Below are 56,618 nucleotides of genomic sequence, written 5' to 3'. Positions count from 1 at the left end.
CCTTGGCGCCGTGATCAGCGCTTCTTGTGACCGGTATGCAGCAGGCGCTCGAGATACTGGCTGTAGCGCGACATGCTGAAGCAGAAGACCCAGAAGACCAGCGCCACGAAGGCATAGCCCTCGATGGAGTAGCCCAGCCATTTGGGGTCGGCGAGACCGGCCTGCACGATGGCGAGCAGATCGAAGAGCCCGATGATCAGTACCAGCGAGGTGTCCTTGAACAGGGCGATGAAGGTATTCACGATGCCGGGGATCATCAGCTTGAGCGCCTGGGGCAGCACGATCAGCCCCATGTTGCGCCAGTAGCCCAGCCCCAGCGCCATGCCGGCCTCGGTCTGTCCCTTCGGGATCGCCTGCAGGCCACCACGCACCACTTCCGCCATGTAGGCACTCTGGAACAGGGTGATGCCGATCAGCGCGCGCACCAGCTTGTCGAGATTGACCTCACCGGGCACGAACAGCGGCAGCATCACCGAGGCCATGAACAGCACCGTGATGAGCGGCACACCGCGCCAGAACTCGATGAACACGACGCAGATGCTCTTCACGATCGGCATCTCGGAACGCCGCCCCAGCGCCAGCAGGATCCCCAGCGGCAATGCCGCCACGATGCCCACCACCGCCAGCACCAGTGTCAGCATCAGGCCGCCCCACTCGTGGGTGCCGACGACCTCGAGCCCGAAGCTGCCACCATGCAGCAGGAAGTAGGCGATGAAGGGGAAGACCGCCAGAGTGACGATGGCGACCCAGCCCTTTGCCGGCAGTTTCGGAATCGCCAGCCAGGCGATCAGCGCGGCAAAGATGGCGAACACGATATCGACCCGCCAGGTCTCCTCACTCGGATAGAAGCCATAGATGAACTGATCGAGGCGCGCACTGATGAAGACCCAGCAGGCCCCCTCACCCGTGCAATCAGCACGCGATGTGCCACTCCAGTCGGCATCGATCAGCGCCCATTGCAGGCTGGGCACCACCAGCAGGTAGACCAGATACAGCGCGAACAGCGTGAACAGCGTATTGATCGGTCCGGCGAACAGATTGGCTCGCAGCCAGGCCACCGCACCGATGCTGTCGCTTGGCGCCGGGCGGGAATCGATCATCTTCTCGGTAACCCGTGACAGGGTCTTTTCAATCGACATGGGCAGACCCTCAGCGCTCGACCAACGCCATGCGGGCGTTGAACCAGTTCATGAACATGGAGACCAGCAGACTGATGGTCAGATACACCAGCATCGTCATGGCGATCACCTCGATGGCCTGACCCGTCTGGTTGAGCGTGGTACCCGCGAAGACCGAGACCAGATCGGGATAGCCGATGGCCGTGGCCAGCGACGAGTTCTTGATCAGGTTCAGGTACTGGCTGGTCAGCGGCGGGATGATGACGCGCAGTGCCTGCGGCACCACCACGAGGCGCAGCGTCATGCCACCGGTCAGCGACAGTGCCCGTGAGGCTTCCGTCTGGCCGTGCGGTACCGCTTCGATGCCGGAACGCACGATCTCGGCAATGAACGCCGCGGTGTACACCGACAGCGCGACCCACAGGGCGAGGAACTCGGGAACGACCGTAATGCCGCCACGGAAGTTGAAGCCCTTGAGTTCCGGCAGCTCCCAGCTCAGCGGCATGCCCATCGCGAAGTAGGCCAGCAGCGGCGCCACGATGATCAGACCGAGCGAGATCCAGCCCGCCGGCAAGCGCTGACCGGTACGGGCCTGACGCTGGCGGTTCCAGTAGCTGAAGATGCCGCTGGCGACGACGGCCAGCACGAACACGGCAATCACCACCGAGAAGCCGCTGGAGGTGATCGGTGCCGGCACGAACAGACCGCGCACGTTGAGGAAGAAGGCCTCGCCCAGCGACAGCGAACCTCGCGGACTCGGCAGAGTGCGAAGAACGGCGAAGTACCAGAAGAAGATCTGCAGCAGCAGGGGAATGTTGCGGAAGACTTCGATGTAGACCGCCGCCAGCCGCGAGATCAGCCAGTTGGGGGAGAGACGGGCGATCCCCATGATGAAGCCGATCACGGTAGCCGCGATGACGCCCAGTGCGGATACCAGCAGGGTGTTGAGCAGACCGACGATGAAGGTATCGCCATAGGTGGACTGCTCGGAATAGTCGATCAGACTTTGCAGAATGCCAAAGCCTGCGGTGTTGTCCAGAAAGGCAAAGCCGGTGGTGATGCCACGGCTTTCGAGGTTGGTCAGGGTATTGCTGACGATGATCGCCAACACGCCGAACACGCCTGCCAGCATCAGAAGTTGGAATATCAGTGCTCGCTTGGCCGGGTCACGCCAGAATGGCGGCTTGACCGTGGCCGGCGGGCGAGAAGCAGGTTGTGTCATACAGGCAATCTCCGCCGGAAAGCTATGCGACTTCCGCCTGCCGCCCTATCGAACGGCAGATCAGTTATCTCTCGGCACTCGAGGAAAGGATCACGGGGAACAGACCAAGCCCCTCACGACGCTGGCCAGGGGAAATGACCGTATGGCCACTTCTCCCTGGCCAGCGTCCTTGCTCAGCCTGCGTCACGGTTCACCCGGCTCGCGCTGGACCTCCAGGCGAGCCGAGGCATCAGCGAACGGGCGGTGCGTACTGGACGCCGCCGTCGGTCCACAGCGCGTTCAGACCACGCTCGATCCCCAGAGCGGAACCAGTGCCGACATTGCGCTCGAACATCTGCCCGTAGTTGCCCACCTGCTTGATGACCTGATAGGCCCAGTCAGCCGGGAGCCCCATGGCTTCGCCGTAGTTGCCATCGGCACCGACCAGACGCGCGACATTGGGATTGGTATCCGACTTCTTGGCTTCGATGTTGTCGGAGGTCAGCCCCATCTCTTCGGCGTTGATCTGAGCGAACAGGGTCCATTTGACGATGTTGAACCACTGGTCATCGCCCTGACGGACGACGGGGCCCAGCGGCTCCTTGGAGATGACTTCCGGCAGTACCATGGCGGACGCCGGATCGGAGAGCTTGATGCGCAGGGCGTAGAGCTGGGACTGGTCGGAGGTCAGGACGTCACAGCGGCCCGCTTCGAAGCCCTTGACGGTCTGGTCGGAGGTGTCGAAGACGACCGGCTCGAAGGACATCTCGTTGAGGCGGAAGTAATCCGCCAGGTTCAGCTCGGTGGTGGTACCGGACTGGATACAGACCGCCGCGCCATCCAGCTCCTTGGCACTGGAGACCCCCAGGTCCTTGCTGACCATGAAGCCCTGGCCGTCGTAATAGTTCACGCCGGCGAAGTTGAGGCCCAGAGACGTGTCACGCGTGGCGGTCCAGGTGGTGTTGCGCGACAGGACATCGATTTCACCGGACTGCAGCGCGGTGAAGCGTTCCTTGGCCGTCAGCGGGACGTAGCGCACCTTGCTGGCATCACCCAGCACAGCCGCCGCGACACCACGGCAGACATCGACATCCAGGCCCTGCCAGTTGCCGGCGTCATCCGGCGCCGAGAAGCCCGGCAGACCGGTGCTGACACCACACTGGACAAAGCCCTTTTCCTTGACGCTATCCAGAGTCGCGGCACTGGCACCACTGGCTACCGAGGCAGCCAGGAGGGCGGCGCTAGCGATCAGCAGTGGCTTCTTGTTGTTATGCATCTTGAATCCCTCGCGTATGTCTGGAATCCGCTCGGAAACACCCCGAGACGGTGATGGTGCAATGCTGTGCATGGCACCCCTCGACAATAGCAAGCTCCGTTCCAATTTCCGCCTATCGTGTGATCCGCTGCGTTCAACGCTGAAAAAACAGCCGAACGGCAGTGAAAACGGCCAAACCTCCCGATGCCGACCGTCGATCATATGGCGAGACAAGCGTGCAGATAGTGGCGTCTGACGCCTCGTTCGCTTCATATCGGTGCAAAATAAAAACGGCCGTTTCATGACGAAACGGCCGTTCTTGAACTTTCCTGCGCTCCGGTCTGGGGAGTTGCGACCAATGTCGCAGCCACCCTGACTCAACGCTACCGCGCACTGAAACGCATTCTTCACGCCCCGATGCGCTTCTGGATGACTCAGTCTTCCAGCAGACGCTGCATGAAGGGAGGCAGTACCAGGGCGGCACGATGGCCTTCCACGGTATAGAAATCGCGCGCGAAGCTGGCCGCAGCCGCGTCTTCCTCACGGAAGGACTTCACGTCACATCCCTTGCCCGCCAGGGTGCAGCTCCACCAGCCGGACGGGTATACCGGCTGCGGGAACGGCAGGGTCGCGACGCTGTCGAAGCCCGCTTCGCCCATGTCGTTGCGCAGGTCCTTGATGATGGAGTCGGTGTGATACAGCGGCGACTCGCTCTGCTGCACCATCACCCCCCCCTGCTTGAGGATACGGTGGCAGCGCTTGAGGAAGTCGGTCTTGAACAGACCTTCCGCCGGACCGACCGGATCCGTGGAATCGACGATCAGCACGTCGATGCTCTCGTCTGGGCAGTTGTCGACCCACTTGACGCCATCCTCGAACAGCAGCTCGGCACGCGGGTCATCATTGGACTCGACCAGTGCCGGGAAGAACTGCTCGGAAGCCCGCGTGACCGCCGGATCGATGTCGATCTGGGTGACCTTCTCCACGCCCGGGTGCTTGAGCACCTCACGCAGGGTGCCACAGTCGCCCCCCCCGATGATGACGACACGCTTGGGGGCCGCGTGGGTGAACAGCGCCGGATGCGACATCATCTCGTGATAGAGGAAGTTGTCGCGGTCGGTCAGCATCACGCAGCCGTCCAGCACCATCAGATTGCCGTAGGTCTCGGTGGCATAGACCTCAAGGTGCTGATAAGGCGTCTGCTCGTCATGCAGCTTGTGGCTGACCTTGAGCGAGAAGGCGCTGCCGTGGCGGTCGAAGATTTCGGTGAACCAGGAGCCATCGAGATGTTCGGTCATGAGAACCCTCACAAGGGATATCGGAGTCGGATATCAAGGTATGAATAAGAGGACGGGACATCAGACCCTCAAGGCCTGAATCATCGACGCACGCGTCATCGGGCGATGCAGTCCTGATCAATCAACAGGACTCAGGCGCAGCACCATAGCCAAAGACACGCGGAGTGGAAAGAGCTTGTGCACGATCTCGAGGCACTGGGGTTGACGCGCGATGACCAACGACTCACCCGCCAGGCCTCTTCTGGCGGGTAGAGGCCTGGCACACGGCCCGTCACAGGCGGCTCAGGCGCACCATCAGACGTCCGCCCAGGTGGCAGCCAAGCCCGGCAAGAATGCCGAGGAAATCCGCCAGCGCATCCAGCACTTCTGCCCCGCGATAGGGAATCACCAGCTGCAGCCCCTCAATGCCAACGCCCAGCAGCAGCAAGGCGGGCAGGATGACAAGACTGCTCAACCCGGCCAGCCGCGTGGTCAGTGCCAGCAAGGCGAAGGCGGAGAAATGCTGCAGCTTGTCCCAGGGGAAGGTCTGCTCCGGGTGAGGCTCACCCGGCGAGAGCGTGCCGAACAGGATCAGCAGCAGGCAGAACAGTGCCACGCACGCCCAGCCTCGCCTCGGCGCGAGGCGTTGCTCCAGCGGCGTCATGCGTGATACCCCGCCATGAAAGACACGGCGGGGCTGTCAGCCATCAGTGACATGGTTCAATCGCGCGCCAGCGGCGTGGCGTTGGCGGTGTCATCCTGATGATAGGCGGGGCTCAGCTCATGCAGAGCGTCCATCAGAGCATTGACGTTGCCCGGGTCAGTGAACTGGCTGATGCCATGCCCCAGGTTGAAGATGTGGCCAGGCCCCTGACCGTAGCTATCGAGAATGCGGCCGACTTCGGCACGAATCGCGGCGGGCGTGCCGAACAGCGCATTCGGGTCCAGATTGCCCTGCAAGGCCACGCGATGGCCGACGCGCGCGCGCGCATCCGACATCTCGGTGGTCCAGTCCAGGCCGACACCGTCACAACCGCTGGCGGCGATGTGCTCGAGCCACTGGCCGCCATTCTTGGTGAACAGGATCACCGGCACGCGATTGCCTTCGCTGTCAGGCTTGAGGCCAGCGACAATCTGCTCCATGTAACGCAGCGAGAACTCGAGATAGGCCGGTGTGGACAGGGTGCCGCCCCAGGTATCGAAGATCTGCACTGCCTGGGCACCCGCCGCGATCTGGGCGTTCAGGTAATCGGTGACGGCCTGAGCGAGGGTGTCGAGCAACTGATGCATGGCTTCGGGGCTGGAATACATCAGGCCTTTCACATGGCGGAAGTCCTTGCTGGAACCGCCCTCGACCATATAGGTCGCCAGTGTCCAGGGACTGCCGGAGAACCCGATCAGCGGTACGCGACCGTTCAGCTCGCGGCGGATGGTCGAGACGGCACGCATGACGTAATCGAGATCACGCTCGACGTTCGGAACGCTCAGCGCCTCGATTTCCGCGGCGGTGCGCACCGTCTTGCGGAATTTCGGACCTTCACCTGTCTCGAAGTAAAGCCCGAGGCCCATGGCATCCGGGATGGTCAGGATGTCGGAGAACAGAATGGCGGCATCGAGCGGGAAACGCTCCAGCGGCTGCAGCGTCACCTCGCAGGCACGCGCGGTGTCCATGCACAGGTCCATGAAGCCACCGGCCTGACCGCGGATTTCACGGTATTCCGGCAGATAACGGCCCGCCTGGCGCATCATCCAGACAGGGGTACGGTCAACCGGCTGACGGGCCAGCGCGCGCAGGAAGCGATCATTCTTCAGGGTCATCGGAATCACACATCAGCTCGGGAATGTCCCGGCATTCTATCAGAGCCTGAGCAAAATCCCGCCCATCGCGACGATGCAACAAATGCATTGGCTTTCCCCTCGCTTTCCGCCCAGACACCCGCCCGGCCTCTCCTCCTGAAGTGCTTCCACGGATTGTGGTGGTGTCGGCAACAACGCTTTTCCATCGCAGGCGATGAGTCGCACGCTTCAGACTGGTAAACTCGCCTGATGATTGCATGCTGGCCGCCAATGACGTGAATCACTCATCGAGACATTGCCGTGTCCCAGCATGCCCGTGCTTTTTCAGCCCGGCGATTGTTCGGGCGTTCGAGGTGAACAGTGACCATTCGATTCATCGCCGCCTCGCGGCTGCCAACCCCCTGGGCGACCTTCACCATGCACGGTTTCGAGGACGAAACCACCGGCAAGGACCACATCGCTCTGACCCTGGGCGACATCGATGACGGTGCCCCGGTGCTGGGCCGTGTGCATTCCGAGTGCCTGACCGGCGACGCCCTCTTCTCCATGCGCTGTGACTGCGGCTATCAGCTGCAGGAAGCGCTCAAGCGCATTGCCGCCGAAGGGCGTGGCGTGCTGCTCTACCTGCGTCAGGAAGGGCGCGGCATCGGCCTGCTCAACAAGATTCGCGCCTATGAGCTGCAGGATGGCGGTGCCGATACCGTCGAAGCCAATGAGCGCCTGGGCTTCGGCGCTGACATGCGTCGCTACGATATCTGCGTCCCGATGCTGGAGCATCTCGGGGTCAGCACCCTCAAGCTGATGACCAACAACCCGCGCAAGGTCGATGCGCTCACCCGCGATGGCGTCACCATCAGCGAGCGTCAGCCGATCACCACCGGTCTGAACCCGCACAACGAGCAATACCTCTCGACCAAGGCCGGCAAGCTTGGCCACATGATGGCACTCGATGACTTCACCCACGCCAGCGACGTGGATATCGAGCGCAGCGAGTAGAGATCGAGATGCGGGAGGGGGGCACTGATGTGCTCCCGCCCATCGAGAGCCCATGAAGGCGGCGAAAGAGCGTGACATGACGGCGTCATCCTATAGAGAGTAGGCTTGAGAGGAATCCGCGCCGGAGACATCACCATGCGCAAGCCCTCTCCCTCACCGACATCGTCTTCCGAGACATCGTCACGTCCCGCTCTCTATACCCGGTTTGAAGAATGGCTACATAGTGCCAGCCACGGTCTCGGCGCTGTCATGGGACTCATCGGCACCGTGGTGCTGATCGTGATGGCCTGTCTGGCGGCAGAGGCCGATCCCTGGAAGATCATCAGCATCAGCCTCTATGGCATCACCCTGGTCGCGCTCTACGCTGCCTCGACGCTCTATCATGGCATCCGCCACCCACGCCTCAAGTCCGCTTTCCAGTTGATGGACCACTGCGCCATCTATCTGCTCATCGCAGGCACCTATACCCCCTTTCTGCTGGTCAATCTGCGGGGTCCGACAGGCTGGACACTGTTTGCCATCATCTGGTCCCTCGCGCTGGGCGGCATATTTCTCAAGCTGCGCTGGCCAGCGCGTTTCAGTGCGCTGCGCGTCACCGTCTATCTATTGATGGGCTGGCTGATCGTGTTCGCGTCACCCCTGCTGGTCGAGCAGCTCTCCGAGACGGGGCTCATCCTGCTGGTGGCCGGAGGCATCACCTATACTCTGGGCGTCATCTTCTTCCTGATGACACGCCTGCGCTATCACCACGCCATCTGGCATCTGTTCGTGCTCGGCGGCAGCACCTGCCACTTCTTCGCGATCTACACAGGTGTGCTGCCATATTCCGTGTGAGGACTGACACAAGGCAGGCTCTCTTGAGCACACTGGCTTGAGAGCACTGACTTGAGAACACTGACTTGAGAGCACTGGCAAGCCAGATGAAAAAAGCGGGAAGGGTCGTCATGACCCTTCCCGCTTTTTTTCGCGATGTTTCCGCTTTCAAGGCGCTCTCAAGGCGCGCTTTTCAGGACTCGTTTCTCACGGCGCTGTCTTCCTGCGGCGCGAAGACCGGCAGCCGATAGCGCGTGCCGCGCCCGACACCATAGCTTTCCAGCACCTGCTTGGCGGTCAGATCGGCGAGATCTCGCGCTGCCGTCGGGTCTGAGGTCTCGACAAGCGCGCGATACTCCGCACGCCCGATACCCTCGTCGTCATCACGCTCCAGCAGGGTCAACACCAGTTCGCGCTGACGGGAATTCAGTGGCGTTCTGGCATGTTCCATCCACAGGCGCTCGGCACGCTGCACTCTCAGGTAGTGGGATGCCGTCCGTCGTCCGCCATCGCGCAGCTGTCTCAGCCACCACGCGACCCAGGCATTCATGTCGCCCGGCAGCACCTCATCGGCCGCATCGCCATTCAAGGCACGGTTGAGCTCAGGTGGAAGCGCTTGCCCACTCGGCGAGGTGCCCGGCGTACCAAGACAATGCTGTTCGAGCTCACGCAGCTCCTCCTGACGCTCCGCCACTACCGTGAACAATGTCTGGCGACGCCAGCAGAGCTGCTCCAACGCCTCTGCTTCCCAGTGTTTCGCCACCTGCCCCGTCCACTCTCCCTGCTGCTGCAATGCCGCCAGCGTATCGACGCGCGTCAACCAGCGAGTCAGCAGCAAGCGTCCGATCAACCCGTTGCCCAGCGCCAATGGTGAGAGCGCCTGCCAATGGGCATGCAGCCTGAGGGCGTTGATCACTCCGGGATTGCCAGCCTCCGGCTCCTCCTCTTCCAGACGCTGCCAGAAACGCTCCAGCTCATCCGCAAGTTCATCACCGGTCATGCCGGGCGCTCGGTAGCGCAATCGCTTGAGGCCATAACGTCCGCTGACCGCTTCATGGGGCCCATCACGCCATTCACCGAGACGCTGACCACTGCTGCGCGGCAGGAAGGGGCCCAGCCGGCGATGCCATTCCAGTACCTGCTCACGCGCCAGCGGCTGGAAGGCCGTCCGCACCACTTCGAGCATGACATCCACGAAGACATCAATCCCCGGCACCTGCCCACGGGGCACCTCCAGCTGTCCGGATTCCAGCCCCAATGCCTGGTAAAGGGCATCGCGCAATGCGGCCCTGCCAAATACCACGCCGGACAGGCGGGCACAGGCCTCCATCTCTTCACTGAGCAAGGTGGCTTCGAGGCGCAGACGTTGGCGAGCCTTCAATTGCTGCCCTTGCGCCACCAACGGTGACATCACCGCCTGCGTTGCGCTCATCTCGCTCAACAGCGGCATGATCGCCAGTCGTCCCTGCGGCCAGTCAGGCTGCTGCCAGATCCACATAAGTCGTTATCCCCATTGAGGTTTCTGTGCAAATCATACCACGAAGATTCGCAATTAACGATATATCGAATCAATAAATGATGCGAAAGAATCATAATTTGCGATATCCGATCAACTTTTACTCAAATCCATGTCTGACAATCGCCACGTCATAGGCAAGCGACTGATTCACATGGCGTTTTAGCGGCTGCACCGGACTCCCTGGCCCTCTCAGACCTCACGACCGATCAACAACCAATCAACTCAATGTTATATTGATGATTACGCATCACATTTAGATACGAAAAGCGCTCAAGATCGGATCAACCGCCATTCCGGCAGTGCGGATGACGCCTGACAGGTCTCGGATGCCGCGGCCTCGCCTGCAGCCCCACCCGCGGCACGTGGCCCGCCCCGCTGTCGTGAGGCTTCGCCAGGCCCCCACGATTTCGGACGCGACAGAACGCCCGGAGAGCCCGCCTGAGGCCTGGAAACAAAAAAGGCGCCACCCTGATATCAGGGTGGCGCCTTGACGCTTGTGCGAGCTTTCAGAGGCCTTGTCTCACGCGCCTCATTTCATGGCTGTGACAGAGCGAGAGGCATCTCTCGATGTGGATGTCTCATATGTATCAGGTGCGATTGGCGGCAGCCTGGGCCTCACGCTCACGCGCCCGTGCGCAGGCCGGGCGCGCAAGAGCTTCCTGCATCCAGCGCGCAAGCGACGAGGGGATCGGCTGCTGCGCCTTGTGGGCCCAGCCCAATACCTGAGCGAGGAAAAGATCAGCGAGGGTGAAGTCGTCGCCCAACAACCAGCCCTGTCCCTCGAAGCGGCGCTGGAGCGCTCCCAATGCACGCTGGAATTCCCACTGCGCGGTCTGCTTCACGTCTTCACAGCGTCGTTCTTCCGGCAATGCGAAGGTGTGCTTGGCCAGCGTCCACAGCGGCTGCTCAAGTTCGGTGGTCAGAAAGCTAAGCCACTGGTCTAGCTGCGCCTGACCTTCCAGCGAAGACGGTATCAGGCGGCCTTCACGGGCGGCGAGATAGCGACAGATGGCACTGGATTCAAACAGTACCAACTCCCCCTCGACGATGGCGGGCGCCTTGCCGTCGGGATGAATGGCCAGATACTCGGGGCTGCGTCCTTCTCCCGCCTTGAGATCGAGGCTGTGGATCCGATAGTCGAGTTCCAGCTCTTCCAGCGTCCAGGCGACGCGCAGTGAGCGGGAATTGGGGTAGCTGTAGAGAGTCAGCATCGTGGCGGGCGTTCCTTGGCAACATTGCGAAAAGGGGATCGGCAGTCCGTCCCAGCATGGCGCGCCAGCGTCGATCATGCCAGCAGAGTGCGGCGCATCAGGCGCGTTTTTCACGCAAGAAAAAACGCCTGTGGACAACTCGAATGTTCGAATCATCCACAGGCGTTCCTGTGAGCCAGGTGGCAACTTCAGCGTGCGAGACGCCCTTCGATACTGGCGCGAATGCCAGCCGCATCCAGCCCGCAATCACGCAGCAGCTCTGCCGGCTTGCCATGCTCGACGAAGTCATCCGGCAGTCCCAGCAGCAGCATCGGCTGCGCGAGACCGGCATTCAAGTAGAGCTCTGCCACGCCGGCACCCGCACCGCCGGCCACGGCATTCTCTTCCACCGTGACGACCAGATCATGCTCGTCGGCAATCTCCAGCAGGGCCTCGCGGTCCAGCGGCTTGATGGAGCGCAGATTGAAGTGGGTCGCGTCCAGCGCCTCGGCGACCTCCGCCACCGGCGTGTTCATGCTGCCTACGGCAACGATGGCAATACGCACGTCGGGACTGGCACTGATGCGACGACGATATTCACCCTTGCCAATCGTCAGTGGCGTCAGGTCATGGCCCGTGGCGACACCGGGTCCGGTGCCACGCGGATAACGCACGGCCGCCGGACCGGGATGTGCCAGCGCCGCACTCAACATGCCACGACACTCGCTCTCGTCCGCCGGCGCCATCACCACCAGCTCCGGCACGCAACGCAGGAAGGACATGTCGAGGCTGCCGTGGTGGGTCGGTCCATCCTCACCCACCAGTCCCGCGCGATCGATGGCAAAGGTGACATCCAGCTTCTGTACCGCGACATCATGGATCAACTGATCATAGCCACGCTGCAGGAAGGTGGAATAGATCGCCACCACCGGCTTCATGCCTTCACAGGCCATGCCGGCCGCCACCGTCACGGCATGCTGCTCCGCGATGGCGACATCGTAGTAGCGATCAGGATATTCCTTCGAGAAACGCACCAGATCCGAGCCTTCCCGCATGGCAGGCGTGACACCGATGACACGAGGGTCAGCCGCGGCGGCATCACAGATCCAGTTGCCGAAGACGCTGCAGTACTTCTGCGGCCTGGGTGCCGGTGCATCCGTCACGGAAGGCGCCTGCCGCGCCTGCTCCGACGAGGCCTTCTCCAGCTTGGTGATCGCGTGGTAGCCGATGGGGTCGCGCTCGGCCGGCAGGAAGCCCTTGCCCTTGCGCGTCACCACATGCAGGAACTGCGGGCCCTCGAGATCGCGCATGTTGCGCAGTGTCTGGACCAGTGTCGGCAGATCATGCCCATCGATGGGACCGATGTAATTGAAGCCCATCTCCTCGAACAACGTCGCCGGGCTGATGAAGCCCTTCATGTGCTCTTCGGTACGCTTGGCAAGCTCCAGCGCCCCCGGGAGCGGCGACAGCAGCTTCTTGCCGTTGGCGCGCATCTGGGTATAGGGCTTGCTGGCCAGGATACGCGCCAGATAGCTCGCCAGACCGCCGACATTTTCCGAGATCGACATCTCGTTGTCGTTGAGCACGACCAGCAGGTTGGCCTTGACGTGCCCGGCATGCGCCAGCGCCTCGAAGGCCATGCCGGCCGTCAGGGCGCCATCACCGATCACCGCACAGGCGCGACGGGATTCTCCCGCGGTACGCGCGCCCAGTGCCATGCCCAGCGCGGCGCTGATCGAGGTGCTGGAATGTCCCACCCCGAAGGTGTCGTAGTCACTCTCGGCGCGCTTGGGGAAGGCAGACAGGCCGTTGTATTGACGCATGCTGTGCATGGCGTCGCGCCGGCCGGTCAGGATCTTGTGGGGATAGGCCTGATGACCGACATCCCATACCAGGCGATCACGCGGGGTTTCCAGCGCATGATGCAGGGCAACCGTCAGCTCGACGACACCGAGGCCGGCACCGAAGTGCCCTCCGGTGCAGCCGACGCTGTAAAGCAGGAAGGCGCGCAATTCATCGGCCAGCTGGCGCAGCTGTGCCGGACTCATGGTCCGCAGTGCGTCTGGTGTCTCGACCGCATCGAGCAATGGCGTCGCGGGGCGCGCCTCAGGTATCTCGTCAAACAGCTTCATAGGCGTCAGGAATCAGTGGTCTCGCTCGATCATGTAGCGCGCCAGCACCGCGAGAGGCTCTGCGGCCTCTCCCAGCGGTGCCAGGGCATCCAGGGCCTCGTCCAATAACTGACCTGCCCGGGTTCGGGCTCCTTCCAGGCCAAGCAATGACGGGTAGGTCGGCTTGTCGCGTGCAGCATCCGCACCGGCGGTCTTGCCCAGCGTGGCGGTATCGCCGGTCACATCCAGGATGTCATCCTGAATCTGGAAAGCCAGGCCGATGGCAGAAGCGTAGCGCTCGAGAGCCTCAAGACGCGAATCCGATTCCTCGACCGCCACCAGCCCGCCAAGACGAACAGCAGAGCGAATCAGCGCGCCAGTCTTGTAGGCGTGCATGCGTGACAGCGCCTCGACCTCTCGGAACTGCCCCACCGCCTCGAGATCCAGCGCCTGCCCCGCCACCATGCCACGTCGACCGGAAGCCTCCGCGAGGGTGCGTATCAGGGCTGGCGTTCTCGCATGTGCGGTATCGGCAATGACCTCGAAGGCCAGGCTCAGCAGGGCATCGCCCGCCAGAATCGCGGTCGCCTCATCGAAGGCGCGATGGACGGTGGGCTGGCCACGGCGCAGGTCGTCGTCATCCATCGCCGGCAGGTCATCGTGAACCAGTGAATAGGCATGGACAAGCTCCAGAGCGGCCGCAGTGGCATCCAGCGCTGCACGCCCTGCCTCGTCCTCATCGCCTCCCAGCGCACGTCCGGCAGCGTACAGCAGGACAGGCCGCAGTCGCTTGCCACCTCCCAGCACGCTGTAACGCATGGCCTCTTCCAGCCGATCACTGACCGCCCCCGCTGGACTGAGCAATGCCTCGAGCACGGCCTCGCTACGCGCCTGCCCACCACGAATCAATTCGCTTGCCTGCGCGGACGGCATGGCTTGCGTCGTCGATGCACCTGACATCACCAATCGTTCTCCTCATCCCCTGCGCCGACGGAACTGCCGGGCATCTCGGGCGCTTCGAATGCAGTGGACACCAGCGTGCCATCAGGCCCTTCGACCAAGGCCTGCAGACGCAGCTCGGCGTCGTCGAGCCGTCGTTGTGCTTCACGCGCCAGACGCACTCCCTCCTCGAAAGCGCCCAATGACGCTTCCAGTGACATGTCGCCGGCTTCCAGTTGCGTCACCAATCCCTCGAGACGCGCAAGGGTGGCGGCGAAATCCTGCGGCGCTTCCTGTTCGGCCATGAGTGCTCTCGCTGATCAGACCGGGCTGAACCCGGGATGTCCATGTGATATGCCAGTATAACCTGATGGGCCCTGTGACGCTGCCCACCCGACACCGGCGTGACCACTCGTTTCAAGCTGTGCATTTTTCATGCTGACCGATTGGACATTTCAACCGGGGCCCGCACCAGCTGTGATATTCTTTGCCCCCCTGTTGACAGCACGCCCCGCTGTTTTTCTGGCATTTTCTAAAGGCGTGACACGCCAGCAGGACATGAAAAAGACCAAACGAACAGAAACGTCGGCATGACCGGCGAGAGGGTTGATTCGACAATGGCCAAGACGTCCCTGGACAAGAGCAAGATCAAGATTCTATTGCTCGAGGGTGTCCACCAATCCGCCGTGGATAACTTCCTCAACGCGGGTTACACCAACATCGAGCTGCTTCAGACCTCGCTCGCCGAGGACGAACTGATCGAGAAGATCCGTGATGTGCACTTCATCGGCATCCGCTCCCGCACCCAGCTCAACGAGCGCGTGATCAGCGCTGCCGAGAAGCTCACCGCCATCGGCTGCTTCTGCATCGGCACCAATCAGGTCGATCTGGAAGCTGCACTCAAGCGCGGCATCCCGGTCTTCAATGCGCCCTACTCCAATACCCGCTCCGTCGCCGAGCTGGTACTGGCAGAAGCGATCATGCTGATGCGTGGCGTGCCGGAAAAGAGCGCCAAGGCGCACCGTGGCCAGTGGATGAAAACTGCCAAGAACAGCCATGAAGTCCGGGGCAAGACACTGGGCATCGTCGGCTACGGCAGCATCGGCTCGCAGCTGTCCGTACTGAGCGAATCTCTCGGTCTGGATGTCATCTACTATGATGCGGTCACCAAGCTGGGCATGGGCAATGCCCGCCAGGTGGCAAGCCTGGAAGAACTGCTGGCGCGCGCTGACATCGTCACCCTGCACGTCCCGGAAATCCCCTCCACCAAGTGGATGATGGGCAAGCAGCAGTTCGCGCTGATGAAGCAGAACAGTGTCTTCATCAACGCCGCTCGCGGTACCACCGTGGTGATCGAGGACCTCGCCGAAGCCCTCTCCAGCGGCAAGCTGCTGGGCGCGGCCATCGACGTCTTCCCGGTCGAACCGAAAGGCAATGGTGAAGAGTTCGTCTCCCCGCTTCGCGAGTTCGACAATGTCATTCTGACGCCGCACGTGGGTGGTTCCACCATGGAAGCTCAGGAAAACATTGGCGTGGAAGTGGCGGAGAAGCTGGTGACCTACTCCGACAACGGCACCACCATCGGCTCCGTCAACTTCCCGGAGGTCGCGCTGCCGGCCCACCCGGAGAAGCACCGTCTGCTGCACATCCACGACAACGTGCCGGGCGTGATGTCTCACATCAACCGCGTACTGTCCGAGGAAGGCATCAACATTTCCGGCCAGTACCTGCAGACCAACAATACCGTCGGTTATGTGGTCATCGATGTCGACAAGGCCTACGGCAAGAAGGCACTCGAGGCCCTCAAGACCGTCGACCACACGCTGCGCATTCGTACTCTCTACTCGGAAGCTGATTTCGAGGGATGAATCCGACAGTGCACGTCACAGTGACGGAACCATGGCCGTGGGGAAGTCGCTGATACAAGAACGCCGCAACCATCAGGCTGCGGCGTTTTTTTCAATACGACTCGGAACAGAGAGGCGATGACGCACTGACTGTTTCACGTGGAACATCTTCGATTTTTTGGTAAAACCAAATATATTCAACCACATGTGTCACGACACGACGCTTGTGAACAGCAGTGACCATCGCGCCCATTGCACTCAGCGGTCTGACAATGGCGTACCCGCAACCGCCCAGTTTTCCGGCTCGACTTCCTGCAGTACGACCCATACCGACTCCTTGCGCACCTCCAGTACGCGAGCCGTCTCACGGGTCAAGGCTTCGACCAGTTCCCGTTTCTGTGCCTCTGTCTTGCCGCTGATGAATTCCGCACGAATCATGGGCATGCTTTCGACTTCCTATATATTCCAACATTCTCTTTTCCAGCACTCGAGGCTCGCGCAACGACATGCTGGCCATGTGGCGTGATGCCGGGCATCGATGTTCCACGTGAAACATCTGCTGATCGTGGCGGACATGTTGCCCAGGTCGGCACTGGCTTCTCTGCGAAGCAACCAATAGCTCCCCAGCACCACAAGCCATGAAATCGCTGACTTATCAGCAAGTTGTAACCAGCCACCCAGAGACTGACCTCAAGAGACCGGCCTCCTGGTGAAGCATGGATGTTCCACGTGAAACATCTTTCAAGCGTAGCGCGTATCGCCCAACAGCACGCGTTCGACACGCCCGGTCAACTGCATGCCGAGCAGTGGCGTATTATGTCCAGCACTTGCCAGCGTCTCGCTGGAGACACGCCATTTCTGCTCCATATCAATCACCGCGAGATCACAATACTCACCTTCCTTCAGCATGCCCCCCTTGAGCCCGAAGCGCCGGGCGCTGAACGTCAGGGTCTCGATCAGGCGCGGCAGCTTGATCATCTCGGCCTTGACCAGCGCCAGCCCAAGCGGCAGCACGGTTTCCAGACTGGTCATGCCGGGCTCGGAGACCGCGAAAGGCGCACATTTCGCGGCTGCCTCATGTGGCAGGTGGTCACTGACGATCGCATCGATGGTGCCATCCGCGACAGCGGCACGAAGTGCCTCACGATCGTCGGCACTGCGCAGAGGCGGCTGAAGATGGAAGTTGGCATCAAAGCCTTCCAGCTGCTCATCGGTCCAATGCAACTGGGCGATCGAGACATCCGCGGTGATATCCAGCCCTCGGGCCTTGGCATCACGCACCAGTTCCACCGCGCGAGCACTGGAAAGCAGCGAGACATGCGCCCTCACGCCGGTCTGCTCGATCAGCAGCAGCCATTGGGTCAGCGCGATGGTCTCTGCCGATTCGGGAATTCCTGCCAATCCGAGGCGTGACGCGATGGCCCCCTCGTGCGCGCATCCCTGACCCGCCAAGGTGGCTTCCTGTGCCTGGAAGACCACCGTGATATCGAAGGTGCGTGCATATTCCAGACAACGTCGCAGCACACCAAGATCACGGATCGGCCTGCGCAGGTTGGTCAAGGCGACACAACCGGCGGACTTGAGTGCGGCCATGTTGGCGAGCAGCTCCCCTTCCAGCCCCTGGGTCAGCGCACCCAGGGGGGCCACCCTGACACCTGCCACATCGCGAGCGCGATCGAGCAGGGTGCGCACGTGAGAGGCACTGTCGAGCACCGGACTGGTATCCGGACGAGGCAGGATGACGCTGTATCCCCCTGCCAGTGCCGCGGCCGATTCACTGGCCAGACTGCCCTTGTAGCGCGGTCCGGGATCACGCAGATGGGCCCCCAGGTCAGCGAAGGCCGGCACGACAAGCTTGCCCGAGAGATCCTGCTGCTCATCCGCGACGAAGTCACGCGGAGGCGCACCGATCGCGACCAGACGTCCCTCTTCGAGGTGCAGGTCATACTGGCCATCGCGGCCACTGGAGGGGTCGATGACCCGAGCATTGATGAGGCTGAGTTTCATGCTCCAGCTCCTCGAGAACGTTCATTTCTGCGCTCAGCGCGCGCCTTCATCTGGCCTGATACCGCCATCGACAGCACCGCCATCCGGACGGCGATGCCATTGGTGACCTGATCGAGGATCAGCGAGCGCGGACCATCCGCGACGGCGGATTCGATCTCGACACCTCGATTGATGGGTCCCGGATGCATCACTACCGCCTCAGGATGCGCGTGGGCGAGGCTTTCGCGGGTCAGGCCGTAGCGACGATAGTATTCCGACTCCGAGGGCAGCAGCGCGCCATCCATGCGCTCCTTCTGCAGACGCAACATGATGACGACATCGACATCCTTGAGCCCGGCTTCAAGCTCGGTGAACACCTGGCAGCCCAATGTCTCGACGCCCACGGGCAGCAGTGTCCTGGGGGCCACGACACGCACCTCGGCTGCCCCCAGGGTGTTGAGTGCCAGAATCTGCGAGCGCGCGACTCTCGAATGCAGGATGTCACCGACGATGGCGACGCGCAGGTTGGCAAAATCACCCTTGTGGCGACGAATGGTCAGCATGTCGAGCATCGCCTGGGTCGGGTGGGCATGGCGCCCGTCACCGGCGTTGATGATCGCCACATGTGGCGTGATCTGGCTGGCGATGAAGTGCGCCGCGCCCGAGTCACCATGGCGCACCACGAAGGCATCCGCCTGCATGGCTTCGAGATTGACCAGCGTGTCCATCAGTGACTCGCCCTTGGCTGCGGAAGACGTCTTGATGTCCAGGTTGAGCACATCCGCCGACAGGCGCTTGGCGGCGAGCTCGAAGGTGGCCCGGGTACGCGTGGAGTTCTCGAAGAACAGATTGGCCACCGTACGCCCCCGCAGCAGAGGCACCTTCTTGACCTCGGCATCACCGATGCCGCGGAAGTGATCCGCCGTGTCGAGAATCTCGGTCAGGACTGCACGCGGCAAGCCTTCGATATCCAGGAAGTGGCGCATACGCCCCTGCTCGTCAAGCTGGACCTGGGACGGGGAGGCCGCACGCACCTCTGCGCTGGCCTGGGTGAGATCGAACAGGTTCATGCCGCACTCTCCCCGGTATCCACCAACGTCAGACGCAAGGCATCCGGCCCTTCCAGCTTGATGCGCTTGCCGGGCGCCAGGGCCAGACTGGCGCCCAGCGCATCCGGCTGAACCGGCAGTTCACGCCCCGGCAGCTCCAGCAGACAGGCCAGCAATACGCGTCGTGGACGCCCGTAATCGAACAGTTCATTGAGCGCAGCACGCACGGTGCGGCCACTCATCAACACATCGTCGACCAGCAGAAGATCGCGATTCTCGATATCCGGCAGCTGTGAGCCCTTGCCGGCGTCCGGCAACCCCTTGTGCCCGAAATCATCACGCCAGAAACCGATGTCCAGCGTCGCCAACGCTTCGCTGAGCCCCAGACGCTCACGCAGTGCCTGGGCAATCCATACCCCGCCGGTATGAATGCCGACAGGAATCAGCCGCTCACGCTCGATCTCACGACGCTCGAACAACAACTCGAGCTCTTCGGTCATCGCCTCGAGAAGCGCTTCCACATCGGGCAGCGTCTCGTGGTCGTCGTGTACCTCGGAATGTTGCATGGGTATCGCATCCTCATACTTCCGCCAGCGGCGGCAGACAGACAAAAAAAACCCGCTTCCGTGAAGGAAGCGGGTGGGGTATTCAGTAACCGACAAGGTCGCCCTCGCCTCGCTGGCTTGCAAACCAGCTCTCGAGTATCAGCTGAGCGGCGAGGCCATCCACGCCATCATCACGATAGTTGCCGCGGTGACCGCGTTCACGTGCCAGCCCCTTGGCCGCCTTGGTGGAACCACGCTCATCCCACATCTCCAGCGGCTTGCCATATCGGCCGTACAGACGCTTGCCAAACTTGCGGGCACGGCTGCACATCAGGCTTTCGGTGCCGTCCAGCTCCAGTGGCAATCCCACCACGAACAGATCCGGCTGCCACTCCTCGATCAGACGAGTGACCACATTCCAGTCCGGGATGCCGTCACGCACGTGCAGGGGCACCAGCGGTGATGCCGTGCCCAGCATCTCGGTGCCCACTGCCACCCCGATACGGCGCGTACCGAAATCGAAGGCCAGTACCGTCCGGCTGACGACCCGCTCAGCCATGCCCGATCTCCCGTGACATCAGGCTCATGTTGACACCCAGCTTGCGGGCCGCTGCATCAAGGCGCGACTCGCTGTCGGCATCAAAGAGAATGCCGCTGTCGCCTTCGACGATCAGCCAACTGTTCTCCTTGAGCTCATTCGTCAGCTGGTCAGGCTCCCAGCCAGCACAGCCGAGGCAGACCATGAAATCTTCCGGCCCCTTGTTGTCGGCGATCGCCTTGAGAATATCCAGCGAGGTCGTAAGGGCCAGCTCATCCGTCACCTGCAGGCTGGAATCCCATTCCGCGGCCTGGCCACGGTGCAGGATGAAGCCGCGGTCCTTGTGCACGGGGCCGCCATAATAGACGACGTCTTCCAGGCACTCGCAGCTGTCCGCCGCGATCTCGAGCTGCTCGAACAGACCACGCATGGTCAGCTTGATGGGCTTGTTGACGATGACACCCAAGGTGCCCTTTTCATCATGATCACAGAGGTAACTCAGCGAGCCGGAAAAGTTGTCATCATCGAGATGAGGCATCGCCAGCAGGAAATGGTCTCGCAGACTTTGCATGGTCCTCCCGAGGCGTCAGGGCGCGCCAGAATCGTTGCCGGGGCCGAATCGCCAGATGCGGGTGATGGTCAGTTGGCTCATGCCCCTGAGACTCTCATCGAAGGGAGCATAGGGGGCCGCGCCATAGACCGTATCCAGAGCCGCCTGGTCGAGCTCGGCATGTCCCGAGGATTGTAACACTTCCGCGTACTCAAGCTGACCGCTGGGCAACACGACGGCACGAATGCGCAGCTCCCCGCTCAGATTGGCGGGCGCGGGATAGTGGAGATTGCCGAAGGACTGCACCGTGCCGGTCCAGTCATTGATGTAGCGAGCCCGCGCCGAGGCGCGGGCCGCCTTGCGCGAGGCCACATCACCGGCCACCTCGCGAGTCTGGCCCGAGGCCTGGATCGCCCCGACATCCTGCTCGATGGCTTCCTGCTCATTGTCCGGCGTATCCGGCAGGATCTCGGAATGCGAGACCTGCTGTGGCGAATCATTGCGGGTCGCGATGACCTCCGGGATGCGCTCCGGCAACACCAGGGGCACGGCAGCTGCCTCGGGCACCGGGGCCTCGCCGCTGACGGGAGCACTCTGCTCACCCGCCCGGGGGGGCGTCTGACTGGCTGGCCCGGCTTGCACCGCCGCCTCACGGCCGCTTCCACTGGCCTGCTGATCCTGCTCGGCGACGACATCCGATGTGACGGCACGTGAGCTGGCCTGGCTGACCAGCGTGACGTCGAGCATCACCGGGTCAGGCAATGGCGGCACCTGAGGGGGCACCATCAGGCCACTCCCCAGCAGCCACCAGCCGACTACCGCATGCACCCCCAGTGCCGCGCCCCAGGCCACCACGCGACGATGCATCCGGGTCACCGGCACGTAGGTGATCGGATCGGTCACGCTATGGTTGACTCCCCACCACTCGACGGGTGCTGCCATGCCCCACTCCCTGTCTGCGAAACCGCTGTCGTGTCAGCTTCGGCATCCCTGCCGTTTACTGCGAACTTGCTGGCCGCCATCTGACGCCACCGACGCCATTGACGGCGGCAATCAAGCGGACTGCTGCGCCGTGAGGCGTGCCTCGATGGCATCCATCAGCAGCCCGGCGATGTCCGTACCGCGCTGGTCATCGATTTCACGCACGCAGGTCGGGCTGGTGACGTTGATCTCGGTGATGTAATCCCCGATCACGTCCAGACCGACGAACATCAGTCCCAGCGACTTCACCACCGGCTTGACCTGCTCGACCAGCCAGTAATCGCGATCCGTCAGCTCACGCGACTCACCACGTCCTCCAGCCGCCAGATTGCCACGCGTTTCTCCGGCGCTGGGAATGCGCGCCAGACCGAACGGCACCGGCTCACCATCGACCAGCAGGATGCGGGTATCGCCGGAACTGATCTCCGGCACGTAACGCTGTGCCATGATCTGACGCTGGCCACGCAGGGTCAGCTGCTCGATTACCGATCCCAGATTGCGACCATCTTCGGCGACGTGGAAGATACCGCTGCCGCCCATGCCATCGAGCGGCTTGAAGATGACATTGCCATGCTCCGCGTGGAAGGCGCGCAACACCTTGTCATTGGCCGAGACGGTCGTCGGCGGAATGCACTGGGTGAACTGCTGCGCGAACAGCTTCTCGTTGCAGGTCAACAGCGCGGCCGTCGGGTTGACGACCAGCACGCCTTCACGTTCGGCGAAGCCCAGCAGGTGGACCGCGTTCAGGAAGTGCTCGTCGACGGGCGGGTCCTTGCGCATCAGAATCACGTCAAGCTCGGCCAGCGGCGTCGCGACGACCTCGCCCAGCTGATAGAAGTGATCAGGATCCCGATAGACCTCGAGATCCCGCATCCGTCCCATCGCACGGCCATTCTCGAGATAGAGATCTTCCTGCTCCAGGTAATGCAACGACCAGCCACGCTGGGCGGCGGCCCACAGCATGGCCAGGGTGGTGTCCTTCTTGTAGGTGACGCTGGACATCGGGTCCATCACCACGCCGATCTTGAGCTTGCGAGCAGTCATCGAGGCAACCTTCTGACGACACTGCCGACCCAGCCGGCCGGCAATGAGAAAAGCGGATGTTACCCGGCGCGATACCCCGAAACGGGTTGCGCGGGAAGATGGGACAAGTATGCAGCAGCACCACGCTGCCCACCACTGACATGAGGACGCTCAAGGCCTCACGCAGTGTTGCCGGGGCTTCAACAATGCTGGTGTCGTCCTGCCTAGCGCGGCAGATCGCCGAAGCGCTGCTGCAACAGCGTCAGCGCGACCACCGGCGCCGTCTCGGTACGCAGTATCCGTGGGCCCAGCCCCAGGACGTCACACCCCGCGCCAGCCGCCTGGGTGACTTCTTCCGGCGTGAAGCCGCCCTCAGGGCCGATCAGCAGGCTGGCACGCGTCACGCCGCCCTCGCTCTCGGCGGCATTCAGCGCCTCGGCACCGCCCGGCTGCAATATCAGGCGAAGTGGCTCATCGCGCTCATCCAGCCACTGGGCCATGGGAATCGGCGCATGCACCACCGGCACCACGCTGCGACCGCACTGCTCACAGGCGCTTGCCGCCACGCCCTGCCAATGCGCGAGTTTCTTGTCGGCGCGCTCGCCCTTGAGCTTGACGTCGCCACGCGCGGTGTAAAGCGGGGTGATGGCAGCGACCCCGAGCTCACAGGCCTTCTGGATGGCGTAATCCATGCGATCGCCCTTGGAGATCGCCTGGCCCAGATGCACTGCCAGTGGCGACTCGCTGTCATTGGCGACCGCCTCGATCACCCGCACGCTGACCCCCTTGCGGGACACCTCCTCGAGCGACACGCGCACTTCCTGCCCGTGCCCATCGAACAACTGTGCTTCGCTGCCCACCCGGGCCCGCAACACCAGACCGAGATGGCGTGCAGGCCCCTCGGGCAGTGCAAAGGTCGCCCCGGCGCTGACATGGAGATCAAGATCGGGACAGTGCAGACGAATGGCCATGGGAAAGTCTCGCGAGCAATGCGCCGCGCGGCAGCGCCGTGAGAGACACTCAGCACGCCGACACGGAGATGAAAGGGGAAGAGAAATAGGTTCAGGAAAGCACGGCCATCATGGTGGCCACCAACGCAGTGACGGGCCACTGGGGCCCGTCACTGTCATTGCCATCTCACGGCCATTGCTGGCCGTCTCACGGATCAGTGAGCGGTGGCTTCACCCGCCTGTTGCGCTTCACGCTGCTTGCGCTGAGCGTACATGGCTTCGAAGTTGACCGGTGCCAGCATCAGCGGAGGGAAGCTGCCGCGGTTGACCAGATTGTCGACGGCTTCACGCGCGTACGGGAACAGCACGTTCGGGCAGAAGGCCCCCAGGGTGTGATCCAGCTGCTCGGCGGACAGACCGGCGATGCGGAACAGACCGGCCTGCTCGACCTCGGCCAGGAAGGCGGTGGTCTGGTCTTCACCGTTGGAGACCTGGGCGGTGACCTTGATGGACACCTCGAAGAGCTCTTCACCGACCTGCTGGTGCTCGGTATCCAGTTCCAGGCTGACCTTCGGCTGGAACGGCTGGGAGAAGACCGCCGGAGAATTCGGCGCTTCGAAGGACACGTCCTTCACATAGATGCGCTGCAGGGCGAACTGGAGCTGATCCTGAGCCTGTTCGGCACCCTGTGCCGCCTGTGCGTTCTGTTCTTCAGCCATGAGACATATCCTTGAATGTACGGAGAATTATTGTTGGGCCATCGGCCTGCTTCCCGCAGGTCGCTCAGCGAGTCACGACCGGCAGACTGTCGGCTTCCCACTGACCCATGCCACCCTTGAGCTTGACCGCCTGCTTGAAGCCGGCCTTCTCCAGGCGCGCCACCAGCGGTCCAGCGGTCTGACCATGCTTGCAGACGATGATCACCGGACGGTCCTTGTACTTGTCCAGCGGCGTGGTCGCGCTGGCAAGCTGACTGCTGGGAACATTGACGGCACCGGCGATGTGGCCGGCCTTGTATTCCTTGCTGTCGCGGATGTCGATGAAGACACCCTCTTCGCGATTGACCAGTCGCGTGGCCTCGCTGACGCTGACCCCGTGGTTGCCACGCATGGTTTCCATGACGATGAGGGCGACCAGCAGGGCGACGAAGGCGCCCACCAGCAAGGGATGATTCTGCGCGAACTGAAGCAGCTGTTCGATCATGAGACGGGCTAACTCCGCTGTGACGTGCATGCCGGTACGTACGCGGCAAAGGAAATAGACCGCTACCCGAGGTAACGGAGCCAGCATTATACATGACAGCCCCTGCCATGAATGCCCGCGACATGGCATCAAAAAGGCGTAACGCCGCCCTGCCCTCGCCTGCGCCACGGGGACGCACTGAACTTGCCCGCGATAGGGGAATCCAATCTTGCCGATACGCTTCCAGCACTTGCACTCGGCACCTTACCGCCTCTCTAATAGAGGTCAGAATGAGCAGGTAGTTTTATCACTACATCTTGCCTCACCCGTGCAGCAAGCGGTGAACGCACCGGATGAGGAAGACGGCAGAGGATGCCCGCAGGACATGACAGGCACGTGATCGCCTGACAGCCACCCTGCGCGATTGCCCCTGCCGTCCTGCTCCAGAGGATTCATTCGTCATCACAGCGAGGAAGTCATGGCAGCTCAAGCACAAGGTCCGCGTCCCGTCGCCCTCATCATTCTCGATGGCTACGGCCACAGCGAGGAAGAGAAGGACAACGCCATTCTTGCCGCCAACACGCCGGTCATGGATCGCCTGCGCCAGCAGTATCCCAGCGATCTGATCCATACCGACGGTGGCCATGTCGGCCTGCCGGATGGCCAGATGGGCAATTCCGAGGTCGGGCACATGAACCTGGGGGCCGGGCGCATCGTCTACCAGGACTTCACCCGCATCACCAAGGCCGTGCGCGAGAATGCCCTCAAGGACAACACTGTCCTGACCGCGCCTCTCGATGCCGCCATCGCGGCTGGCCGTGCCGTGCACCTGATCGGCCTGCTGTCTCCCGGGGGCGTGCACTCCCATGAAGACCACATCCTCGCCATGGCCGATCTGGCCGCCGAGCGGGGCGCCAAGCGCATCTACCTCCACGCGATTCTCGATGGCCGCGACACCGCGCCCAAGAGCGCAGAGGCATCCATCGCGCGTGCCGATGAACACCTGGCAGGTCTCGGACTCGAGGAAGGCCGTGTCGCCACCCTCGTCGGTCGCTACTTCGCGATGGACCGTGACAACCGCTGGGACCGTGTCGAACAGGCATATCGCGTGATCGCCGAAGGGCAGGGCCTCCACGAAGCCGCCAGCGGTGTGGAAGGACTTGCCGCCGCCTACGAGCGTGACGAGACCGACGAATTCGTCAGCGCCACGCGTATCGGCGACGCCGTCCCCATGCAGGAAGGCGATGCTGCCCTGTTCCTGAACTTCCGTGCCGACCGTGCCCGCGAGCTGACCCGCGCCTTCGTCGAGCCGGACTTCTCCGGCTTCGAGCGCACGCCGCCCAAGCTGGCCCATGACGGTCTGGTGATGCTGACCCAGTACGCCGCCGACATTCCGGCGCCGGCTGCCTTCCCACCCTCCGACCTGCCCAATACCCTGGGGGAAGTGGTCTCCAATCGCGGCCTCACTCAGCTGCGTATCGCCGAGACGGAGAAGTACGCCCACGTGACCTTCTTCTTCTCCGGCGGCCGCGAAGACGAATTCGACGGCGAGACCCGCATCCTCGTGCCCTCGCCGCAGGACGTGAAGACCTACGACGAGAAGCCGGAGATGAGCGCCGGGGAGGTCACCGACAAGCTGGTCGAGGCCATCGAATCCGGCCGCTATGATCTGATCGTCTGCAATTACGCCAATGGCGACATGGTCGGACACACCGGCAAGTTCGATGCGGCCGTCAAGGCGATCGAATATCTGGATGGCTGCGTCGGCCGCGTGGTCGAGGCGCTGGAGAAGGTCGGTGGCGAATGCCTGATCACCGCGGACCACGGCAATGCCGAGCAGATGGTGCACCCGGAGACCGGCAACCCGCAGACGGCGCACACCACCTTTGAAGTGCCGCTGATCTACGTCACCCAGCGTGACGTCAAGCTGGCCTCCGAGGGACGCCTGTGTGACCTCGCCCCGACCCTGCTGACCATGATGGGGCAGGCGGTCCCCGAGGAAATGGACGGCAACGTGCTGGTCGATTATGCCGGTGCCTGATAGCCCCTTGCAGGGCGCGCCGAGTGGCGTGCCCGGCGCCTCCCCCGGTCCGGATGCCTGTCTGGTATCCGGACCGGGCAGGCGCTACCGATTCTTCAAACGCCGGAGCCCTGTCTCCGGCGTTGTGCTGTCTGCCTGCCTGCTGCTCATGACTCCGCTGCTGGCCCCCCCCTCGGCACTGGCCGCGGACAGCAGCGCGACCCTGACCCAGAAGAAGCAAGCCTCCGAAGCCGACCTCAAGCGTCTCAAACACGAGATACAGGCGATGCAGGGCGAGCTGAAGGCCACTGCCGCGCGGCGCAGCGATACGCGCAATGGCCTGGAGAAGATCGAGCGCCAGCTCAACGAGACTCGCCAGCAGACCGGCAGACTCGAGGATGAGCGCGACGACATCACGCAGCAACTGACCAGGCTCACGCGCCAGCGTGAGACCCTCATCCAGCAGCAGACGGCGCAGAAGGCTGCCGTGGCCGAGGAGATGGCCGCCCTGTATCGGCTGGGTCGCCAACCCGAATTGAAGCTGCTGCTCAATCAGGATGATCCGGCGCGTCTCGAACGCCTGCAGGTATACCTGAATCACTTGAGCGATTCGCGCCGGCAGGCGCTTGAGCGCCTCGCCAGACTGGATGCCTCACTGGCCAGTACCCGCGCCAGTCTGCTGGCACGCCAGACACGACTGGAGGAGGTGCAGCAAGGCCTCAAGCAGCAAGCCAGCAAACTGATGGCCCAGCAGAATGAGCGCGCCGCTCTGCTGCGCACCCTGGATGCCCGCTATGCCAGCCATGAGGCGAAGATCGCCGAGCTGGATCAGGACCGCGCCCATGCCAACCAGATGATCCAGACGCTCGAGAAGCGCCTCAAGGCCATCAAGAGTGCCCCGCCCCCCAGGACACGCATCACGCGTGCGATGGGCAAGATGGACTGGCCGGCCCCCGGGCGGGTCATCTCGGCCTATGGCGGGGGAGAAGGCGTCAATCGTGATGGCGTGCTGATCCAGGCGTCCCAGGGCACGCCTGTGACGGCGCCGCATGCCGGTCGTGTCGTCTTCGCGGACTGGATGCGCGGCTACGGCAACCTGTTGATCATCGACCACGGCGACAACGTGCTGACGCTCTACGCACATCTGGCAAGCTTCAGCGTCGGCCCCGGTGACAGCCTGTCACGCGGCCAGCAGCTGGGGAGTGTCGGCAGCAGTGGTGGCCGTGACGGTGCCGCGCTGTATTTCGAAGTACGCCGCGCCGGCAAGCCCGTCAACCCGCAACGCTGGCTGTCGAGCCGCTGAGCCAGTCAGCCATGGCGCAACATGGCGACAGGCTAGGCGGCAGGTACCCGGGCGGGATATGCTCGCAGTCATCCGTGACTGCGAGCGTCGGGGTCGCCTCTTCCCCTCTGGCTGAACTGCCAGGCGCTTCGGCATCAGTCGAGCCAGTCTCCGTCGAGAAGGAAATCGCATGTCCGCATCGTCGTCATTCCGTCCTGCCCCGCGTCGCCTGCGTCAGCTGGCGGTCAGCGTGCCGCTGAGCCTTGTTCTGCTGGGCGGCGGAGTGCCGGCCCATGCTGAAGATGCGCGGCAGGGAGCCATGCCTGCCTCCTCCAGCGAATCGGCCAATGGCCTGCCGCTGGAGGAACTGCGCACCTTTGCCGAAGTCTTCGAGCGCATCAAGCGCACCTATGTGGATGAAGTGGATGACCGCACGCTGCTCAAGAATGCCATGCGTGGCATGCTGGCAGGGCTGGACCCGCACTCGGCGTATCTGGATCAGGATGACTGGCAGGACCTGCGCGAGAACACCGATGGGGAATTCGGCGGTATCGGCATCGAGGTCGGCATGGATGAGGATGGCCAGCTGACCATCATCGCCCCCATCGACGACACCCCGGCCTCACGTGCCGGCCTCCAACCACGTGACGTGATCCTCAAGATCGACGACACGCCGATGGAGGGTCTGTCGATGACGGAATCCGTCAAGCTGATGCGTGGCGAGGAAGGATCGACCATTCGCCTGCTGGTACTCTCGGAAGGCGCCGACATGCCCCGCGAGGTCGTGCTCAAGCGGGCCATCATCAAGAGCAGCAGCGTCAGTCAGCGCCTGCTGGAGCCGGGATATGGCTACCTGCGCGTCAGCCAGTTCCAGAGCGCGACGGGCGATGAGGCGAAACGCGCCCTTACGGAGCTGCGCGAGGAAAGCGGCGATGTCGCGCTGAAGGGTCTGGTGCTGGATCTGCGCAACAACCCCGGGGGGCTGCTGTCAGCGGCCGTCGAGATAAGCGACCTCTTCCTCACGAGCGGCCGCATCGTCTATACCGAAGGGCGCCTGCCGGACAGCGAGCTGTCCTTCTCGGCCAGAGCCGAGACACCGGCCGGTGATACGCCGCTGGTGGTATTGATCAACGGCGGGACGGCCTCCGCCGCGGAAATCGTCTCAGGTGCCCTGCAGGACCAGCGCCGCGCCATCATCATGGGCACCGAGAGCTTCGGCAAGGGCTCGGTACAGAACGTGATGCCACTGGGCAACGGCGACGGCCTCAAGTTGACCACGGCACTCTACTTCACGCCCAACGGGCGCTCGATCCAGGCAGAGGGCATCCGCCCGGATGTCGAGGTGGTGCGCGGACGACTGGAGCGGGACACGCGGCGTGATTTCAGCGTACGCGAGGCGGATCTCGACGGACGTCTCGACAATGCCAATGGCGACTCATCGACGCCTTCCAGCAAGGCACCGGACAGCCCGGTGGTCGCCGAAAGTGATTACCAGCTGGGGGAAGCACTCAACCTGCTCAAGGGCATGAACGTGCTGGGTCGCAGCGCGGCTCTCAAGGCCACGCTTCCCGCCACCTCGGAGCAATAGTCTCTCTTTCGCCGTAAACGACACGACCCCGCCAACTGGCGGGGTCGTGTCGTCTTTCGCGCGCCAATCGGCAGGTCTGCCATCTCCCGCCTGGCCTGTCGTCGTGCTAACTGTCACGTCCAGAGGTGAGCGCTCACTGTCAGCGTGGTCGGCAGCTCTCCGGCAACTCCCCACGCTCCCCCATCGCCTGGCGCATCAGCAGGCGCTTGAGCTCGACGCTGCCATCCACCCAGCCAAGTCCCAGGTTACGCACCAGGCGTACCCCCGGCTTCCGGCTGCCGAACAGCAGGCGGAAGCCATCCATCATCTTCAGCATCACGGCATTGTCGCTGCGCCGGCGTCGACGATAGCGCTTCAACCAGCGCTCATCGCCCAGTGCCACGCCGCGGCGGTGCCCATCCAGCAGTTCTTCCGCCAGCACGGCGACATCCATCAGGCCAAGATTGACCCCCTGCCCCGCCAGCGGGTGAATGGCATGCGCGGCATCCCCCACCAGCGCCAGCCCCGGCAGCACATACTCCTGCGCATGACGTTGATGCAACGGGAAGCTGAAGCGCTCGGCACTGTATTCCACCGTGCCGAGCTTTCCCTCGAAGGCTGCTTCGAGCTCATGACAGAAGTCCGTCTCGGGCAATGCCAGCAGGCGCTCGGCTTCCTGCGGAGTGGTGGACCAGACGATGGAGCAATGGCGCTGGGCGCCGGATGCCTCGCCCTCGGGATGTACCAGGGCGGAATTGACCGCCAGCGGCAGGAAGGCCAGCGGCCCGGTGGGCAGAAAGCGCTGGCGGGCGACGCCCTGATGCGAATGCGCCGTGCGCACCGTGGTGACCAACGCCACCTGGCCGGTATCGTGCTCACGGGTCTCGATGCCCGCCAGCTCGCGCAGACGGGAACGCGCCCCGTCAGCCGCCACCACCAGCCCCGCCGCGACGCTGCTACCGTCGCTCAGTGTCAGGCTTGCTGCCTCGGCCCCCTCAAGTTGGTAAGCACTTACCACTGAAGCTGACCCCGTCCTGGGCAATCCCAGGCCGCTGACCCGGACACCATAACGGCGCGTGATCGAGGGACACCGGGAAATCGCTTGCTCAAGCGCGGCCTGAGTGACCCGATTCTCGACGATGTGCCCAAGCTCCGACACACCGCTTTGCTCGGCACTGAAGCCTATCTCGCCATTGCCTTCGGCATCCCAGACCTGCATGCCGGTATAGGGCATCAGACGACTCTGTGCGATGTCCTTCCAGACCCCCAGGCCGCTGAGCAATTGACGCGAAACCGGCGTCAGCGCACTGACACGCGGCTCCGGTGCCAGCGCCGGCTGCCAGTCGACGATGCCCTCGCGACCCTCGATCAGAAGGACGCGCAGGCCGCCCTGCCCCAACAGCAGCGCCAGCGTGGCGCCGACGATACCGGCGCCCACGATGGCGACATCCACCTCATGCGGTGCATCCAATCTCCGATGCTCGTTCATGCCTGCTCCCTTGTATGACGCCTGTCGCGCGTCGCTCTCCTGGCGAGAGTCTCGTGAATCCGGCGGCGATTTGGTCACTCATCGACGCCACCCTGGGGCGCAAGCCTGTGGCGCAACTCACGACATCGCTTGGCCCGTTGGCAAGTACTCGCTACGCCTAGCGCTCAATGCCCATCGAGCGCCTTGCCAGCAGGCGCTTGAGCGGTGACACCAGATTCAGGCCGATCAGCCCTGCCGCCCGAGCATGCCCCAGCCAACGACTCTCGACGCCGAACAGGCGGATCAAGCCATCACTGAACAACACGACATTGTCGCGGTCCGCACCGCGCCGCGACTCGAAATCACTCAGCACGCTGACATCGCCAGCGGCATCACCACGTGCCTGTCCCGCCGCGATGGCGGCCACCAGATCCGTCACGCCGCGCAGCGCCAGATTGAAGCCCTGCCCTGCCACCGGATGCAGCGAGTGAGCGGCATTGCCGAGCACCGCAAGTCCGGGACGTGTCCCCTCGCTGGCACGTATCAACGACAGGGGATAGGCATGGCGCTGCCCGACCCGCCGGAAACGGCCGGCCCGCTCGCCGAAGGCAGCCTGAAGCGCCTTGAGAAACTCGGGCTCCGGCATGTCCATCAGCACAGCCGTCTCGTCGGGAGAACGCGTCCAGATCAACTCCATTCGACGGCCACCCAGCGGCAGCAGCGCCATCGGTCCCTCGCTGGTGAAACGCTCATAGGCCACCCCCGCGTGGGGCTGGCTCATCTCGACGGTGGCGATCAGCGCCTGTTGTTCGTAGGCATGCGTCTCGCTATGGATGCCGAGACGCTCCTTGAGCCCCGAGCGCCCGCCATCTGCCAATACGGTCAGTCCCGCCTCGATCAGGCGTCCATCCTCCAGCAGCAGGCGGTGCCCCTGCGCGCTGACGCTGATCTGCGCCACGCGTGCCGGGCAGTACCAGGTCAGCGGCAGTTCCGCCAGACGCCGATGGAGCACGCGCCCCATCCAGGCATTGGGGATCACATGCCCCAGCGCGGGAACCCCCAGTTCCTCGGCCCGCATGCGTGTGGCCCCGAGATGGCCGCGCTCGCTGACATGGATGGTACGAATCGGCGTGGCGTGCTCACGCATCGCCTCCCACAGCCCGAAGGCGATGAAGCGCTGGCGTGAACCGGCAGCGATGGCACTGGCTCGCGCATCGAAACTGGGCTGGAAACGCCCGGTATCCTCCGCGGGAGGCAAGGGGTTGGCCTCGACCACCGCCACGCGCAGCCCATCCTCCTGCTGCCCGTTCATCAAGGGTGCAAGGGCACAGGCCAGGCTCGCGCCCACCAGGCCACCACCGATGATGACGACATCGAATCGCTCCGGCGCAGACGTTACCGGGGATGCTGCCGCTGGCTCACTCATGATGTCAGGCTCCTTCGCGCATCAGTGCCTCGATGGCCTCGACGGATTTGGGAACCGTGGCGCTCAGCACTTCGTGCCCGTCCGCGGTGACCACCACATCGTCCTCGATGCGAATCCCGATCCCCCGATACTCGGCTGGAATGTCACTGGCGTCCGGCACATAAAGCCCCGGCTCGACCGTCAGCACCATGCCGGGCAGCAACGGACGCGGCTCACCGTTCTCGCGGTAACTGCCGACATCGTGCACATCCAGTCCCAGCCAGTGCGAGGTGGAATGCAGATAGAAGCGGCGATAGGCCTCATCGGCGATCAACGCCTCCACTTCACCTTGCAGCAGGCCCAGTTCGACGAGGCCGGCGGTCAGGTCATGCACCACCTGTTGGTGAATGCCCACCAACGTCGCACCCGGCACCACGGCGGCCACTGCACGTTCCTGGGCCTTGAGCACGATCTCGTAGAGACGCTTCTGGGGCTCACTGAAGCGACCATTAATGGGGAAGGTACGGGTGATGTCGCCGGCATAGAGTGCGTACTCCGCGCCAGCATCGATCAGCACCAGCTCGCCATCGATCAGCGGAGCACGGTTCTCGATGTAATGGAGCACGCAGGCATTCACGCCACCACCGACGATGCTGGTATACGCGGGTGCCGGAGCGCCCTGCCACTGGAATTCATGCTCGATCTCGGCCTGCAGATGATACTCGTGCAGCCCGGGGCGGCTGGCCCGCATGGCACGGATGTGGGCGCGAGCGGAAATCTCCGCCGCGTGACGCATCAGCGCCAGCTCACGCTCATCCTTGATCAGGCGCTGCTCATGCAACAGCGGGGCGAGGTCTTCAAAGGCGACCGGCGGGCGGGCACCACGACGCACGGCCGCGGCCAGCTCCTCGCGCAGCGATTGCGCCAGCGCCAGTGCTTCGTCGTCCTCGAACAGCACGAAGAGACGCCCACGGCCATCCAGCAGACCGGCCATGACATCCTCACGCTGATCATTGGTGAAGGCCTGGTCGAATCCCGCCTGCGTCACGGCCCCTTCGGCACCGATACGGATACCGGTCCAGGCTTCCGCCAGCGGATCCTTTTCCTGACAGAACAGTACGCTCTCGCCTTCCGCGCGCCCCGGCAACAGCAACAATGCCGCTTCCGGTTCCGGCCAGCCGGTCAGGTAATGAAAGTCACTGTTCTGACGGAAGGTGAACTCACTGTCACGATTGCGCTGCGCCAGGCCGGACGACAACACCAGTACCGCGGCATCACGAGGCAGCTGCATCATCAGACGCTGGCGACGCGCCGAGAAGTCATCAGCAGTCAGCGCCGCCGGCGCAGGCAGGATTTCAGGGACGATCATGGCGTTCTCCGTCGGGATCCGTGTCGGGCAGGCATGTCATGGCCTGCCCGACACGAATCAGAATGTAGCGGGAAAGGACGAGGCTCCCGAAGGGACAATCCTTCCCGAAATGGGGTCGGCCGCCGGGTATTGCGAGCGGCAATCTGCCTCACTCAGTGAGTGTCGTTGCGCGAGCTGACCCCGAGACTGCCTTCAAGTCCGCCTTCCGGCAACTGATCGTCACTGGGCTTCTCGACGTCCGGGTTGCCCGGGTGCTGCTCGGTATACAGCAGCAGGGCCGCCATGCGCACGTGGTCGGCCAGCGCGAACAGATCCGCCTCGTCCTCGGCATTGTCGTCATCCAGGTCCTCGGCGTTGGCCAGACCGCTCGAGATGGCCTCGACATCGCTCAGCGCATCACGCAATGCCTGGCTCCAGCCCTTGCGGACCTCGCCATCGGCGCCTGCCAGCTCTTCCTGGAAGCCCAGCGTCCACTCACGCAGGCTCTGGCCACGCTCGGCCAGGGAGAACATGTCGTCCGGCAACAGCGGCTCGAAGCTCATCTCGCTGGCCGCCAGGCGCTCCTGGTTGCGCGTGCGCCAGCTGAGAAACACCTCGCCCGCTTCACGGGTGGCCGGTTGCTCCACTCCCAATGCGGCACAGACGCGGCTCAACCAGTCTTCCGCGCTGATGTCATCCATCGCCAGGGCAGCGACCAGCTGTCCATCAAGGAAGGAAGGGTTGTTCAGGCTGCCGTGAACCAGGAACTGGTCCGCGACGAGAGAGAAGTCGAAGGTATCGTTGATGATGGCCATGGTGCGGGTCCATTGAGTCGGTGAGAAAGGCATCGGCAATCGACGATTACCGCTCGAACCCTGAGCGCCATGCTGGGTGACAGCCGCACTGCGCAGCGCGTTGACCCTCCAGAAGCGGCTCTCTATAGTGGCTCGAGAATGCCCCCATCTTACCGCACTGGCCCTCCTTCTGGCTTGCCGTCCTCACTGCGAGGTGACGCCCAGTCAAGGACGCCGCCGTCAATCAGGACGACGCCGGACATGGCCCGAGAGGACTGACATGAGCGACTCCACGACTCCCCGCAATACCACCGAGATCAGCCTGCTCGGCCGCAGCTATACCGTCAGCTGCCAACCCGGCGAGGAAGATGGCTTGACCCGTGCGGCGGCCTACCTGGATCTCGCCATGCAAGGCATCCAGCAACGTGGCAATACCATCAGTGCCGACAAGGTCGCCCTGATGGCCGCGCTCAACATCTCTCACGAACTGATCAACAGCCGCGACAGCGAACGCGCCATGCAGCAGGATTTCGAGACACGCCTCACGGCGCTGGATCGCCAGCTGGATGCGGCCCTCAAGCAGGTACCAGCCGAGTCTGTCCAACGTGCGAAGGCGCGTGCTGACGAAGCAAAAAACGCTTGAGAATCAAACAACTGATAAATTTCAGCAACAGTCTGTTCCCGACAGGATTAAGCCTTGGGCCGGCAGACGGGGTTTGGTAGACTGAAGGAGTTCTCTGGGGTGTACGACAGTTGCCGATGTCCCTCGAGCTTATAAGCTATTCCCAGGGAGTCCACTGCGCAGTGCTGTGTGCATGTCCGTGCGTCGGAAAGCCTGATGCGCTGCGCGGGACTACCCACCTTGAACCGCTGGGTTCAAGGGCCCCCGGTAACACCGGCACCTTGGAGAACCCTGTCTGACGGAGAATGTCAGGCATGCTCAAACCCCCTGCGGCTCGCGCCGCCCTCGCGAATCACTATTCGCCTCCCTCGCTTTCACGTGATGTCACGCTCTGGCCATTGTCCAGCGAGCTTGATCACCCCACTGCGGATCGCCGCGCCCTGAGACGCTTGCTGCGCCAACGGCGACGCCAGTTGACGGCCCCCGAGCGCCGTAATGCCGAGCAGGCCCTATTGCGACGACTGAAGCGTCTGCCGGAACTGCTGCGTGCCCGGGACATCGCCCTGTACCTGCCCAATGATGGCGAGATCGACGCCACCCGTCTGTGCCGATGGCTGCAACGTCGGGGAGCACGCGTCTATCTACCGGTCCTGCGACCCTTCGCGGTCAACTCACTCTGGTTCGTCCGCTACGACGACCATACCCCACTGGTGAGCAATCGCTTCGGCATCGCCGAACCTGACACGCGCTTCGGAGCCCACAAGGGCCGACGCCTGCCGGCCTGGGCATTGGATATCGTGCTGATGCCGCTGGTGGGGTTCGATGAGGCTGGCGCACGGATCGGCATGGGGGGCGGTTTCTATGACCGCAGCTTCGCCTTCACCCGTCGCGCCGGGCCAAGACCGAGGTTGATCGGCCTCGCCCATCACTGTCAGAAGGTGCCGGCCTTGCCGGTACAAGCCTGGGACATACCGCTGGATGCCATCGTCAGTGATCGCGAGATCGTGCGCCCAGGCCGCAGGCATGGGAACGCATCGTCATGATGCTCACGCAGGGGCAGTCACGCACGGGCGGTCAACGGCGCCAGCATGTCGCGGGCGTGCTCGGACTTGAGGGGGAGCAGACGTGCCTGGAGATCAAGGAGAAGAGCGGGAGGGAAAGGGGGGCAGGGGGGCAGAAAGGCAGAGCGCGAGAACGACTCTCCCTCTGAAAACGCCACTGCCGCCCGAAGGCGGCAGTGCACGATTCAGGAACCCATGACGGTCTGGGCGTAGCCGGTGGCGACGACACCAATCCCGAAAATGAATACCAGGGCCATGACCAGATCGGGCTTGCGTTTCATGAGAGCGGGCTTCTTCTTATATCGTCAGTGGCTTTCGCGTGACGGTTGTCGATGACTGTCTTCCTGACAGTGCCCACGATGATAGGCATCTGACCTGCGTATGACAATCACCATGCAGCCGTATGAATGAACGTTTTTCCACGCTTGCATTTCGCGCTGCAGGCGAGGGCTGGCAAGGCCTGGAGGGAAAACAACGTTCGATATCTCTGACGCCCCACCTAAGTACAAGTCATCAGTCATGCCATTCACCATCATGACGAGAAAAGCCCCTGCTCTCAGACGAGAACAGGGGCTTTTTCATACTGCCAATCATGAATGCCATCCGCCTGATGCCCACTTGATTCAGAGCGACCTCATCCAGGCAGGCGAGGCATGGCCGACATCATGACAGGAAAAGGCGATAGGCCGGATTGTCGCTTTCCTTCCAGAAGCGATAGCCGATCTCCGCGAAATACTTCTCGACCTCGGCGCGATCCCCATTGGGCACCTGCATGCCGATCAGGACTCGCCCATGGGACGCGCCGTGATTGCGATAGTGGAACAGCGAGATGTTCCAGTCCGCAGGCAGATGGGTCAGGAAGTTCATCAGGGCACCAGGACGTTCCGGGAACTCGAAGCGATAGACCTCCTCCTCGAGGTCGCTGCTGGTGCGCCCCCCGACCAGATGACGCGTGTGCAGCTTGGCCAGCTCGTTGTCGGTGAGATCCTCCACCGCGTAGCCCGCCTCACGCAGCTTCTCGACCACCGCTGCGCGGTCTTCCCCGCCCGGCTTGACCTGGACACCGACGAAGACGTGCGCCTCCTCCGGGTTGGCATAGCGGTAGTTGAACTCGGTGACCATGCGCTTGCCGATCACCTTGCAGAACTGCTTGTAGGCCCCGGGGCGCTCCGGCAAGGTAACCGCCAGAATGGCTTCCCGCTGCTCGCCGAGCTCGGTGCGCTCGGCGATGTGCTGCAGGCGATCGAAGTTGGTATTGGCCCCGGAGTTGATGCAGACCAGCGTCTGCCCTTCCGCGCCAGTCTGCTGGATGTACTTCTTGAGGCCGGCCAGCGACAGAGCGCCGCTGGTCTCTGACACGGCGCGCGTGTCCTCGAAGATATCCTTGACCGCCGCGCACATCTCATCGGTATTGACGGTAATCACTTCATCGACGGTATGGCGGATGATCTCGAACGGCGCCTCGCCGATCTGCGCCACGGCCACTCCCTCGGCGAACACGCCGACCTGGTCCAGCACCACACGCTCGCCGGCCTCCATGGCCGCCTTGAGGCAGGCCGCATCCTCAGCCTCGACACCGATGACACGAATGTCCGGACGCAGATACTTCACGTAGGCCGCGACACCGGCAATCAGGCCACCGCCGCCCACCGGCACGAAGATCGCATCGATCTTGCCCGGGTGCTGACGCAGGATCTCCATGCCCACCGTCCCCTGCCCGGCGATCACGTCCGGGTCATCGAAGGGCGGAATGAAGGTGTAGCCATGTTCTTGCATCAATGCCTGGGCATGCGCGAGCGCCTCGGGAAAGGCATCGCCCTTGAGCACCACGCGTGCGCCGCGTTCACGTACCGCCTGCACCTTGATCTCCGGCGTGATGCGCGGCATGACGATGACGGCCTTCACGCCCATCAGCTTGGCTGCCATCGCCAGTCCCTGGGCATGGTTGCCCGCCGAGGCGGCAATCACGCCACAGGCCTTCTGCTCATCGCTCAGCTGCGCCATCTTGTTGTAGGCGCCGCGAATCTTGAAGGAGTAGACGGGCTGCAGGTCTTCCCGCTTGATGAAGATCTGGTTGCTGAAACGACGTGACAGCATCGGGGCTGACGAGAGCGGGGTTTCATGGGCGGCTTCATAGACACGAGCCGACAGGATTTTCTTGACGTAGTGTTCGAGCATTATAGGAATGTCCTGATGTGTCGCAGCGCGGGCCGCATGGGTGCGACCGAACCCCCATTGTTATCAGACCGCCGGCGAGAGCGTCCAGCGCCATCGCGACGTTTGCCGTTATAATGTGGCGTTTTCTCGCGTTGCGTCGCCCGACTCGCTTCCTGTCTGCGCTTCTGGTTGCCGTGCAACAGCATGAGGCACAGACACGTCGGGATACGCGCCAGGCTCCCTTGCCGACGCGATGACCGCCACTCTCCACCCCTGCCCCACCGACCCGAGGTATGACATGACCCAGGATGAGCTGAAGCAAGCCGTGGCCCGCGCTGCCCTTGATGAGATCCGCCCGCTGCTGAACCGCGACACCATCATCGGCGTCGGCACCGGCTCCACCGCCAACCTGTTCATCGATGCTCTGGCGGAGGTTCGCCACGACTTTGCCGGCGCCGTCGCCAGCTCCGAAGCCACTGCCCAGCGCCTCAAGGGCCACGGCATCGACGTCTACGAGCTCAACCATGTGGGCACCGTGCCGGTGTACGTGGATGGTGCCGACGAGATCGATCCGCGTCTGGCGATGATCAAGGGTGGTGGTGCGGCGCTGACCCGCGAGAAGATCGTCGCGGCCTGCGCTGAGCGTTTCGTGTGCATCGCCGATGGCTCGAAGCAGGTCGACATCCTCGGTGGCTTCCCGCTGCCGGTGGAAGTCATTCCGATGGCACGTTCCTACGTCGCGCGCGAACTGGTCAAGCTGGGCGCGGACCCGGTCTATCGTGAAGGCGTTCTGACGGACAACGGCAACCGCATCCTCGATTGCTACAACTTCCTGATCGAAGACCCGATCACCATGGAAGCCCGCATCAATGCCATCGTCGGCGTCGTCACCAATGGTCTGTTCGCCGCCCGTGGCGCCGATGTACTGCTGGTCGGTCGCGAGACAGGTGTCGAGCGCATCACTGCCTGAGGAGGCTCGCCTGATGACATGGAAGATCACGCGCCACCTTGGCACCCGAGGCCTGTCACTTCTGGCCGGTGCCCTGCTCAGCCCGGTGCTGATGGCAGACAGCCTGCCGATCAGCTCTCCGACGACCATCACGCTGGATAGTGGCGTCAAGGTGCTGCTCAAGCCGGACCACAGCTGGGAGTATCTGCTGGAAGTCTCCGACGAGCAGAGCCCACGCTCGACGCTCGGCAGCGCGACGATACCCACCTCGTCCGCCCTGCCGGTCGTACCCGCCAATACGCCCGCCGCTGGCGATGCAGGGCAACCAGTGCCGGCCCGCGCCAACGTCTCTGCCCCGGCTCCGGCTCCGGCCCAGGCACGCCTCAATGCCAGCGCACTGGCCAATCCGACGCTGCTGAGCGAGGGACATCGTGATGGGGTCGTCGCACGACTGACCGCCGTGGACATCGACGATGACGACGCCGTGCTGCGCTTCGAGATCCAGAACACCGCCGGGCAGAACGTCATCGCCACCCGGGCAAGACTGCGTCTTTATGGCGACGATGGCCGTCTGCTGGCGACACGCGAGGCGCCGCTGTGGGTCGGCGAGTATCGGCTGCCCGAGACCTACCTGCGCCCCGGCCAGACCCGTGAGGGACGCAGCGTGCGCATCGCCCTGCCGGACGGCAGCTGGTCCCGCCAGCTGGTGCGCGTGGAAGTCAGCGAGGTCGAGTTCCGCTGATCACCAGGTGTCAGCTTCCAGGTGTCAGACGCCAGAGCAGCCAGACGAAAAACGGGAAGCCCTGAGGGGCTTCCCGTTTCTGTTTGCGCGCCGGTCGCTCATCGAGAGCGAAGCGGTGATCAGAACTTGTAGTTGATGCTGAAGTAGTTGCCGAAGCCGGTGGTGTCCTGACGCACGCCAGTGGCGGTGGAGCCATCGGTGAAGAACGCCATGTTGTTGTAGTACTTCAGGCCGTAACCCACCGCGAAACGCTGGGTGTGGTAGTAGATGCCGTTGAACCACTCCATGCTGTTGATGCTGCGACCGTCCTGGCTGCCCACTTCATCGGCATCGAACTTGTAGTCCAGATAGCCCTGATAGGCGATGAAGCTACCGTCCTCGAAGTTGACGAACGGCTTGAACCAGTTGGTGGACGCCATGTAGCCGTCCCACTTGCTCTCGTCTTCACCGCCGTAGTTCTCACGCACGTAGCGGGCGTAGAGGTTGAAGCCCATCTTGCCGAACCATGGCACCTGCACATCGCTGCCCAGACCGACATAGTGCTCCCACAGACCGCCGAATGCGCCGTTGTCACCGATGTTGGTGACGGTGGCGATGTAAAACTCGTCCACCGGGCCGAAGGACAGGTCGTGACCGGTCATGGCGTCCAGCGAGAAGCGCGGGGCCAGCTTGGCGAAGAAGTTGTCGCCGCCATTGAGGTCATCCGAGCTGTCATCGAAGATGTCGAAGAAATCGACATAGCCGTAGAGATCGACGATGCCCGAACGGCCTCCGAATTCCATTTCCAGATAGGTATCTTCACTGTTGCGGAACGGCAGACGGTTGTCCTCGCTGCGCATCAGATTGAAGGTCAGCCACTTGTAGTCATTGGCGTGGATGTCGCCATTGAAATCGGTGGCCTGGGCTGGCGCGGCAGCCGTCAGGAGGGTAGTGGCGGCCAGTGCACTGGCCGCGACGGTCTTGAGCATAGTCATCGCGAAATGATCCTGTCTTGAGTAATCAACTGTTCTGAATTGTTGTGGTTATTGCCCGTCATGAACGACGTCTGCCATCAGCGTCGCCCCATGCCGCCCGCTTCGTCGTCGGGCTGCGCCGGATTTGCAAAGGGCGCGATGTTAGCACTTCCTCGCAAAAACGATAGGGCGACGTTTGGCGGATTTCCCTGTCACCAACGGCCGGTTTGTGAACATTTACACACCGAAGGCGACACCTCTTCGAATCGCCCATCCACTGTGAGATGGGCGACATCCCGATCAGGCCGCCAGCGCCAGGAAGAAGCCGGCGATCGCCGCCGACATCAGATTGGAAAGCGTACCGGCCAGTACCGCCTTGAGACCCAGGCTGGCGATCTCATGCCGGCGCGTCGGGGCCAGGCTGCCCAACCCGCCGAGCAGAATGGCGATGGACGACAGGTTGGCGAAGCCGCACAGCGCGAAGGACAGCACGGCCATGGTGTAGGGCGTCATCACCGCACCCGTGGCAGCCACGAGACTGTCGCCACTCAGGTAGGGCGCCAGATTGATGTAGGCGACGAACTCATTCACCACCAGCTTCTGACCGATGAAGGACCCCGCCAGCGTCGCCTCGCTCCATGGCACGCCCAGCAGGAAGGCCAACGGCGCGAAGAGCCAGCCGAGAATCATGTCGAGACTCAGGGTGTCCATGCCGAACCAGTCGCCGACACCACCGAGAATGCCGTTGATCAGCCCGATCAAGGCGATGAAGGCCAGCAGCATCGCGCCGACATTGGCGGCCAGTTTCAGGCCGGAAGACGCACCGGATGCCGCAGCGTCCAGCACGTTGGACGGTGCGTCGTCATCCTTGAGCGAGGCATCCGCCACGGCGATCGAGTCATCCGGCTTGTCAGTCTCCGGGAACAGAAGCTTGGCAAACAGCAAGCCGCCGGGCGCTGCCATGAAGGACGCCGCCACCAGATACTCCATCGGGATGCCCAGCGCCGCGTAGCCACCCAGTACGGAGCCGGCGACGGATGCCAGACCACCACACATCACGGCGAACAGCTCGGAACGCGTCATGCTCGCCAGATAGGGCTTGACCACCAGCGGTGCCTCCGTCTGTCCGACGAAGATGTTGGCGGTCGCGGAGAGGGATTCCGTGCGCGACGTTCCCAGCACGCGCTGCAGGCCGCCCCCCAGCAGGCGAATCACCCACTGCATGATGCCGAGGTAGTAGAGCACCGCGATCAGCGACGAGAAGAAGATGATGATCGGCAGCACCTTGATGGCGAAGATGAAGCCGACACCGCTGCCCGGATTGGCCAGACTGCCGAACAGGAAGCTGATGCCTTGATCGGCATAATTGACGACCTGACTGACGGCGCCTGAGACACCGGCCAGCACACCCTGGCCGAAGGAGGTGTAGAGCACGAAGGCACCGATGGCCAACTGGATGGCAAAGGCGCCCCCGACGGTGCGCAGGCGGATGGCGCGTCGATTCGATGACAACGCCACGGCGATGAGGATGAGCGATGCCATCCCGACCAGACTCATGAGGGGATTCATTGGGAAGGTCCTGATGTGTTCTTGTGCTTGTTATGGAATGCGCTTGTGCGCGATGTCGCCGCGATTCTCAACGGGACACGGTGTTATGATTTTTTCTCAGCATGTTAAAAGAGTCACAATCTGACCAAGGAGTCAATGCAAACGCTTGAGCGATTCGGGCCTTGCTTTCCTGCAACGCCCGCGCGGATCTCTCACGCGAGAAAAGTTATCCCTGCCAGTCAGTGAGTTATCATCACACCATGACCCGAGGGCATGTTGGCTTCTCCAACGCTTTCTCACCGCCATCGGCAAAAAAGGACCCTGCCGCATGAACAACCAAAGCGCTGCACGCCTTGACCGCTTGCAGGCCATCCTGCGCGAGGGCAGCCCACTGCAGCTCAGCGACGCCGCGCAGCTCTGCGGCGTGTCCGAGATGACGATTCGTCGTGATGTCACTCACAGCAACGGGCTGTTGGAGATACTGGGGGGACGCCTGCTGCTGGCGGAATCTTCCGCCAGCAGCGTCTATCGTCTCGACCGCGAGATCGATGCCAGCGCTCCTATCAAGCAAGCGTTGTGCCAGCGACTGGCCAGTCACATCGAGGACGGCGATACCCTGTACGTGGATTGCGGGACGACCCTGGTCCACCTGGCCGCGGCACTGGATCGTCAGATGACACTGACCCTGGTGACCTGCGCCCTGAATGTCGCCAATGCCGTCGGCCACCTGCCCGGCGTGCGACTGGTCATGCTGGGCGGACTGTTTCATCCGGCCACCCAGTCCTTTACCGCCACCGACATGCCGGAAGCCATTCGCCGTCTGGGCATCAACAAGGCATTTCTCTCGGCCGGTGGCGTGCACGCCGAGCGCGGCGTCAGCTGCTTCCACTTTCATGAGGTGGCGGCCAAGCAGGCCGCGCTGGAAAGCGCCATGCAGCGCTTCCTGATCATCGATGCCCGCAAGTTCGAGATGGTACGCCCGGCCTTCATCGCGCCACTGGAAAGCTTCGATGTGGTGATCAGCAATGCCAGCGCCGCAGCGCGCGATTGCCTGGAGGGTCTGGATGCCGACATGGGCGTGACGGCGCAGCTCATCGAGTGCTGAGACAGGGCCTGCGCTTCGGTGAGTGAGCGCTGACCTCGCCCCACGCGAGGTCCATACGCAGAAACGCCGCACGATGGTGCGGCGTTTCTGCGCATGATCTTCCCATTGATGCCCCAGTGGCGTGCATCCCCCACGACCGAAACCGGCATGGCGAGCTCACCTCTGTCTCTCGTCGGCTCAGCTCGGCAACAGATCTTCCAGCTGCCGCAGTGTTCCTGCCAGCGCCCCGCGATTGCGGGCTACCCGTTCACGCGCCGCCTGCCCTGCCCGTTGGCGCTGCGATTCATCTTCCAGCAGGGTGTTGACGGCCTCGGCCAGCGCCTCGGCATCATCGACGACCTGCAGAGCTCCTTCCGCCGTCATCACCTCGGCGATCTCACTGAAGTTCTCAAGCGATGGGCCACTCAACAGTGGCAGCCCAAGCGCGGCCGGTTCGAGCAGATTATGCCCGCCGATGGGCACCAGGCTGCCGCCGATGAAGGCGACATCGCTCGCCGCATACAGGGCGAGCAGCTCGCCCAGGCTATCGCCGACCAGCACCGACAGACGGCTCTTCTCGAGGCGGCTTTCCGCATGCATGTGGCTGCGACGCAGGCAGGTTTCCCCGCGTGACTCACACCAGCTCGCACTCTGTGCGGCGACCGTCTCGAAGCGTTGCGGATGGCGCGGCACCAGCAGCAGCAAGGCATCAGGATGCCGAGCACGCACGGCTGCGTGGGCGTCCAGCATCAGGGCATCTTCCCCCTCGTGTGTCGAGGCGGCGATCCAGACCCGCCGCCCCTGGAACTGCTCGCGCAGTCCCTTGCCTGCCGCGACGGCCTGTGGCGATATCTCGAGCTCGAACTTGAGTGAACCGACCGTCTTCCCCCGCGCCGCAGGAAGCCCAAGCGCGATGAAACGCTCGAGATCTTCCGGCGCCTTGGCCGTCAGCGCGCTCACCTGCGACAACGTCTCGCGCATCAAGGCCCCGACCTTGCGGTAGCGTGTGAAGGCGCGCGGTGACAGCCGCGCATTGACCACGCTCACGGGTATCCTCTGGCGCGCACAGCTTGCGATCAGATTCGGCCACAGCTCGGTTTCCACCAGCACGACCAGGGCCGGCCGCAGGCGAGACACGAAGCGACGTGCGCTGCAGGGAAAGTCCAGTGGCAGATAATGATGCCGCGCAGGGGCAAGCTCGGGCGTTCCCTCAGGCGTGTGCAACAGGCGAGCCGCCTGGGCAGCCCCCGTCGCGGTCATGGTGGTCACGATCAGCGGGCGGAGGGGATAGCGGCGCCGCAGCGCCTCGATGGCGCTGGCCATCATGACCATCTCGCCCAACGAGGCCGCATGCAGCCAGATGGGGCGCTCGCGGTCCGGCGCGGCGGCAGGCGTGGCAGGGAGGATGCCCAGCCGCTCCAGGCGCGAGTGCCGATCATCGTGTTCGCGCCAGACCCGCTGCCAGATGAGGGGAGACAGCAGGGTCAGTGCGGTGCTGTAGAGGCCACGGGCAAGGCTCACGCCTAGTCCTCGCGATCGAGAATGGTGGCGATCATCGCCGTGGTGGAGACGCCATCCTCGAAACCGAGCACACGCACCTCGCCACCGCTGGCGATCACCGCCTCGCCCCCGGCGATCTCTTCGGGACGATAGTCACCGCCCTTGACCAGCACATCCGGCAGCACGGCCTCGATCAGGCGTGCCGGGGTGTCTTCGCTGAAGGGCACGACCCAGGCGACCGCGCCGAGGCCCGCCAGCACCTGCATGCGACGCAGTACCGGGTTGATCGGACGCGTCGGCCCCTTGAGGCGTGCCACCGAGGCATCGTCATTGACCGCCACGATCAGACGGTCGCCCTGACGTGCCGCCTCCTGCAGGTAGGCCACATGACCGGCATGCAGGATGTCGAAGCAGCCATTGGTCATCACCACGCGCTCGCCGCGTGCCTGCGCGGCCTTCACTGCCGGGATGAGCGCGGACTCCTGGATCACGCCGAATTCCGCCAGCTTGTCACCATGCAGCGCGGTGTAGAGCTCGGCGACCGACAGGGTCGCGGTGCCCGGCTTGGCGACGACCAGGCCTGCGGCCAGATTGGCCAGCATCACGGCCTCCGGGAAGGCATGGCCAGCCGCCAGCGCCAGACCCAGTACGCCGATCACGGTGTCACCGGCACCGGTGACGTCATAGACCTCACGCGCATGCGTCGGCAGATGCAGCGGCTGATGGCCCTCGCGGATCAGGGTCATGCCCTTCTCGCTGCGCGTCACCAGCAGGGCTTCCAGCTCGAGCTCGGCACGCAGCGCCTCGCCCTTCTCGGCCAGTTCCTCATCGCTGCGGCATGGCCCGACGATGGTCTCGAATTCGGTCAGATTGGGCGTGATGATGCTGGCGCCACGATAGCGCGAGAAATCACTGCCCTTGGGGTCGACCAGCACGCGCTTGCCCGCCGCACGCGCCGCGGCGATCAGCACCTCGACCTGATTCAGCGAGCCCTTGCCGTAGTCGGAGAGAATCATCACGCCGCTGGCCCCCAGCTCGGCCTCGACATGGCGCACCAGCGCGCTGGTATCCACCTCGTGCAGCGGCTCCTCGAAATCAAGGCGCAGCAGCTGCTGATTGCGGCTCATCACGCGCAGCTTGGTGATGGTCGGCACACTGTCACTGGCCTGGAAGCGCGTGATGACATTGGCGTTTTCCAGTGCGCGGGTCAGGATGGCGGCGTTGTCATCCTGACCGACCACACCGGCGAGAGTGGCATGCGCACCGAGCGACGCGATGTTGAGCGCGACGTTGGCGGCACCGCCCGGGCGGTCTTCACTCTCGCCGACGCGCACCACCGGCACCGGGGCTTCCGGCGAGATGCGTGAGGTGCCACCGTGCCAGTAGCGGTCGAGCATCACATCACCCACGACCAGCAGGCGAGCCTGTTCAAGCGCAGTCAGATCAAGCTTCATCAGGCGTCTCCGCGTGCAGAGGGAAATTCAGAAGAAGAGGTGTCAGTAGACGAGACAGCCGCGACCGGCAGACGTTCGCAACTCTGGCCGCGAATGACGCCATCGGTGTCCGCCAGCAGCTCAGCGAGGCGCGCGATGACATCCTCGGCGCGGATCAGGCTCATGGCGTCCTGATGGCGTACGCGCTGGCCCCAGTGGATCTCGTCCATCTGCTTGTGCAGATAGGTTTCCACCGCATCCGGATAGCGATTGACCACCAGATGCTGCCAGCAATAGGGCGCCGCACGCTCGGGGTTGGTGGTGGCGTACAGGCCGATCACCGGTGTATTGAGCGCATTGCCCATATGCACGGGGCCGGAGTCCGGCGCGATCACCGCGACGGCGCGATCGATCAGCGCCAGCAGGCCCTTGAGCGAGGTACCACCGATGGCATCGATGACCGCGCCTTCACTGACCAGCGCCTTGATGCGCGCGCCCATCTCGCGTTCCTGCGGGCTGCCGCCGCCGGTCATCACGCTGCGGATGCCGTATTGCTGCCAGGCATGATCGACGACCGCCGCATAGCCCTCGGCCGACCAGTTGCGGAAGTTGCGCAGGCGCGGATTGGCACACGGACTGATGACGAGATAGGGCGCCTCACCGGTCACGCGCGCCGCCTCACCATAGGCCTCGGGCGGCACATCGAGACGCCAGTCGAGCCGGCAGTCCTCGACACCCAGGGCACGTGCGAAGTCCATGAACGACTCCAGCACGTGAGCGCGCTCGCGCGGGGCCAGCTGATGGGAGGTAAAGAGGTACTGCCAGTCCTTGGCGCGCGCACGGTCGTAACCGATGCGCACTCGGGCCTTGAGGCCCAACGACAGGGCGCTGGCCCGCAGCGCCTGCTGCATGTGCAACAGCACATCGAAGTGCGTGTCCTTGAGCTGACGCCAGATGGCGCGCATGCCTGCAAGGCCGGTGGACTTGTCGTAGACCACGAACTCGACCCCGGTCAGGCCGGACAGTAGACTGTGCTCCCCCTTGCCGACGATCCAGGTAATGCGGGCCTCAGGCCACTGACGCTGCAAGGCGCGTACCGTTGGCACAAGATTGCAGACATCGCCGAGAGCGGAGAGCCGGAGCACGCAGATATGTGCGGGCTGGGCAGGGAGAGGATGCTTCATGCGGATGGCAGTTTTCCGAAATGAGAATGCCCACATTCTATATGATGGCGAAACAGCGCCACAAATGACGCCGGACTGGTTCATGCCATCGTTCTGGCGCGAACACGGCGCCGTGACCGGAGAAGCACCGGGGCGTGGGGCGAGTCTGTTCCTCGATGTCTGTCGTTTGCCCGCTGAGCTGCACCCCGTCCATGCCACTGGAACCCCGGCTCAACGCTGGGCGCTGCGCCCCTATCGACGTGGTGGTCTGATCGCGAAGATCGCTCGTCAGCGCTACCTCTACACCGGCCTTGAGCGCACCCGCGCCTTCGCCGAGCTGCGCCTGACGGAAACGCTGCATCGCCAAGGGCTGCCGGTGCCAGAGCCGGTCGGCGCCTGCGTATGGCGGCATGGCCTGAGCTACGAGGCCGCCCTGATCACGGTACTGATTCCCGGCGCGCGCGCCTTCGCCGATGATCTGATCGCCCTCGAAGCACAGCGCCTGCCTGCCGGGGCCGAGCTGCCCGAATCCCTACTGACAGTGCTGGAGACGACAGGTCGCGCCATTCGCGCCGTACATGACGCCGGGCTCGAGCATGTCGATCTCAACGCACGCAACCTGCTGGTCGATGAAGGCGGACGCGTCTACGTGATCGATCTCGATCGCTGCCAGCTGCATGACGAGGCTCCCGCCGACGCACGCTGGCGCGAGAACAACCTCTCACGCCTGGGGCGCTCGCTGGCGCGCTTCACGCCGAGGCACCATGCAGCGTGCCTGGCCGCCATTCGCAGCGCCTATCACGCCTGACGCTTCAGCGTATCGCCCTGCAGGCATCGGTGCCCATGCAGTGTACGATAGCGACATGAATCGTCGGCAGGCGCATCATCCGATTCCCGCCTGCCACTGCGTCCCATCGGCGCCTGTCACACACGTGAGCCAGGCGCTCTCAAGACAGAGACCGTCATGAACCCGAGCGACGAGGCCCCGGCCGTCACCCCGACCGCCCCTCCTTCCGATGGCAAGCTGCGCACCGCCGTGCCCATCACCGGCTGCGTCATCACTCTCAATGAAGCCCACAACATCGAGGATTGCCTGCGCTCGCTGGCCCAGGTCTGCGATGAGCTGATCGTGGTCGATTCCGGCTCCACGGATGCCACCTGCGAGCTGGCGCGCGCCATGGGCGCCGTGGTGATCGACCAGCCCTACCTGGGCGACGGGCCGCAGAAGAACGTCGGACCGAGCCATGCCAGCCACCGCTGGGTGCTGTCACTGGACGCCGATGAACGCCTGACCGACGGGGCCGTCAGCGCCATCCGTGAACTGGCACTCGACAGCACGCCACATGATGGCTTCGCCCTGCGGCGTCGCAACTTCATCGGCTCGCGCTGGGTGCGACATGCCGGCTGGTACCCCGATTACTGCCTGCGCCTGTATGACCGCGAGAAGCTCGCCTTCCGCGATTCGCGCCAGCACAGCTCCGTTCAAGCCAGCCACCCCTGCGAGCTGGATGCGGACCTTGAGCATTACAGCTTCGCCAATCTGGGTGAGCTGTTCGTCAAGGCCAGTGGTCGCTTCTCGAATCGCGCCGCCAAGATCATGTATCAGAAGGGAAAACGCGCCAACGCCTTCACGCCCTTCCTGCATGCCAGCAATGCCTTCATGCGCAAGTTCGTCTTCCAGGCCGGCTTCCGCGATGGCGTCGATGGCTTCTCGGTGGCGCTGTCCGCCAGCGTCAATGCCTACCTGAAATACGCCAAGCTGCTGGAATTCCAGCGCGACGCCAAGGTGCGTGAGGCGGAAGACTTCAACAAGGTATGGTGACCATGACCTCTGCTTGTGAGCAGGCGGCGTCGCAAGCTCCGTCTCGGCCGCTGCACGTGCGCCACGTCAATCTGGCCCGCGGCTTTCGCGGTGGTGAACGCCAGACGCTCAACCTGATCGCGGACCTGGCGCGACGCGCCAGCCCGGGAGAGAACGGCGAAGCCGGCGCGCCGATCCGTCAGTCGCTGGTGTGCCTGCAAGGCTCGCCATTGATCACCGAACTGGCGGCGCTTGAGCTTGCCGTCACGGTGGACGTGATCGAGATCCACGGGCGCTTCAGGGGCCATCTCGGTCAGCCTCGCGCCGATATCGTGCATGCTCACGAAGCCAAGGCCGTGCACTGGGCGTGGCTGCATCAGCGCCTCACCGGCACGCCTTATCTGCTGACCCGCCGGGTGCCTCAGCCGGTGAAGGACAAGTGGTTCAATCGTCTGACCTATCGCGCCGCTGCCCGCCGGGTGGCGATTTCCTCGGTGATCGAGTCACACCTGCGTGAGCGCCAGTGGGGGGAGACGGCTCTGATTCCCAGCACCCTCGCCCACCTGCCCAGCGATGAGACAGCCGTGGACAGACTGCGGGAGCGCTTCGGCAATACGCCCGCCGGGGGTCGCTTCGTCGTCGGGCATGTCGGTGCGCTGGTGGACCGCCACAAGGGCCAGCGAGTGCTGATCGAGGCGGCCCGTCAGCTGCGCGACAGTCACCCGCAGCTGCTGTTCGTCTGCCTGGGCGCGGGAGAGGATGAAGCCGCCTTCAAGGCGGAGAGCGCCGATCTGGACAATCTTGTCTGGGAGGGTTTCCACACCAATGTCGGCGACTATCTGGAAGCCTTCGATCTGTTCGCCTTCCCGTCACGCAACGAGGGTCTCGGCTCGATTCTGCTCGACGTGATGGATCACGGCGTCCCGATCATCGCAAGCGAGGTGGATGGCATCCCCGATATCGTGCATGACAATGCCACCGGCGTGCTGGTGCCCACCGACGATGCACAGGCGCTGGCTGCCGCCATCGTGGCACTCGGCGATGACGCACCACGTCGAGAGCGGCTGGTCGCGGGCGCGCGGGCGCATCTGGCACGCTTCACCCCCAGCGCCATGGGCGAGGCCTATCTGGGGCTTTATCAGCGGCTGGCACGCTAGACCGCTTCTCGCCTCAGGCATCTATCGCCCAGGTACCTGTCGCCCAAGTACCTGCTGTCGCTCGAACAGAGAGAACGAAAAAGCCCTGTTTCATGTGAAACATCACGATGAAACAGGGCTTTTTCGTTTTTATAAACAACAGGTTATCGGCTCAACTGCCGGAATTTGCATCCTCGAGTCCACGCAGATCTGGCCACCCCTCATCCACTCCCAGCACGGGATAGGTCTTGGGGTCCAGCGGGCCGGGTTCGCTTTCGGGACGACACTCTTGCAGCGCAGCCTGCAGACGCCGCAGAGCCTCATCACCTTCGGCACCGGCGGTCACCTTGTCCCAGAACTCACGATGTACCGCCTTGATGACGACAGGCACGCGGGGCACTCCCACCTGCTGCGCCATCGCCAGGCGATGCAGGCCACGATTGATCTTGAGCAGACGGCCATCACGCGTCACCGCGACGCCCATCTCATCCTTGGTGATGCCCTGGCGGAAGCCATTGGCGGCCATGTCCTGCAGATAACCGCGATAACAGCGCAGGTAACCGAGAATCTGTTCCTCACTGTCCATCAGCAGGCCATCACGCGGCGATGCCCAGGGCTTGCCCGCCTCCAGCAAGGCCTTGAGCTGCTGATAACGCTCGGTCACCGTCAGATCATCACCATGCTCGATCAGGTCACGCATCAGGCGCGAGCGAGAGCCGAAGCGGAAGGCGCCACGCCGCAGGTCCCAGTCACCCTCCCAGATGAAGGCATTCGAGGAAGGCCGCTTGCGCTTGTCACGCCCGAAGTTGACGTCGCGCACCAGTTCACGCGGATTGATCCACAGTGTCAGCGCCTCTGGTCCCATCACGTCTTCCACGGCATGTCGCGGCAAGCCACGCTGCTCAAGCCCCTGATGGCGCGAGCGATGCCGGCACCAGCGCACCAGCCATGCCCGGCTGAACGGCAGCACCAGGTGCTGCTCACACCAGGCACGCCACGCCTCGATACGCTGTGCACGCGTCATCGCCCCGCGCATCCGCGGATGGATCAGATCATCCGTCGTACGATTCTTCGGCAAGCTCACCGCTCATCCTCATCCAGCGCGATCGCCGTCAGCAATCGCTCAGGCGCGATGTGATTCAGGCAGTTGGTATGCCCCAACGGACAGACGCGCTTGAAACACGGTGAGCACTCCAGCGCCAGCCAGTGAATCTCGCGATTGGCCGTCAGCGGTGGCGTGTAATGTGGTGACGAGGAGCCGTAGATGCCCTGGATACGGGCCCCTACCGCAGCCGCCACATGCATCAGGCCGGAATCATTGCTGACCACTTCCCGACACTCGGCGATCAGATCCACCGCATCCGCCAGTCGCGTCTTGCCACACAGGTTGTGGACGCCGGCCAGCCCCTGGGCAATCTCCTCACCGGCCGCCACATCCTTGGGACCGCCAAAGATACGCACCTCCGCCCCGGCCTGCGTCAGTGACTCGGCAAGCTCGCGAAAGTGCGCCAGTGGCCACTGCTTGGCCGGCCCGTATTCCGCGCCCGGCATCATGCCGATGATGGGGGCCGGTGGCGCACTCAGGCCCAGCGCCTCGCGCAGACGCCGCTGATTGGCGCTGTCGGTGACGAGATAGGGTTCGGGAATGCGCTGCGGCGGGTTGGACTCGTCCAGCGGCAGGCCCAGTGAGGTGAAGCGCTTGACGGTCTGATCGAGAATCGACTTGTCGAGCTTGCGGCACTCGGTGAGCAGGCCGTGGCGCTGCTCACCGGTGAAGCCGACCCGCACTGGAATACGCGCGAAGAATGGCACCAGCGCCGACTTCCAGGAGCGCGGCAGCACGATGGCGCGATCGAAACGCCCGCGCAGCGAGCGCCCCAGTCGCCAGCGCGCCTTGAGGGCGAAGTCGCCATGCCCCGCCGGCAGTGCCAGCGCTTCCTCGACCTCGGGCATGCGCTCGATGATCGGTTGCGACCAGGCGGGCGCCAGCACACTGATCCGGCAGCCGGGCGAGCGCTGCTTCAACGTCATGAACAGGCTCTGCGCCATCACCATGTCGCCGACCCAGCTGGGCCCGACCACCAGAATGCGCTCACTCATGCCTTGCTCCTCTTCACGGCCAACCCTCTTTGCGGATGCGCTTGCCCTGCCCCATCGCACTTGCGATGCAGGCGCCCATGCTCATTCCACACGCGCTTACCCTCAGTCCACACGTGCTCAGTCCACACGTGCTCAGACTCAGCGATTCAGCCATTCGAGATAGGCGCGGGTGCCCTGGGCAACGGTCTTGAACTCGACGTTGCAGCCGGCCTTGCGCAGCTTGCCGATGTCGGCACGCGTGAAGCTCTGGTAGCGGCCCTTGAGGTTTTCCGGGAAGTCGATGTACTCGATCTCGCCCTTCTCGTAGTACTCGATGACGGTCTCGGCGATCGCCTTGAACGGCTCGGCACGGCCGGTGCCCAGGTTGAAGATGCCGGAGGCTTCCGGGTGATCGAGGAACCACAGATTGACGTCGACCACATCACCGACGTAGACGAAGTCACGGCTCTGCATGCCGGCTTCATAGCCATCGTAGGCGCCGAACAGCTTCGGGTTCTCGCCCGCCTTCACCTGGGTGTGATGGTGGTAGGCGACGCTGGCCATCTTGCCCTTGTGCTGCTCACGCGGGCCATAGACATTGAAATAGCGGAAGCCGACCACCTGGGTGGTCAGGCTGTCCCAACGCTGGCGCACGTGCTGGTCAAACAGCAGCTTGGAGTAGCCGTAGACGTTGAGCGGCCCTTCGAACTCCGGTGTTTCCTTGAAGACTTGGCTGTCGCCATAGGTCGCCGCGGAGCTCGCGTAGAGGAAGGGAATCTGATTCGCCTCACAGAAGTTGAGCAGCACCTTGGAGTACTCGAAGTTGTTCTCGAGCATGAACTGGCCGTCCCACTCGGTGGTATCGGAGCAGGCGCCCTCGTGGAAGATCGCCTCGATCTTCGGCAGCTCGGCATACTCACCCATCAGGCTCGACTGGACGCGAATCAGGAAATCGTCCTTGTCGAGATAGTCGGCAATGGTCAGATCCGCCAGATTGACGAACTTGGTGCCGTCACTCAGGTCATCCACCACCAGGATATCGGTACGGCCGCGATCATTGAGTGCCTTGACGATATTGGCACCGATGAAGCCGGCGCCTCCGGTAACGACGATCATTTGAGCTCCCAGAGCCTCTCAGAGGCTTGTAGGCAATACGCGCGTGCAGGGACGCGACGCATCAGAATTTGGAAATGGCACGCACTCGGTTACGTCTGCGGCCTATAACCCGATAAGCGGGGATTGTATACTTGGCAGTTCTCGAATTCATGGGCCAACGGGCTTCACCAATGACACAGCCAGACGTGAAAACCTTCCAGGGCCTGATTCTGGCCCTGCAGCAATACTGGGCCGAACAGGGTTGCATCATCCTGCAGCCATTGGATATGGAGGTTGGCGCGGGGACTTTCCACCCGGCGACCTTCCTGCGCTCCATCGGTCCTGAAACCTGGAACGCTGCGTATGTGCAGCCTTCCCGCCGTCCCACCGACGGCCGCTACGGCGAAAATCCCAATCGCCTGCAGCACTACTACCAGTTCCAGGTGGTGATGAAGCCGTCACCGGCCAACCTGCAGGAGCTCTATCTGGGCTCGCTGGAGCGTCTGGGCATTGACCCGCTGGTCCACGACATCCGCTTCGTCGAGGACAACTGGGAATCTCCGACGCTGGGCGCCTGGGGACTTGGCTGGGAAATGTGGCTCAACGGCATGGAAGTGACCCAGTTCACCTACTTCCAGCAGGCAGGCGGCATCGAATGCTTCCCGGTCACCGGCGAGCTGACCTACGGTCTCGAGCGCATCGCGATGTACCTCCAGGACGTGGACAGCGTCTACGACCTGATCTGGACCACCGCACCGGACGGCTCCGTGGTCACCTACGGCGATGTCTTCCTGCAGAACGAGAAGGAGCAGTCCGCCTACAACTTCGAGCACGCTGCCGTGCCGGAGCTGTTCGCTGCCTTCGATCACTGCGAGAGCGAATGTCAGAAGCTGCTGGCGGCCAACCTGCCGCTGCCGGCCTATGAGCAGGTGCTGAAGGCCTCCCACACCTTCAACCTGCTGGATGCGCGTCACGCCATCTCCGTCACCGAGCGTCAGCGTTACATCCTGCGCGTGCGCACCCTCGCCCGCGACGTGGCCCACGCCTATTACGACTCGCGCAAGGCCGCTGGCTTCCCGCTGGCACCACAGGCACTGCGTGACGAGCTGCTCGCCGCCGATGACACCACTACCGAGGGAGACGCGTCAGCATGACCTCCGTGAATACCCTGCTGATCGAACTGGGCTGCGAAGAACTGCCGCCGGGTGCCATCGATGCCCTCACCGACGGCCTGGCCAATGGCCTGGCCGATGGCCTGCGTGAGGCCGAAGTCGCCTTCGGTCAGGTCCGCGCCTACGCCACACCACGTCGTCTGGCAGTGATGATCGAGTCGCTGGCCGAGCGTCAACCGGACCGCGAGATCGAGAAGCGTGGACCGGCCAAGGCTGCGGCCTTCAAGGATGGTGAGCCGACCCGCGCCGTGCAGGGCTTCGCTCGCTCCTGCGGTGTCGAGGTCAGTGATCTGATCGAGCTGGAAACCGACAAGGGCACCTGGCTCGGCTATCGTCATACCCAGCCGGGCGAGCATCTTTCCGCCCTGCTGCCGGCCATGCTGGAACAGGTCGTCGCCCGCCTGCCGGTGCCGAAGAACATGCGCTGGGGTGCCTCACGCATCGAATTCTCTCGTCCAGTGCATTGGCTGGTCGCGCTCTACGGCAGCGAAGTGATCGAGGCCAGCGTGCTGGGCCTCGAGGCAGGCCGCACCACCTTCGGTCATCGCTTCCATGCCCCGCAGGCCATCACGCTGGCGCACGCCGAGGACTACCTCGACGCGCTGGAAGATGCCCGCGTGCTGGCCAACCGTGAAGTACGCCGTGAGCGCATCCGCGAACAGGTCCAGGCCGAGGCGGAAGTCTATGGCGCCAATGCCGTCATCGAGGAAGCCCTCCTCAACGAGGTCAACGGTCTCGTGGAATGGCCGGTCGCACTGACGGGCACCTTCGATGAGCGCTTCCTGGAAGTGCCGGCGGAGTGTCTGATCTCCTCCATGAAGGCCAACCAGAAGTACTTCCACCTGCTGGACAACGACGGCAAGCTCAAGCCGGCCTTCATCACCATCTCCAATATCGAGAGCAAGGACCCGCAACAGGTCATCTCCGGTAACGAGAAGGTGATTCGTCCGCGTCTGGGCGATGCCGCCTTCTTCTACGAGACCGACCTGCGCAGCACGCTGGAATCGCGTCGCGAGAAGCTCGAGAGCGTCGTCTTCCAGCAGAAGCTGGGCAGCATGGCCGACAAGGCCCGTCGCAGCGAAGCCGTGGCCCGCCACATCGCGGAACGCATCGGTGCCGATGTCGAGCACGCCGCTCGCGCCGCACAGCTGGCCAAGACCGACCTGGTCACCGAGATGGTGCTGGAGTTCCCGGAACTGCAGGGCATCATGGGCCACTACTACGCCCGTCACGATGGCGAAGATGCCACCGTCGCGCGTGCGCTGGAAGAACAGTATCTGCCGCGCTTCGCCGGCGATGCGATTCCCGCGACCAAGGCCGGCATGGCGATCGCCCTGGCGGACCGTCTCGACACCCTGACCGGCATCTTCGG

General features: G+C 63.4%; 50 protein-coding genes, 1 other RNA gene and 1 pseudogene (1 of these 52 running past the window's edge). 17 read left to right on the top strand and 35 right to left on the bottom strand.

Annotated elements, in window-relative coordinates:
* Positions 1–14 precede the first annotated feature (14 nt).
* The 6 genes from HXS66_RS10735 to hemE all read right to left on the bottom strand — a co-directional run bounded on the left by HXS66_RS10735 (position 15) and on the right by hemE (position 6,669).
* Positions 15–1,139 carry an amino acid ABC transporter permease gene (locus HXS66_RS10735; RefSeq protein ID WP_176503529.1) on the bottom strand — a complete coding sequence of 375 codons (1,125 nt, stop codon included), beginning with the start codon at positions 1,137–1,139 and terminating at the stop codon, positions 15–17.
* A 10-nt stretch (positions 1,140–1,149) separates the two neighbouring features.
* Complete coding sequence (locus HXS66_RS10730) at positions 1,150–2,340, bottom strand: amino acid ABC transporter permease (RefSeq protein WP_136939467.1); 1,191 nt, start codon at positions 2,338–2,340, stop codon at positions 1,150–1,152.
* Positions 2,341–2,569: 229 nt separating this feature from the next.
* Positions 2,570–3,595, bottom strand: coding sequence for an amino acid ABC transporter substrate-binding protein (locus HXS66_RS10725; RefSeq protein ID WP_077379634.1), 1,026 nt, complete (start codon positions 3,593–3,595; stop codon positions 2,570–2,572).
* A 413-nt stretch (positions 3,596–4,008) separates the two neighbouring features.
* Positions 4,009–4,872, bottom strand: coding sequence for a polyamine aminopropyltransferase (gene speE, locus HXS66_RS10720; RefSeq protein ID WP_077379636.1), 864 nt, complete (start codon positions 4,870–4,872; stop codon positions 4,009–4,011).
* Positions 4,873–5,143: 271 nt separating this feature from the next.
* Positions 5,144–5,515, bottom strand: coding sequence for a VanZ family protein (locus HXS66_RS10715; protein ID WP_136939468.1), 372 nt, complete (start codon positions 5,513–5,515; stop codon positions 5,144–5,146).
* Positions 5,516–5,571: 56 nt separating this feature from the next.
* On the bottom strand, positions 5,572–6,669 hold the full coding sequence (gene hemE, locus HXS66_RS10710) for a uroporphyrinogen decarboxylase (protein ID WP_077380000.1): 1,098 nt from the start codon (positions 6,667–6,669) through the stop codon (positions 5,572–5,574).
* Between the two features lie 339 nt (positions 6,670–7,008).
* Between hemE and ribA the strand changes: the two genes are divergently transcribed.
* Positions 7,009–7,644 (top strand): GTP cyclohydrolase II, encoded by a 636-nt coding sequence (gene ribA, locus HXS66_RS10705; RefSeq protein ID WP_077379640.1) that lies wholly within the window; start codon positions 7,009–7,011, stop codon positions 7,642–7,644.
* 135 nt (positions 7,645–7,779) lie between these two features.
* Positions 7,780–8,478 (top strand): hemolysin III family protein, encoded by a 699-nt coding sequence (locus HXS66_RS10700; protein ID WP_136939469.1) that lies wholly within the window; start codon positions 7,780–7,782, stop codon positions 8,476–8,478.
* A gap of 172 nt (positions 8,479–8,650) precedes the next feature.
* Here HXS66_RS10700 and HXS66_RS10695 read toward each other — a convergent pair whose 3' ends face one another.
* From HXS66_RS10695 to xseB, 5 genes are all read right to left on the bottom strand, one after another.
* Positions 8,651–9,955, bottom strand: coding sequence for a Fic family protein (locus HXS66_RS10695; RefSeq protein WP_176503528.1), 1,305 nt, complete (start codon positions 9,953–9,955; stop codon positions 8,651–8,653).
* A gap of 608 nt (positions 9,956–10,563) precedes the next feature.
* A complete protein-coding gene (locus tag HXS66_RS10690; protein ID WP_141391826.1) occupies positions 10,564–11,187 on the bottom strand; it encodes a glutathione S-transferase family protein in 624 nt (207 codons plus the stop codon).
* 188 nt (positions 11,188–11,375) lie between these two features.
* Positions 11,376–13,298, bottom strand: coding sequence for a 1-deoxy-D-xylulose-5-phosphate synthase (gene dxs / locus HXS66_RS10685; RefSeq protein WP_136939472.1), 1,923 nt, complete (start codon positions 13,296–13,298; stop codon positions 11,376–11,378).
* Positions 13,299–13,310: 12 nt separating this feature from the next.
* On the bottom strand, positions 13,311–14,210 hold the full coding sequence (locus tag HXS66_RS10680; RefSeq protein ID WP_084209853.1) for a polyprenyl synthetase family protein: 900 nt from the start codon (positions 14,208–14,210) through the stop codon (positions 13,311–13,313).
* Between the two features lie 26 nt (positions 14,211–14,236).
* Entirely contained in the window at positions 14,237–14,521 is a 285-nt protein-coding gene (gene xseB, locus HXS66_RS10675) for an exodeoxyribonuclease VII small subunit (RefSeq protein WP_077379650.1), read from the bottom strand.
* A 312-nt stretch (positions 14,522–14,833) separates the two neighbouring features.
* Here xseB and serA point away from each other — a divergent pair, with 312 nt between their 5' ends.
* The gene (serA, locus tag HXS66_RS10670; protein ID WP_077379652.1) at positions 14,834–16,084 is read left to right on the top strand and encodes a phosphoglycerate dehydrogenase; all 1,251 of its coding nucleotides are present in this window, start codon (positions 14,834–14,836) and stop codon (positions 16,082–16,084) included.
* Positions 16,085–16,321: 237 nt separating this feature from the next.
* On the opposite strand, the gene HXS66_RS10665 is transcribed toward serA, so the two are convergent.
* The 11 genes from HXS66_RS10665 to HXS66_RS10615 all read right to left on the bottom strand — a co-directional run bounded on the left by HXS66_RS10665 (position 16,322) and on the right by HXS66_RS10615 (position 24,888).
* On the bottom strand, positions 16,322–16,507 hold the full coding sequence (locus tag HXS66_RS10665) for a 4-oxalocrotonate tautomerase family protein (RefSeq protein ID WP_136939473.1): 186 nt from the start codon (positions 16,505–16,507) through the stop codon (positions 16,322–16,324).
* A 297-nt stretch (positions 16,508–16,804) separates the two neighbouring features.
* The gene (locus tag HXS66_RS10660; protein WP_136939474.1) at positions 16,805–18,070 is read right to left on the bottom strand and encodes a dihydroorotase; all 1,266 of its coding nucleotides are present in this window, start codon (positions 18,068–18,070) and stop codon (positions 16,805–16,807) included.
* A complete protein-coding gene (locus HXS66_RS10655) occupies positions 18,067–19,119 on the bottom strand; it encodes an aspartate carbamoyltransferase catalytic subunit (protein ID WP_084209529.1) in 1,053 nt (350 codons plus the stop codon). Before HXS66_RS10655 ends, HXS66_RS10660 begins: the two co-directional genes overlap by 4 nt.
* Complete coding sequence (gene pyrR / locus HXS66_RS10650; protein ID WP_127736567.1) at positions 19,116–19,664, bottom strand: bifunctional pyr operon transcriptional regulator/uracil phosphoribosyltransferase PyrR; 549 nt, start codon at positions 19,662–19,664, stop codon at positions 19,116–19,118. The genes HXS66_RS10655 and pyrR overlap by 4 nt, the downstream gene beginning before the upstream one ends.
* 82 nt (positions 19,665–19,746) lie before the next feature.
* Positions 19,747–20,202 (bottom strand): Holliday junction resolvase RuvX, encoded by a 456-nt coding sequence (gene ruvX, locus HXS66_RS10645; RefSeq protein WP_077379660.1) that lies wholly within the window; start codon positions 20,200–20,202, stop codon positions 19,747–19,749.
* Positions 20,195–20,752 (bottom strand): YqgE/AlgH family protein, encoded by a 558-nt coding sequence (locus tag HXS66_RS10640; protein WP_077379662.1) that lies wholly within the window; start codon positions 20,750–20,752, stop codon positions 20,195–20,197. The genes ruvX and HXS66_RS10640 overlap by 8 nt, the downstream gene beginning before the upstream one ends.
* A gap of 15 nt (positions 20,753–20,767) precedes the next feature.
* Positions 20,768–21,673, bottom strand: coding sequence for a TonB family protein (locus HXS66_RS10635; RefSeq protein WP_176503527.1), 906 nt, complete (start codon positions 21,671–21,673; stop codon positions 20,768–20,770).
* 111 nt (positions 21,674–21,784) lie between these two features.
* Complete coding sequence (gene gshB, locus HXS66_RS10630; RefSeq protein WP_176503526.1) at positions 21,785–22,756, bottom strand: glutathione synthase; 972 nt, start codon at positions 22,754–22,756, stop codon at positions 21,785–21,787.
* Between the two features lie 203 nt (positions 22,757–22,959).
* Positions 22,960–23,706 (bottom strand): 16S rRNA (uracil(1498)-N(3))-methyltransferase, encoded by a 747-nt coding sequence (locus HXS66_RS10625; protein ID WP_084209531.1) that lies wholly within the window; start codon positions 23,704–23,706, stop codon positions 22,960–22,962.
* A gap of 194 nt (positions 23,707–23,900) precedes the next feature.
* Positions 23,901–24,404, bottom strand: coding sequence for a protein-export chaperone SecB (secB, locus tag HXS66_RS10620; protein ID WP_077379671.1), 504 nt, complete (start codon positions 24,402–24,404; stop codon positions 23,901–23,903).
* A gap of 64 nt (positions 24,405–24,468) precedes the next feature.
* Complete coding sequence (locus HXS66_RS10615; RefSeq protein WP_077379673.1) at positions 24,469–24,888, bottom strand: rhodanese-like domain-containing protein; 420 nt, start codon at positions 24,886–24,888, stop codon at positions 24,469–24,471.
* A gap of 457 nt (positions 24,889–25,345) precedes the next feature.
* Between HXS66_RS10615 and gpmI the strand changes: the two genes are divergently transcribed.
* The 3 genes from gpmI (at position 25,346) to HXS66_RS10600 (ending at position 29,757) form a co-directional block, all read left to right on the top strand.
* Positions 25,346–26,908, top strand: a complete 1,563-nt coding sequence (gpmI, locus tag HXS66_RS10610; RefSeq protein ID WP_077379675.1) for a 2,3-bisphosphoglycerate-independent phosphoglycerate mutase — start codon at positions 25,346–25,348, stop codon at positions 26,906–26,908.
* Positions 26,901–28,190, top strand: coding sequence for a murein hydrolase activator EnvC (locus HXS66_RS10605; RefSeq protein WP_176503525.1), 1,290 nt, complete (start codon positions 26,901–26,903; stop codon positions 28,188–28,190). The genes gpmI and HXS66_RS10605 overlap by 8 nt, the downstream gene beginning before the upstream one ends.
* A gap of 169 nt (positions 28,191–28,359) precedes the next feature.
* On the top strand, positions 28,360–29,757 hold the full coding sequence (locus HXS66_RS10600; protein WP_176503524.1) for a S41 family peptidase: 1,398 nt from the start codon (positions 28,360–28,362) through the stop codon (positions 29,755–29,757).
* A 139-nt stretch (positions 29,758–29,896) separates the two neighbouring features.
* On the opposite strand, the gene HXS66_RS10595 is transcribed toward HXS66_RS10600, so the two are convergent.
* The 4 genes from HXS66_RS10595 to HXS66_RS10580 all read right to left on the bottom strand — a co-directional run bounded on the left by HXS66_RS10595 (position 29,897) and on the right by HXS66_RS10580 (position 34,772).
* Positions 29,897–31,225 (bottom strand): UbiH/UbiF/VisC/COQ6 family ubiquinone biosynthesis hydroxylase, encoded by a 1,329-nt coding sequence (locus tag HXS66_RS10595; RefSeq protein ID WP_176503523.1) that lies wholly within the window; start codon positions 31,223–31,225, stop codon positions 29,897–29,899.
* Between the two features lie 157 nt (positions 31,226–31,382).
* Positions 31,383–32,630 carry a 2-octaprenyl-6-methoxyphenyl hydroxylase gene (gene ubiH / locus HXS66_RS10590; RefSeq protein WP_176493819.1) on the bottom strand — a complete coding sequence of 416 codons (1,248 nt, stop codon included), beginning with the start codon at positions 32,628–32,630 and terminating at the stop codon, positions 31,383–31,385.
* A 4-nt stretch (positions 32,631–32,634) separates the two neighbouring features.
* On the bottom strand, positions 32,635–33,978 hold the full coding sequence (gene pepP / locus HXS66_RS10585; RefSeq protein WP_373996126.1) for a Xaa-Pro aminopeptidase: 1,344 nt from the start codon (positions 33,976–33,978) through the stop codon (positions 32,635–32,637).
* A 152-nt stretch (positions 33,979–34,130) separates the two neighbouring features.
* The gene (locus HXS66_RS10580; RefSeq protein ID WP_176503522.1) at positions 34,131–34,772 is read right to left on the bottom strand and encodes a UPF0149 family protein; all 642 of its coding nucleotides are present in this window, start codon (positions 34,770–34,772) and stop codon (positions 34,131–34,133) included.
* 259 nt (positions 34,773–35,031) lie between these two features.
* On the opposite strand from HXS66_RS10580, the gene HXS66_RS10575 reads away from it, so the two are divergent.
* The 3 genes from HXS66_RS10575 (at position 35,032) to HXS66_RS10565 (ending at position 36,416) form a co-directional block, all read left to right on the top strand.
* Complete coding sequence (locus HXS66_RS10575; protein WP_077379686.1) at positions 35,032–35,394, top strand: cell division protein ZapA; 363 nt, start codon at positions 35,032–35,034, stop codon at positions 35,392–35,394.
* A gap of 88 nt (positions 35,395–35,482) precedes the next feature.
* Positions 35,483–35,665, top strand: a non-coding RNA gene (ssrS, locus tag HXS66_RS10570) — 6S RNA.
* A gap of 22 nt (positions 35,666–35,687) precedes the next feature.
* Positions 35,688–36,416, top strand: a complete 729-nt coding sequence (locus tag HXS66_RS10565) for a 5-formyltetrahydrofolate cyclo-ligase (protein ID WP_136939481.1) — start codon at positions 35,688–35,690, stop codon at positions 36,414–36,416.
* A gap of 681 nt (positions 36,417–37,097) precedes the next feature.
* On the opposite strand, the pseudogene ilvA reads toward HXS66_RS10565, so the two are convergent.
* Positions 37,098–38,633: pseudogene (gene ilvA, locus HXS66_RS10560) on the bottom strand (threonine ammonia-lyase, biosynthetic); the annotation flags it as partial.
* Positions 38,634–38,889: 256 nt separating this feature from the next.
* Between ilvA and rpiA the strand changes: the two are divergent.
* Together rpiA and HXS66_RS10550 are read left to right on the top strand one after the other, a co-directional pair.
* Positions 38,890–39,561, top strand: a complete 672-nt coding sequence (gene rpiA / locus HXS66_RS10555; protein WP_077379692.1) for a ribose-5-phosphate isomerase RpiA — start codon at positions 38,890–38,892, stop codon at positions 39,559–39,561.
* A gap of 13 nt (positions 39,562–39,574) precedes the next feature.
* On the top strand, positions 39,575–40,282 hold the full coding sequence (locus HXS66_RS10550; protein WP_176503521.1) for a DUF3157 family protein: 708 nt from the start codon (positions 39,575–39,577) through the stop codon (positions 40,280–40,282).
* 119 nt (positions 40,283–40,401) lie between these two features.
* Here HXS66_RS10550 and HXS66_RS10545 read toward each other — a convergent pair whose 3' ends face one another.
* Together HXS66_RS10545 and HXS66_RS10540 are read right to left on the bottom strand one after the other, a co-directional pair.
* On the bottom strand, positions 40,402–41,256 hold the full coding sequence (locus HXS66_RS10545) for an outer membrane protein OmpK (RefSeq protein WP_176503520.1): 855 nt from the start codon (positions 41,254–41,256) through the stop codon (positions 40,402–40,404).
* A gap of 279 nt (positions 41,257–41,535) precedes the next feature.
* Positions 41,536–42,804 (bottom strand): NupC/NupG family nucleoside CNT transporter, encoded by a 1,269-nt coding sequence (locus HXS66_RS10540; RefSeq protein WP_176503519.1) that lies wholly within the window; start codon positions 42,802–42,804, stop codon positions 41,536–41,538.
* Positions 42,805–43,111: 307 nt separating this feature from the next.
* On the opposite strand from HXS66_RS10540, the gene HXS66_RS10535 reads away from it, so the two are divergent.
* The gene (locus tag HXS66_RS10535) at positions 43,112–43,888 is read left to right on the top strand and encodes a DeoR/GlpR family DNA-binding transcription regulator (RefSeq protein ID WP_077379702.1); all 777 of its coding nucleotides are present in this window, start codon (positions 43,112–43,114) and stop codon (positions 43,886–43,888) included.
* A 177-nt stretch (positions 43,889–44,065) separates the two neighbouring features.
* Here HXS66_RS10535 and waaA read toward each other — a convergent pair whose 3' ends face one another.
* Genes waaA through HXS66_RS10520 form a run of 3 tightly spaced genes read right to left on the bottom strand, consistent with a single transcriptional unit; the run spans position 44,066 to position 47,984 of the window.
* Positions 44,066–45,388, bottom strand: coding sequence for a lipid IV(A) 3-deoxy-D-manno-octulosonic acid transferase (gene waaA, locus HXS66_RS10530; protein ID WP_176503518.1), 1,323 nt, complete (start codon positions 45,386–45,388; stop codon positions 44,066–44,068).
* Positions 45,389–45,390: 2 nt separating this feature from the next.
* Positions 45,391–46,821, bottom strand: a complete 1,431-nt coding sequence (gene hldE, locus HXS66_RS10525; RefSeq protein WP_176503517.1) for a bifunctional D-glycero-beta-D-manno-heptose-7-phosphate kinase/D-glycero-beta-D-manno-heptose 1-phosphate adenylyltransferase HldE — start codon at positions 46,819–46,821, stop codon at positions 45,391–45,393.
* Positions 46,821–47,984 (bottom strand): glycosyltransferase family 9 protein, encoded by a 1,164-nt coding sequence (locus tag HXS66_RS10520; protein ID WP_077379708.1) that lies wholly within the window; start codon positions 47,982–47,984, stop codon positions 46,821–46,823. Before HXS66_RS10520 ends, hldE begins: the two co-directional genes overlap by 1 nt.
* On the opposite strand from HXS66_RS10520, the gene HXS66_RS10515 reads away from it, so the two are divergent.
* The 3 genes from HXS66_RS10515 to HXS66_RS10505 all read left to right on the top strand — a co-directional run bounded on the left by HXS66_RS10515 (position 47,983) and on the right by HXS66_RS10505 (position 50,921).
* A complete protein-coding gene (locus HXS66_RS10515) occupies positions 47,983–48,771 on the top strand; it encodes a 3-deoxy-D-manno-octulosonic acid kinase (protein ID WP_176503516.1) in 789 nt (262 codons plus the stop codon). The genes HXS66_RS10520 and HXS66_RS10515 overlap by 2 nt on opposite strands.
* Positions 48,772–48,927: 156 nt before the next feature.
* Positions 48,928–49,785, top strand: a complete 858-nt coding sequence (locus tag HXS66_RS10510; RefSeq protein WP_136939488.1) for a glycosyltransferase family 2 protein — start codon at positions 48,928–48,930, stop codon at positions 49,783–49,785.
* A 2-nt stretch (positions 49,786–49,787) separates the two neighbouring features.
* Positions 49,788–50,921: a glycosyltransferase family 4 protein gene (locus tag HXS66_RS10505; protein ID WP_176503515.1), complete on the top strand. Its 1,134-nt coding sequence runs from the start codon at positions 49,788–49,790 to the stop codon at positions 50,919–50,921.
* Between the two features lie 151 nt (positions 50,922–51,072).
* Here the strand turns inward: HXS66_RS10505 and HXS66_RS10500 are convergent, their stop codons facing one another.
* The 3 genes from HXS66_RS10500 to rfaD form a co-directional block, all read right to left on the bottom strand.
* Positions 51,073–51,978 carry a hypothetical protein gene (locus HXS66_RS10500; protein ID WP_127736586.1) on the bottom strand — a complete coding sequence of 302 codons (906 nt, stop codon included), beginning with the start codon at positions 51,976–51,978 and terminating at the stop codon, positions 51,073–51,075.
* Positions 51,979–51,980: 2 nt separating this feature from the next.
* Positions 51,981–53,000 carry a lipopolysaccharide heptosyltransferase II gene (waaF, locus tag HXS66_RS10495; RefSeq protein ID WP_176503514.1) on the bottom strand — a complete coding sequence of 340 codons (1,020 nt, stop codon included), beginning with the start codon at positions 52,998–53,000 and terminating at the stop codon, positions 51,981–51,983.
* Positions 53,001–53,138: 138 nt separating this feature from the next.
* Positions 53,139–54,095 (bottom strand): ADP-glyceromanno-heptose 6-epimerase, encoded by a 957-nt coding sequence (rfaD, locus tag HXS66_RS10490; RefSeq protein WP_077379721.1) that lies wholly within the window; start codon positions 54,093–54,095, stop codon positions 53,139–53,141.
* Positions 54,096–54,265: 170 nt separating this feature from the next.
* On the opposite strand from rfaD, the gene glyQ reads away from it, so the two are divergent.
* Positions 54,266–55,228, top strand: coding sequence for a glycine--tRNA ligase subunit alpha (gene glyQ, locus HXS66_RS10485; RefSeq protein ID WP_103751491.1), 963 nt, complete (start codon positions 54,266–54,268; stop codon positions 55,226–55,228).
* Positions 55,225–56,618 carry the 5' portion of a glycine--tRNA ligase subunit beta gene (gene glyS, locus HXS66_RS10480; protein WP_176503513.1) on the top strand. Its footprint extends 676 nt past the window's final position, so 1,394 of the gene's 2,070 nt are visible here — the first part of the coding sequence; the start codon lies at positions 55,225–55,227; the stop codon falls past the right edge of the window. Before glyQ ends, glyS begins: the two co-directional genes overlap by 4 nt.

Origin of the sequence: Cobetia sp. 5-11-6-3, assembly GCF_013374055.1 — a bacterium.
In the GTDB taxonomy this organism is placed as follows: domain Bacteria; phylum Pseudomonadota; class Gammaproteobacteria; order Pseudomonadales; family Halomonadaceae; genus Cobetia; species Cobetia marina.
Note: the sequence above shows the minus strand (reverse complement) of the source record. Positions and strands in the feature narration are given on the sequence as shown.

What these genes read in the sequence shown, in the direction of transcription:
- HXS66_RS10725 (WP_077379634.1), bottom strand. Translation starts at nt 3,595, where the DNA reads ATGCATAACAACAAGAAGCCACTGCTGATCGCTAGCGCCGCCCTCCTG.
- HXS66_RS10565 (WP_136939481.1), top strand. Translation starts at nt 35,688, where the DNA reads ATGCTCAAACCCCCTGCGGCTCGCGCCGCCCTCGCGAATCACTATTCG.
- gshB (WP_176503526.1), bottom strand. Translation starts at nt 22,756, where the DNA reads ATGACTGCTCGCAAGCTCAAGATCGGCGTGGTGATGGACCCGATGTCC.
- HXS66_RS10730 (WP_136939467.1), bottom strand. Translation starts at nt 2,340, where the DNA reads ATGACACAACCTGCTTCTCGCCCGCCGGCCACGGTCAAGCCGCCATTC.
- ubiH (WP_176493819.1), bottom strand. Translation starts at nt 32,630, where the DNA reads ATGAGTGAGCCAGCGGCAGCATCCCCGGTAACGTCTGCGCCGGAGCGA.
- HXS66_RS10655 (WP_084209529.1), bottom strand. Translation starts at nt 19,119, where the DNA reads ATGAACCTGTTCGATCTCACCCAGGCCAGCGCAGAGGTGCGTGCGGCC.
- secB (WP_077379671.1), bottom strand. Translation starts at nt 24,404, where the DNA reads ATGGCTGAAGAACAGAACGCACAGGCGGCACAGGGTGCCGAACAGGCT.
- HXS66_RS10615 (WP_077379673.1), bottom strand. Translation starts at nt 24,888, where the DNA reads ATGATCGAACAGCTGCTTCAGTTCGCGCAGAATCATCCCTTGCTGGTG.
- HXS66_RS10535 (WP_077379702.1), top strand. Translation starts at nt 43,112, where the DNA reads ATGAACAACCAAAGCGCTGCACGCCTTGACCGCTTGCAGGCCATCCTG.
- HXS66_RS10660 (WP_136939474.1), bottom strand. Translation starts at nt 18,070, where the DNA reads ATGAAACTCAGCCTCATCAATGCTCGGGTCATCGACCCCTCCAGTGGC.
- HXS66_RS10700 (WP_136939469.1), top strand. Translation starts at nt 7,780, where the DNA reads ATGCGCAAGCCCTCTCCCTCACCGACATCGTCTTCCGAGACATCGTCA.
- HXS66_RS10635 (WP_176503527.1), bottom strand. Translation starts at nt 21,673, where the DNA reads ATGGCAGCACCCGTCGAGTGGTGGGGAGTCAACCATAGCGTGACCGAT.
- HXS66_RS10580 (WP_176503522.1), bottom strand. Translation starts at nt 34,772, where the DNA reads ATGGCCATCATCAACGATACCTTCGACTTCTCTCTCGTCGCGGACCAG.
- HXS66_RS10550 (WP_176503521.1), top strand. Translation starts at nt 39,575, where the DNA reads ATGACATGGAAGATCACGCGCCACCTTGGCACCCGAGGCCTGTCACTT.
- HXS66_RS10665 (WP_136939473.1), bottom strand. Translation starts at nt 16,507, where the DNA reads ATGCCCATGATTCGTGCGGAATTCATCAGCGGCAAGACAGAGGCACAG.
- HXS66_RS10505 (WP_176503515.1), top strand. Translation starts at nt 49,788, where the DNA reads ATGACCTCTGCTTGTGAGCAGGCGGCGTCGCAAGCTCCGTCTCGGCCG.
- HXS66_RS10540 (WP_176503519.1), bottom strand. Translation starts at nt 42,804, where the DNA reads ATGAATCCCCTCATGAGTCTGGTCGGGATGGCATCGCTCATCCTCATC.
- rfaD (WP_077379721.1), bottom strand. Translation starts at nt 54,095, where the DNA reads ATGATCGTCGTTACCGGAGGCGCCGGCTTCATCGGTGCCAATATCGTC.
- HXS66_RS10690 (WP_141391826.1), bottom strand. Translation starts at nt 11,187, where the DNA reads ATGCTGACTCTCTACAGCTACCCCAATTCCCGCTCACTGCGCGTCGCC.
- serA (WP_077379652.1), top strand. Translation starts at nt 14,834, where the DNA reads ATGGCCAAGACGTCCCTGGACAAGAGCAAGATCAAGATTCTATTGCTC.
- HXS66_RS10680 (WP_084209853.1), bottom strand. Translation starts at nt 14,210, where the DNA reads ATGCCGTCCGCGCAGGCAAGCGAATTGATTCGTGGTGGGCAGGCGCGT.
- HXS66_RS10595 (WP_176503523.1), bottom strand. Translation starts at nt 31,225, where the DNA reads ATGAACGAGCATCGGAGATTGGATGCACCGCATGAGGTGGATGTCGCC.
- hldE (WP_176503517.1), bottom strand. Translation starts at nt 46,821, where the DNA reads ATGAAGCTTGATCTGACTGCGCTTGAACAGGCTCGCCTGCTGGTCGTG.
- HXS66_RS10510 (WP_136939488.1), top strand. Translation starts at nt 48,928, where the DNA reads ATGAACCCGAGCGACGAGGCCCCGGCCGTCACCCCGACCGCCCCTCCT.
- pepP (WP_373996126.1), bottom strand. Translation starts at nt 33,978, where the DNA reads ATGATCGTCCCTGAAATCCTGCCTGCGCCGGCGGCGCTGACTGCTGAT.
- HXS66_RS10695 (WP_176503528.1), bottom strand. Translation starts at nt 9,955, where the DNA reads ATGTGGATCTGGCAGCAGCCTGACTGGCCGCAGGGACGACTGGCGATC.
- HXS66_RS10600 (WP_176503524.1), top strand. Translation starts at nt 28,360, where the DNA reads ATGTCCGCATCGTCGTCATTCCGTCCTGCCCCGCGTCGCCTGCGTCAG.
- rpiA (WP_077379692.1), top strand. Translation starts at nt 38,890, where the DNA reads ATGACCCAGGATGAGCTGAAGCAAGCCGTGGCCCGCGCTGCCCTTGAT.
- dxs (WP_136939472.1), bottom strand. Translation starts at nt 13,298, where the DNA reads ATGAAGCTGTTTGACGAGATACCTGAGGCGCGCCCCGCGACGCCATTG.
- HXS66_RS10520 (WP_077379708.1), bottom strand. Translation starts at nt 47,984, where the DNA reads ATGAAGCATCCTCTCCCTGCCCAGCCCGCACATATCTGCGTGCTCCGG.
- HXS66_RS10625 (WP_084209531.1), bottom strand. Translation starts at nt 23,706, where the DNA reads ATGGCCATTCGTCTGCACTGTCCCGATCTTGATCTCCATGTCAGCGCC.
- HXS66_RS10575 (WP_077379686.1), top strand. Translation starts at nt 35,032, where the DNA reads ATGAGCGACTCCACGACTCCCCGCAATACCACCGAGATCAGCCTGCTC.
- hemE (WP_077380000.1), bottom strand. Translation starts at nt 6,669, where the DNA reads ATGACCCTGAAGAATGATCGCTTCCTGCGCGCGCTGGCCCGTCAGCCG.
- ruvX (WP_077379660.1), bottom strand. Translation starts at nt 20,202, where the DNA reads ATGGCTGAGCGGGTCGTCAGCCGGACGGTACTGGCCTTCGATTTCGGT.
- HXS66_RS10715 (WP_136939468.1), bottom strand. Translation starts at nt 5,515, where the DNA reads ATGACGCCGCTGGAGCAACGCCTCGCGCCGAGGCGAGGCTGGGCGTGC.
- waaF (WP_176503514.1), bottom strand. Translation starts at nt 53,000, where the DNA reads ATGAGTGAGCGCATTCTGGTGGTCGGGCCCAGCTGGGTCGGCGACATG.
- HXS66_RS10515 (WP_176503516.1), top strand. Translation starts at nt 47,983, where the DNA reads ATGCGGATGGCAGTTTTCCGAAATGAGAATGCCCACATTCTATATGAT.
- xseB (WP_077379650.1), bottom strand. Translation starts at nt 14,521, where the DNA reads ATGGCCGAACAGGAAGCGCCGCAGGATTTCGCCGCCACCCTTGCGCGT.
- pyrR (WP_127736567.1), bottom strand. Translation starts at nt 19,664, where the DNA reads ATGCAACATTCCGAGGTACACGACGACCACGAGACGCTGCCCGATGTG.
- HXS66_RS10545 (WP_176503520.1), bottom strand. Translation starts at nt 41,256, where the DNA reads ATGACTATGCTCAAGACCGTCGCGGCCAGTGCACTGGCCGCCACTACC.
- gpmI (WP_077379675.1), top strand. Translation starts at nt 25,346, where the DNA reads ATGGCAGCTCAAGCACAAGGTCCGCGTCCCGTCGCCCTCATCATTCTC.
- HXS66_RS10640 (WP_077379662.1), bottom strand. Translation starts at nt 20,752, where the DNA reads ATGCAAAGTCTGCGAGACCATTTCCTGCTGGCGATGCCTCATCTCGAT.
- glyQ (WP_103751491.1), top strand. Translation starts at nt 54,266, where the DNA reads ATGACACAGCCAGACGTGAAAACCTTCCAGGGCCTGATTCTGGCCCTG.
- speE (WP_077379636.1), bottom strand. Translation starts at nt 4,872, where the DNA reads ATGACCGAACATCTCGATGGCTCCTGGTTCACCGAAATCTTCGACCGC.
- HXS66_RS10735 (WP_176503529.1), bottom strand. Translation starts at nt 1,139, where the DNA reads ATGTCGATTGAAAAGACCCTGTCACGGGTTACCGAGAAGATGATCGAT.